The organism is Marinococcus luteus (genome assembly GCF_034497705.1).
GTDB lineage: Bacteria > Bacillota > Bacilli > Bacillales > Marinococcaceae > Marinococcus > Marinococcus luteus_A.
Window position 1 is genome coordinate 227,616 of sequence record NZ_JAXRUV010000003.1, and the last position, 56,028, is coordinate 283,643.

General features: G+C 42.9%; 64 protein-coding genes (2 of these 64 running past the window's edge). 36 read left to right on the forward strand and 28 right to left on the reverse strand.

Going from position 1 to position 56,028, the window contains the following annotated elements; genetic code table 11:
* Both Q9M42_RS07435 and Q9M42_RS07440 read left to right on the forward strand, forming a co-directional pair.
* Window positions 1-872: the 3' portion of an aldo/keto reductase gene (locus Q9M42_RS07435; RefSeq protein ID WP_322525852.1), read on the forward strand. Its footprint begins 115 nt before the window's first position; only the last 872 of its 987 coding nucleotides appear in the window; its start codon lies beyond the left edge, outside the window; its stop codon occupies window positions 870-872.
* Window positions 873-1,319: 447 nt separating this feature from the next.
* On the forward strand, window positions 1,320-1,856 hold the full coding sequence (locus tag Q9M42_RS07440; RefSeq protein WP_322525853.1) for a YceI family protein: 537 nt from the start codon (window positions 1,320-1,322) through the stop codon (window positions 1,854-1,856).
* A 427-nt stretch (window positions 1,857-2,283) separates the two neighbouring features.
* Here the strand turns inward: Q9M42_RS07440 and Q9M42_RS07445 are convergent, their stop codons facing one another.
* The 6 genes from Q9M42_RS07445 to Q9M42_RS07470 form a co-directional block, all read right to left on the reverse strand.
* Entirely contained in the window at window positions 2,284-2,445 is a 162-nt protein-coding gene (locus tag Q9M42_RS07445) for a hypothetical protein (RefSeq protein ID WP_322525854.1), read from the reverse strand.
* A 216-nt stretch (window positions 2,446-2,661) separates the two neighbouring features.
* Window positions 2,662-4,305, reverse strand: a complete 1,644-nt coding sequence (locus tag Q9M42_RS07450) for a Na/Pi cotransporter family protein (protein ID WP_322525855.1) — start codon at window positions 4,303-4,305, stop codon at window positions 2,662-2,664.
* Between the two features lie 243 nt (window positions 4,306-4,548).
* The gene (locus tag Q9M42_RS07455; RefSeq protein WP_322525856.1) at window positions 4,549-4,800 is read right to left on the reverse strand and encodes a hypothetical protein; all 252 of its coding nucleotides are present in this window, start codon (window positions 4,798-4,800) and stop codon (window positions 4,549-4,551) included.
* A gap of 56 nt (window positions 4,801-4,856) precedes the next feature.
* Entirely contained in the window at window positions 4,857-5,318 is a 462-nt protein-coding gene (locus tag Q9M42_RS07460; protein WP_322525857.1) for a hypothetical protein, read from the reverse strand.
* 653 nt (window positions 5,319-5,971) lie between these two features.
* Window positions 5,972-6,307 carry a hypothetical protein gene (locus Q9M42_RS07465; RefSeq protein WP_322525858.1) on the reverse strand — a complete coding sequence of 112 codons (336 nt, stop codon included), beginning with the start codon at window positions 6,305-6,307 and terminating at the stop codon, window positions 5,972-5,974.
* 160 nt (window positions 6,308-6,467) lie between these two features.
* Window positions 6,468-7,034, reverse strand: coding sequence for a DNA-3-methyladenine glycosylase I (locus Q9M42_RS07470; protein ID WP_322525859.1), 567 nt, complete (start codon window positions 7,032-7,034; stop codon window positions 6,468-6,470).
* 301 nt (window positions 7,035-7,335) lie between these two features.
* Here Q9M42_RS07470 and Q9M42_RS07475 point away from each other — a divergent pair, with 301 nt between their 5' ends.
* From Q9M42_RS07475 to Q9M42_RS07510, 8 genes are all read left to right on the forward strand, one after another.
* Window positions 7,336-7,641: a hypothetical protein gene (locus Q9M42_RS07475; protein WP_322525860.1), complete on the forward strand. Its 306-nt coding sequence runs from the start codon at window positions 7,336-7,338 to the stop codon at window positions 7,639-7,641.
* 388 nt (window positions 7,642-8,029) lie between these two features.
* Window positions 8,030-8,578, forward strand: coding sequence for an alkaline shock response membrane anchor protein AmaP (gene amaP, locus Q9M42_RS07480; protein WP_322525861.1), 549 nt, complete (start codon window positions 8,030-8,032; stop codon window positions 8,576-8,578).
* A gap of 12 nt (window positions 8,579-8,590) precedes the next feature.
* A complete protein-coding gene (locus tag Q9M42_RS07485) occupies window positions 8,591-8,809 on the forward strand; it encodes a DUF2273 domain-containing protein (protein WP_322525862.1) in 219 nt (72 codons plus the stop codon).
* Between the two features lie 49 nt (window positions 8,810-8,858).
* Window positions 8,859-9,290: an Asp23/Gls24 family envelope stress response protein gene (locus Q9M42_RS07490; protein ID WP_322525863.1), complete on the forward strand. Its 432-nt coding sequence runs from the start codon at window positions 8,859-8,861 to the stop codon at window positions 9,288-9,290.
* 227 nt (window positions 9,291-9,517) lie between these two features.
* Window positions 9,518-10,300 (forward strand): hypothetical protein, encoded by a 783-nt coding sequence (locus Q9M42_RS07495; RefSeq protein WP_322525864.1) that lies wholly within the window; start codon window positions 9,518-9,520, stop codon window positions 10,298-10,300.
* Between the two features lie 51 nt (window positions 10,301-10,351).
* Entirely contained in the window at window positions 10,352-11,005 is a 654-nt protein-coding gene (locus Q9M42_RS07500; RefSeq protein WP_322525865.1) for a hypothetical protein, read from the forward strand.
* 522 nt (window positions 11,006-11,527) lie between these two features.
* Window positions 11,528-12,199, forward strand: a complete 672-nt coding sequence (locus Q9M42_RS07505) for a 3D domain-containing protein (RefSeq protein WP_322525866.1) — start codon at window positions 11,528-11,530, stop codon at window positions 12,197-12,199.
* 215 nt (window positions 12,200-12,414) lie between these two features.
* Window positions 12,415-13,980: a malate:quinone oxidoreductase gene (locus tag Q9M42_RS07510; RefSeq protein ID WP_322525867.1), complete on the forward strand. Its 1,566-nt coding sequence runs from the start codon at window positions 12,415-12,417 to the stop codon at window positions 13,978-13,980.
* Between the two features lie 293 nt (window positions 13,981-14,273).
* On the opposite strand, the gene Q9M42_RS07515 is transcribed toward Q9M42_RS07510, so the two are convergent.
* On the reverse strand, window positions 14,274-14,411 hold the full coding sequence (locus tag Q9M42_RS07515) for a hypothetical protein (protein ID WP_322525868.1): 138 nt from the start codon (window positions 14,409-14,411) through the stop codon (window positions 14,274-14,276).
* Window positions 14,412-14,651: 240 nt separating this feature from the next.
* On the opposite strand from Q9M42_RS07515, the gene Q9M42_RS07520 reads away from it, so the two are divergent.
* Entirely contained in the window at window positions 14,652-15,524 is an 873-nt protein-coding gene (locus Q9M42_RS07520; RefSeq protein ID WP_322525869.1) for a DMT family transporter, read from the forward strand.
* A 102-nt stretch (window positions 15,525-15,626) separates the two neighbouring features.
* On the opposite strand, the gene Q9M42_RS07525 is transcribed toward Q9M42_RS07520, so the two are convergent.
* From Q9M42_RS07525 to Q9M42_RS07540, 4 genes are all read right to left on the reverse strand, one after another.
* A complete protein-coding gene (locus Q9M42_RS07525) occupies window positions 15,627-16,028 on the reverse strand; it encodes an ArsI/CadI family heavy metal resistance metalloenzyme (RefSeq protein ID WP_322525946.1) in 402 nt (133 codons plus the stop codon).
* A 28-nt stretch (window positions 16,029-16,056) separates the two neighbouring features.
* The gene (locus Q9M42_RS07530; RefSeq protein WP_322525870.1) at window positions 16,057-16,371 is read right to left on the reverse strand and encodes an ArsR/SmtB family transcription factor; all 315 of its coding nucleotides are present in this window, start codon (window positions 16,369-16,371) and stop codon (window positions 16,057-16,059) included.
* A gap of 314 nt (window positions 16,372-16,685) precedes the next feature.
* Entirely contained in the window at window positions 16,686-16,976 is a 291-nt protein-coding gene (locus Q9M42_RS07535) for a hypothetical protein (protein ID WP_322525871.1), read from the reverse strand.
* A 1-nt stretch (window position 16,977) separates the two neighbouring features.
* Window positions 16,978-17,202, reverse strand: a complete 225-nt coding sequence (locus tag Q9M42_RS07540) for a helix-turn-helix transcriptional regulator (RefSeq protein WP_322525872.1) — start codon at window positions 17,200-17,202, stop codon at window positions 16,978-16,980.
* Window positions 17,203-17,381: 179 nt separating this feature from the next.
* Between Q9M42_RS07540 and Q9M42_RS07545 the strand changes: the two genes are divergently transcribed.
* Window positions 17,382-18,125, forward strand: a complete 744-nt coding sequence (locus tag Q9M42_RS07545; RefSeq protein WP_322525873.1) for an amidohydrolase family protein — start codon at window positions 17,382-17,384, stop codon at window positions 18,123-18,125.
* Window positions 18,126-18,223: 98 nt separating this feature from the next.
* On the opposite strand, the gene araD is transcribed toward Q9M42_RS07545, so the two are convergent.
* The 4 genes from araD to Q9M42_RS07565 are packed head-to-tail and all read right to left on the reverse strand — an operon-like array spanning window position 18,224 to window position 23,089.
* On the reverse strand, window positions 18,224-18,913 hold the full coding sequence (araD, locus tag Q9M42_RS07550) for an L-ribulose-5-phosphate 4-epimerase AraD (protein WP_322525874.1): 690 nt from the start codon (window positions 18,911-18,913) through the stop codon (window positions 18,224-18,226).
* Between the two features lie 42 nt (window positions 18,914-18,955).
* Window positions 18,956-19,957, reverse strand: a complete 1,002-nt coding sequence (locus tag Q9M42_RS07555; RefSeq protein WP_322525875.1) for a glycoside hydrolase family 43 protein — start codon at window positions 19,955-19,957, stop codon at window positions 18,956-18,958.
* 42 nt (window positions 19,958-19,999) lie between these two features.
* Window positions 20,000-21,424, reverse strand: a complete 1,425-nt coding sequence (araA, locus tag Q9M42_RS07560) for an L-arabinose isomerase (protein ID WP_322525876.1) — start codon at window positions 21,422-21,424, stop codon at window positions 20,000-20,002.
* Window positions 21,425-21,451: 27 nt separating this feature from the next.
* Window positions 21,452-23,089: a xylulokinase gene (locus Q9M42_RS07565; RefSeq protein ID WP_322525877.1), complete on the reverse strand. Its 1,638-nt coding sequence runs from the start codon at window positions 23,087-23,089 to the stop codon at window positions 21,452-21,454.
* A gap of 335 nt (window positions 23,090-23,424) precedes the next feature.
* Here Q9M42_RS07565 and Q9M42_RS07570 point away from each other — a divergent pair, with 335 nt between their 5' ends.
* Complete coding sequence (locus Q9M42_RS07570) at window positions 23,425-24,807, forward strand: sugar porter family MFS transporter (protein ID WP_322525878.1); 1,383 nt, start codon at window positions 23,425-23,427, stop codon at window positions 24,805-24,807.
* Between the two features lie 160 nt (window positions 24,808-24,967).
* On the opposite strand, the gene Q9M42_RS07575 is transcribed toward Q9M42_RS07570, so the two are convergent.
* The gene (locus Q9M42_RS07575; RefSeq protein WP_322525879.1) at window positions 24,968-26,077 is read right to left on the reverse strand and encodes a GntR family transcriptional regulator; all 1,110 of its coding nucleotides are present in this window, start codon (window positions 26,075-26,077) and stop codon (window positions 24,968-24,970) included.
* A gap of 196 nt (window positions 26,078-26,273) precedes the next feature.
* Here Q9M42_RS07575 and Q9M42_RS07580 point away from each other — a divergent pair, with 196 nt between their 5' ends.
* The 7 genes from Q9M42_RS07580 (at window position 26,274) to Q9M42_RS07610 (ending at window position 33,371) form a co-directional block, all read left to right on the forward strand.
* Complete coding sequence (locus tag Q9M42_RS07580) at window positions 26,274-27,644, forward strand: ABC transporter substrate-binding protein (protein ID WP_322525880.1); 1,371 nt, start codon at window positions 26,274-26,276, stop codon at window positions 27,642-27,644.
* A gap of 54 nt (window positions 27,645-27,698) precedes the next feature.
* Window positions 27,699-28,631, forward strand: a complete 933-nt coding sequence (locus Q9M42_RS07585; RefSeq protein WP_322525881.1) for a carbohydrate ABC transporter permease — start codon at window positions 27,699-27,701, stop codon at window positions 28,629-28,631.
* A 6-nt stretch (window positions 28,632-28,637) separates the two neighbouring features.
* The gene (locus Q9M42_RS07590; protein WP_322525947.1) at window positions 28,638-29,480 is read left to right on the forward strand and encodes a carbohydrate ABC transporter permease; all 843 of its coding nucleotides are present in this window, start codon (window positions 28,638-28,640) and stop codon (window positions 29,478-29,480) included.
* 23 nt (window positions 29,481-29,503) lie between these two features.
* Window positions 29,504-30,181, forward strand: coding sequence for a YesL family protein (locus tag Q9M42_RS07595; RefSeq protein WP_322525882.1), 678 nt, complete (start codon window positions 29,504-29,506; stop codon window positions 30,179-30,181).
* Window positions 30,162-31,679 carry an arabinosylfuranosidase ArfA gene (gene arfA, locus Q9M42_RS07600; RefSeq protein ID WP_322525883.1) on the forward strand — a complete coding sequence of 506 codons (1,518 nt, stop codon included), beginning with the start codon at window positions 30,162-30,164 and terminating at the stop codon, window positions 31,677-31,679. Before Q9M42_RS07595 ends, arfA begins: the two co-directional genes overlap by 20 nt.
* Window positions 31,680-32,149: 470 nt before the next feature.
* Window positions 32,150-33,034 (forward strand): M23 family metallopeptidase, encoded by an 885-nt coding sequence (locus Q9M42_RS07605; RefSeq protein ID WP_322525884.1) that lies wholly within the window; start codon window positions 32,150-32,152, stop codon window positions 33,032-33,034.
* A 109-nt stretch (window positions 33,035-33,143) separates the two neighbouring features.
* Entirely contained in the window at window positions 33,144-33,371 is a 228-nt protein-coding gene (locus Q9M42_RS07610) for a DUF6007 family protein (protein WP_322525885.1), read from the forward strand.
* Window positions 33,372-33,794: 423 nt separating this feature from the next.
* Here the strand turns inward: Q9M42_RS07610 and Q9M42_RS07615 are convergent, their stop codons facing one another.
* Window positions 33,795-34,625 carry a DUF6920 family protein gene (locus Q9M42_RS07615; RefSeq protein ID WP_322525886.1) on the reverse strand — a complete coding sequence of 277 codons (831 nt, stop codon included), beginning with the start codon at window positions 34,623-34,625 and terminating at the stop codon, window positions 33,795-33,797.
* A gap of 259 nt (window positions 34,626-34,884) precedes the next feature.
* Here Q9M42_RS07615 and Q9M42_RS07620 point away from each other — a divergent pair, with 259 nt between their 5' ends.
* The 3 genes from Q9M42_RS07620 (at window position 34,885) to Q9M42_RS07630 (ending at window position 36,984) form a co-directional block, all read left to right on the forward strand.
* Window positions 34,885-35,136: a hypothetical protein gene (locus tag Q9M42_RS07620; protein WP_322525887.1), complete on the forward strand. Its 252-nt coding sequence runs from the start codon at window positions 34,885-34,887 to the stop codon at window positions 35,134-35,136.
* A gap of 72 nt (window positions 35,137-35,208) precedes the next feature.
* On the forward strand, window positions 35,209-35,763 hold the full coding sequence (locus Q9M42_RS07625; protein ID WP_322525888.1) for a TetR/AcrR family transcriptional regulator: 555 nt from the start codon (window positions 35,209-35,211) through the stop codon (window positions 35,761-35,763).
* A 96-nt stretch (window positions 35,764-35,859) separates the two neighbouring features.
* Complete coding sequence (locus Q9M42_RS07630; RefSeq protein WP_322525889.1) at window positions 35,860-36,984, forward strand: MFS transporter; 1,125 nt, start codon at window positions 35,860-35,862, stop codon at window positions 36,982-36,984.
* Between the two features lie 17 nt (window positions 36,985-37,001).
* Here Q9M42_RS07630 and Q9M42_RS07635 read toward each other — a convergent pair whose 3' ends face one another.
* Both Q9M42_RS07635 and Q9M42_RS07640 read right to left on the reverse strand, forming a co-directional pair.
* Window positions 37,002-37,559 (reverse strand): hypothetical protein, encoded by a 558-nt coding sequence (locus tag Q9M42_RS07635; RefSeq protein WP_322525890.1) that lies wholly within the window; start codon window positions 37,557-37,559, stop codon window positions 37,002-37,004.
* The gene (locus tag Q9M42_RS07640) at window positions 37,556-38,149 is read right to left on the reverse strand and encodes a TetR/AcrR family transcriptional regulator (RefSeq protein WP_322525891.1); all 594 of its coding nucleotides are present in this window, start codon (window positions 38,147-38,149) and stop codon (window positions 37,556-37,558) included. Before Q9M42_RS07640 ends, Q9M42_RS07635 begins: the two co-directional genes overlap by 4 nt.
* A 182-nt stretch (window positions 38,150-38,331) precedes the next feature.
* Here Q9M42_RS07640 and Q9M42_RS07645 point away from each other — a divergent pair, with 182 nt between their 5' ends.
* The 3 genes from Q9M42_RS07645 to Q9M42_RS07655 all read left to right on the forward strand — a co-directional run bounded on the left by Q9M42_RS07645 (window position 38,332) and on the right by Q9M42_RS07655 (window position 41,401).
* A complete protein-coding gene (locus tag Q9M42_RS07645; protein ID WP_322525892.1) occupies window positions 38,332-38,892 on the forward strand; it encodes a sugar O-acetyltransferase in 561 nt (186 codons plus the stop codon).
* A 44-nt stretch (window positions 38,893-38,936) separates the two neighbouring features.
* Window positions 38,937-39,524, forward strand: coding sequence for a type 1 glutamine amidotransferase family protein (locus Q9M42_RS07650; RefSeq protein WP_322525893.1), 588 nt, complete (start codon window positions 38,937-38,939; stop codon window positions 39,522-39,524).
* Between the two features lie 344 nt (window positions 39,525-39,868).
* Window positions 39,869-41,401, forward strand: a complete 1,533-nt coding sequence (locus Q9M42_RS07655) for a BCCT family transporter (protein WP_322525894.1) — start codon at window positions 39,869-39,871, stop codon at window positions 41,399-41,401.
* A 96-nt stretch (window positions 41,402-41,497) separates the two neighbouring features.
* Here the strand turns inward: Q9M42_RS07655 and Q9M42_RS07660 are convergent, their stop codons facing one another.
* Together Q9M42_RS07660 and Q9M42_RS07665 are read right to left on the reverse strand one after the other, a co-directional pair.
* Complete coding sequence (locus Q9M42_RS07660) at window positions 41,498-41,899, reverse strand: VOC family protein (RefSeq protein WP_322525895.1); 402 nt, start codon at window positions 41,897-41,899, stop codon at window positions 41,498-41,500.
* Between the two features lie 28 nt (window positions 41,900-41,927).
* Window positions 41,928-42,593: an HAD family hydrolase gene (locus tag Q9M42_RS07665; protein ID WP_322525896.1), complete on the reverse strand. Its 666-nt coding sequence runs from the start codon at window positions 42,591-42,593 to the stop codon at window positions 41,928-41,930.
* A gap of 229 nt (window positions 42,594-42,822) precedes the next feature.
* Here Q9M42_RS07665 and Q9M42_RS07670 point away from each other — a divergent pair, with 229 nt between their 5' ends.
* Window positions 42,823-43,062: a hypothetical protein gene (locus tag Q9M42_RS07670; RefSeq protein ID WP_322525897.1), complete on the forward strand. Its 240-nt coding sequence runs from the start codon at window positions 42,823-42,825 to the stop codon at window positions 43,060-43,062.
* A 120-nt stretch (window positions 43,063-43,182) separates the two neighbouring features.
* Here Q9M42_RS07670 and Q9M42_RS07675 read toward each other — a convergent pair whose 3' ends face one another.
* Window positions 43,183-43,704 (reverse strand): DinB family protein, encoded by a 522-nt coding sequence (locus tag Q9M42_RS07675; protein ID WP_322525898.1) that lies wholly within the window; start codon window positions 43,702-43,704, stop codon window positions 43,183-43,185.
* Between the two features lie 106 nt (window positions 43,705-43,810).
* On the opposite strand from Q9M42_RS07675, the gene Q9M42_RS07680 reads away from it, so the two are divergent.
* The 6 genes from Q9M42_RS07680 to Q9M42_RS07705 all read left to right on the forward strand — a co-directional run bounded on the left by Q9M42_RS07680 (window position 43,811) and on the right by Q9M42_RS07705 (window position 47,157).
* A complete protein-coding gene (locus Q9M42_RS07680; RefSeq protein ID WP_322525899.1) occupies window positions 43,811-44,704 on the forward strand; it encodes a PhzF family phenazine biosynthesis protein in 894 nt (297 codons plus the stop codon).
* Between the two features lie 35 nt (window positions 44,705-44,739).
* Window positions 44,740-45,300, forward strand: coding sequence for a GNAT family N-acetyltransferase (locus Q9M42_RS07685; RefSeq protein ID WP_322525900.1), 561 nt, complete (start codon window positions 44,740-44,742; stop codon window positions 45,298-45,300).
* Between the two features lie 97 nt (window positions 45,301-45,397).
* Window positions 45,398-45,601, forward strand: a complete 204-nt coding sequence (locus Q9M42_RS07690) for a hypothetical protein (protein ID WP_322525901.1) — start codon at window positions 45,398-45,400, stop codon at window positions 45,599-45,601.
* A gap of 58 nt (window positions 45,602-45,659) precedes the next feature.
* Entirely contained in the window at window positions 45,660-45,836 is a 177-nt protein-coding gene (locus tag Q9M42_RS07695) for a hypothetical protein (RefSeq protein ID WP_322525902.1), read from the forward strand.
* A gap of 92 nt (window positions 45,837-45,928) precedes the next feature.
* Window positions 45,929-46,075, forward strand: a complete 147-nt coding sequence (locus Q9M42_RS07700) for a DUF6366 family protein (RefSeq protein WP_440972314.1) — start codon at window positions 45,929-45,931, stop codon at window positions 46,073-46,075.
* Window positions 46,076-46,164: 89 nt separating this feature from the next.
* Window positions 46,165-47,157 carry a hypothetical protein gene (locus Q9M42_RS07705; protein ID WP_322525903.1) on the forward strand — a complete coding sequence of 331 codons (993 nt, stop codon included), beginning with the start codon at window positions 46,165-46,167 and terminating at the stop codon, window positions 47,155-47,157.
* Between the two features lie 765 nt (window positions 47,158-47,922).
* On the opposite strand, the gene Q9M42_RS07710 is transcribed toward Q9M42_RS07705, so the two are convergent.
* Window positions 47,923-48,198 (reverse strand): hypothetical protein, encoded by a 276-nt coding sequence (locus Q9M42_RS07710; protein WP_322525904.1) that lies wholly within the window; start codon window positions 48,196-48,198, stop codon window positions 47,923-47,925.
* Between the two features lie 223 nt (window positions 48,199-48,421).
* Between Q9M42_RS07710 and msrA the strand changes: the two genes are divergently transcribed.
* A complete protein-coding gene (gene msrA / locus Q9M42_RS07715; protein ID WP_322525905.1) occupies window positions 48,422-49,549 on the forward strand; it encodes a peptide-methionine (S)-S-oxide reductase MsrA in 1,128 nt (375 codons plus the stop codon).
* 296 nt (window positions 49,550-49,845) lie between these two features.
* The gene (locus Q9M42_RS07720; protein WP_322525906.1) at window positions 49,846-50,808 is read left to right on the forward strand and encodes an arsenic resistance protein; all 963 of its coding nucleotides are present in this window, start codon (window positions 49,846-49,848) and stop codon (window positions 50,806-50,808) included.
* Window positions 50,809-51,336: 528 nt separating this feature from the next.
* Here the strand turns inward: Q9M42_RS07720 and Q9M42_RS07725 are convergent.
* The 3 genes from Q9M42_RS07725 to Q9M42_RS07735 all read right to left on the reverse strand — a co-directional run bounded on the left by Q9M42_RS07725 (window position 51,337) and on the right by Q9M42_RS07735 (window position 53,165).
* Window positions 51,337-52,053 (reverse strand): SAM-dependent methyltransferase, encoded by a 717-nt coding sequence (locus tag Q9M42_RS07725; RefSeq protein WP_322525907.1) that lies wholly within the window; start codon window positions 52,051-52,053, stop codon window positions 51,337-51,339.
* A gap of 466 nt (window positions 52,054-52,519) precedes the next feature.
* The gene (locus Q9M42_RS07730) at window positions 52,520-52,828 is read right to left on the reverse strand and encodes a hypothetical protein (RefSeq protein ID WP_322525908.1); all 309 of its coding nucleotides are present in this window, start codon (window positions 52,826-52,828) and stop codon (window positions 52,520-52,522) included.
* A gap of 115 nt (window positions 52,829-52,943) precedes the next feature.
* Window positions 52,944-53,165, reverse strand: coding sequence for a hypothetical protein (locus Q9M42_RS07735; protein ID WP_322525909.1), 222 nt, complete (start codon window positions 53,163-53,165; stop codon window positions 52,944-52,946).
* Window positions 53,166-53,823: 658 nt separating this feature from the next.
* Between Q9M42_RS07735 and Q9M42_RS07740 the strand changes: the two genes are divergently transcribed.
* Window positions 53,824-54,066 carry a hypothetical protein gene (locus tag Q9M42_RS07740; protein ID WP_322525910.1) on the forward strand — a complete coding sequence of 81 codons (243 nt, stop codon included), beginning with the start codon at window positions 53,824-53,826 and terminating at the stop codon, window positions 54,064-54,066.
* 126 nt (window positions 54,067-54,192) lie between these two features.
* On the opposite strand, the gene Q9M42_RS07745 is transcribed toward Q9M42_RS07740, so the two are convergent.
* Window positions 54,193-54,666 carry a substrate-binding domain-containing protein gene (locus Q9M42_RS07745; protein ID WP_322525948.1) on the reverse strand — a complete coding sequence of 158 codons (474 nt, stop codon included), beginning with the start codon at window positions 54,664-54,666 and terminating at the stop codon, window positions 54,193-54,195.
* A gap of 416 nt (window positions 54,667-55,082) precedes the next feature.
* Window positions 55,083-56,028 carry the 3' portion of a zinc-binding alcohol dehydrogenase family protein gene (locus Q9M42_RS07750; protein WP_322525911.1) on the reverse strand. It continues 89 nt past the right edge of the window, so only the last 946 of its 1,035 coding nucleotides appear in the window; its start codon lies off the right edge, out of view — the gene reads right to left on this strand; it ends in the stop codon at window positions 55,083-55,085.

Sequence of the window (56,028 nt, forward strand, 5' to 3'; positions counted from 1 at the left end):
ACGGCATTCGTTACTTTGACACCGCGCCTTTTTACGGAGCAGGGCTGGCGGAGCTGCGCTTAGGTAAAGCGCTGGCCAGGCATAACCGCGATGATTTTGTATTAGGTACGAAAGTCGGCCGTTATATTTCCGAAGAAACAGAAGAAAAAGAAGGCCTGTTTGCCAATGGCCGCAACAATAAAGTGATTACCGATTATACCGCGGAAGGCACACGCCGGTCGATTGAGCAGAGCCTCGAGCGCCTTCAGATGGACCGGATTGATTTTGTGTATGTGCATGACATTTCTCCGGATTTTCAGGGAGACGAATGGCTCGCTAAATTTGAAGAGGCAAGAACAGGCGCATTCCGTGAACTGACCAAACTACGGGAAGAGGGCGTCATTCAATCCTGGGGAATTGGAGTAAACCGGACGGAGCCGATTGAGCTCGCTCTTGACCTTGAAGATTCCAATCCTGATATCAGCCTGCAGGCTACCCGTTATACGCTGCTTAACCACGAGCGTGCGCTTCAGCGCTTAATGCCGGGAGCCGAGGCACAGGACGTGAGCATTGTAGTCGGAGCGCCTTACGGATCAGGCGTACTCGCCGGTGGTTCCACGTACGAATACTCGGATATCCCGCCGGAAATTGCTTCCCGTGTCGAGCAGATGAAGTCCATTGCTGAACGCCACAATGTGAGCCTGATTGCAGCTTCCCTGCAGTTTTCAGCCGCTCATCCGGCAGTGGCAGCTGTTATACCAGGAGCAAGTCGTCCGCAGCGTATTCAGGACAACCTCGAAGCATTAAACGCCGATATTCCTGCAGCTTTCTGGCAGGAACTGCGTAAAGAGAAACTGGTTTCCCCTGAAGCGCCGCTTCCAATTAAAGAATAAATATGGTTAAAATTATAGCCGTCGTGCCTGTATTTAGGCGCGGCGGCTTTTTTTACAGAAAAAGTAAAAGTAGGCCGGAAAACTCCGGCCTACTGAACAATGAGGGTGGCGGTCATATCTGCATGCCCCTCACCGCAAGAAAAAGGCAGATACAGAAAATTTCATAGTAAAGTCTCCTCTCGATATTAAAATACGGTGTTTCATACGAAAAAAGCTTGCAAGGTGCCATGACAGCTGAGACGAAATATACGACTGACTTTTACAATTAGTGTAAAACATAAGGAGAATAAAAAAACAAAATTTGCCATAATAGACAAAGAAAATCATTTGGAAATGACGGAATATTTGTTATTCTTAAGGCAGAAGACTAGATTTAAAGACTTGATACCTTTATACTAGTTGTAGCTTCATGGATTTAATTGAGTGAATTATTAGGAGGAGTTACTTATGGCAAAAACAGTCTGGTCCGTGGACCCTGTACACAGTGAAATTGGATTTTCGGTAAAGCATATGATGATCTCAAAAGCGAAAGGCACGTTTGACAAATTTGACGCTACGTTAAAGGTGGACGTGGAAGACTTAACAGACGCAGAAATCGAAGTGGTGATTGATGTAGCGAGTATTAATACCAGCGACGAAAACCGTGATGGTCACTTACGGTCGGCAGACTTCTTTGATGCTGAAAACTATCCCAACATGACGTTTGTAGGCAAGGAGATTAAAAAAACGGGAGAAAGTGAATATGACGTGACCGGGGATCTTACGATTAAAGGCACAACCAAAGAAGTTACTGTTGATGTTACATTTGAAGGACAAAGCAAGGATCCGATGAGCGGAAACATAGTAGCCGGCTTCAGCGGCGAGACAACCATCAACCGGAAAGAATTCGGTTTAACATGGAACGCTACGCTTGAAACAGGCGGAGTACTTGTTGGCGAAGATGTGAAAATTAATATTGAGATGGAGCTGCATAAGCAGGACTAAAGCTTAAGCGAACAACCATTAGAAAAAAGCCTTTTAGAGCTCCGCGGGAGACATCTAAAAGGCTTTTCTACGTAGCCTCGGCGGGAAAATTTTAAAGGGAGGACTTACCCGTAGGCACCGGCAGCTAACAGCACGAGAGCAAAAAAGACCGCCAGTCCGACTGCAAGTCCAAAATACAACTTGATAAAACGCCACATAACTTTGATCGCTCCTTTAGAAGGAAAGGTGAATGTTACTGCAGTAAAAGGTTTTCATAAAAAACCACAGAGATAAAACAGAATGAAGACAGAAGGTATAAAAATAATAATACCAAAAAGAGCAGGTCCTGCCCAGAAAAAGCAGACCTACTCTTTTTAATCGAAAGCTGTATCAATTAAACGCTTCTATATTTAAGATGCTGAATTTACAATGGTATATAAAATTTCGTTCAACTTTTTTTACTTTGAAGAGGCTTGTTTAAATCATCAAGGTCCTTCACATCTTTATTGTTGCCTTCTCTTATTTCTTTCCGATACTTATCGAGACGCGCTTGTTTTTCATCCAGCTCGGCCAATACTTTTGGACAGTCTGTACTATTTTTCTTTTTCATTTCAAACCCCTCTTTCTAATAGTTATCATTAAATTCAGTATGTTGGATTTTTAAAGCTTTTACAATAGGTATATAGATGATAAATGGTTCACATGTTTAAAAATGGTAAATATGCAAGATAGTACATTTCATGAAAAGGGAAGGGATGGAGCCTGTTGAAAGCAGCTATTGGCACGAAAAAAGCAGCGCCCAAATTGTAAGGGCACTGCCTGCTTATTAATTGCTTTCTTTCATTTTATGATCATCATCAAGCACAGTCTCAGCAATGTTTACGGCATGATCACCGATCCGTTCGAGGTTGCTTAAGAAGTCTACAAATACAATGCCGGCGGAACCGGAGCACTGGCCTTCATTCAGGCGCAGAATGTGTTTTTTCCGAAGCTTCCGTTCCAGTCGGTCAATCTCTTCTTCCTGCTTCAGCACCTGAGTGGCAGTTTCGTGGTTATCCTGCTCGAGTGCTTCAATTGATTGAGAAAACGTGCTCATGGTTAATTCATACATCTGATTCAAATCCTTGTATGCTTCAGTGGACAGTGTCACCTTATTGGACACCTGGTAATCAACAAGCTCCATCAGGTTTTCTACATGGTCGCTCACACGTTCAATGTCTCTCGTGGTATCCATCAAAACCGAATGCTGGCGTGAGCTTTCGGATGAAAGAGACCTTGAAGAAATGCCGGTTAAATAATTGGTGATATTTTTATCCAGATTGTTGACGGCTTCTTCATATTTAACAATTTTTTCAGCACTTTTTTTATTTTTGGTTTCTAGATAGGATTCGCTTTGTTTCAATCCTTTTTCAGCATATTCCGCCATCCGGAGCGTCTCTAATTTAGCCTGATCCAGGGCGATGGATGGTGATTGCTGAATAAAGAGCGGATCAAGATGCTTTGTTGTGTAGTCGATTTCCTCTTCCCGGCTCGGAATCAGCTTGGTCACAATGTAGGCAAGAACCCCGACGAACGGCACCTGAATGAGCACATTGGTAACGTTGAAGATCCCGTGAGCAAAGGCAATAGTCATTGGTGGATTCAACTGCAGGGCGTCCTGCAGATAGCTGATGAATGCGGTGTATGGCACGAGCAGAATCAGCACGATCGCTGCTCCTAGTACGTTGAAGATCACGTGAACCATCGCGGCCCGTTTAGCTGCGACAGAAGCTCCAATGGCTGCAATGACGGCGGTGATGGTGGTGCCAATGTTATCGCCAAACAGGATCGGCAGGGCTGCTTCGAGGGGGATCGTCCCCTGGCTGAACAGTTCCTGGAGCAGGCCAATCGTGGCCGATGAGCTTTGCAGGCCAACGGTGAACAGTACGCCAACCAACACTCCGAGCAGCGGGTTTTCACTCATACTGATGGTTAAATCGTTAAAGGCAGGCAAATCTTCTAGAGGAGCCACGCCTTCTCCCATTAATGTCAGTCCATAAAACAGGGCTCCGAAACCGAAAAAAGTCTGGCCAATGTTGTTGGTTTTTTTATTTTTGAAGAAAAAGATCATTACTGTGCCGAGGAATAAAATCGGTAGAGCATAAGCCTCTAAATCGATTCCGATAATGAATGCCGTGACAGTCGTTCCAATATTGGCTCCCATAATGACACCGATCGCCTGCCGGAGAGTCATAAATCCTGCGCTGACCAGGCCGACGGTTAAAACAGTTGTACTGGAGCTGGACTGAATAAGAATTGTGACTAAGGTACCGGTAAGCACACCTAAAAACGGATTACTTGTAAACTTATCTAAAAGGTTGCGAAGACCGTCACCGGCAATCTTCTGAAGTCCGTCTCCCATGAATTTAATACCGAATAAAAAGATGCCCAAACCACCGAAAAACGTAAACAAAAGCGTTTGAATATCCAAAACAATAATTCCTCCCCTTGATGTCTATCTAAAACAAATTACTGCAATACCCTCTACAGTTTTAAAGCATGGGGACCCGTAATGTAAATAAAGGAATTATTAAGATTTTGTAAAGACAGGGGAAGAGACGGAAGCATAAAGGATAAAGGCAAAAAGGGGAGGAATATTCGCTTCTATTTATTAATAAAGCAGACTCCATTGTATCAGAGTCTGCTTTGTTCACGTTTATCTGCGAAAATACAATTATTGATAGGCCGAACGGTACGAAGAAGCACTGAGATCATAAACCTCCCAGGCAGTTTTTAACGATTGCACATCAGGGAGAAATCGAATAGCAACTCCTTTAACAGCAAATGGATGCAAAGTACGGAACAATACTTCGATATCTTCATGCACCGCCACACAAGGCTCGTCTGCAAACCACGATAAACTTGCAGGGGTTCCTACAATAATTTCCGTTCCCTGAATGGTGTAGCCGATAATCAGCGGGGTCATAGAATAATCCCTCCTTGGGGACCGCTAAACTATTTCGCAATTTGAAATGGGAGCTGTTACCACTGAGTAGTCTTTGGAATCCAACGGGACGTCTGACTATCTAAAACTTCTACATGGTTACCAAAAAACGAGGTTTTCTGATAAAGCTGCCAGTATTTCCGGAATAAATGCATCGTCCATTCTTCCAGGGAAAGCATCGTGCGGTCGTCTGGCGGTGAGGAAGTAATACAGTAGGTGCCATAAAAGAAGCGTTTAATTTTTGGATCTACATTAAGTGCAGGAGCATCAAGTGCAATATAGGCGGCACAGTTCAGTGTTTTTGGTAAAGGGTCGTCAGCAAATAAGGAATAATTCTGCCATTCGTGCGGGTGGTAATAGTACATATAAAAAGGAAGCAGCAGCGCCATCTCAAAATCCTCTGATGCCTGCTGGACAAATCCTTCCACGCTTGAAGGGCCGTTCTGGTCAAGATGCTCTATCATTTCTTCAAACACAGCATGTTTCATTTCATATTTCATAAATGCTGCTCCTTTCTCCGGGTCTGCAGCATTTCAATCATAAAAAAAGCTTTTAATTTAAATATAAACAACCAGGGTTGGATAGCGGTATGGTTGAAATGCACAACCCGCTTTATAACAAAAATTTTGAAAACTATAAAAATCTTTATTTATTAAATTGTTTTCCCGCTGAATGATATATTACTCATATCTAAGGTCTTAATTTTAACCATGTGAAAATTAGCATAATATATACATAATTTAGGAGGAACAGCAGCTTTGCATTTAAATGAAAATAATATGAAAAGTGTTGGGAGAGTATGCATTCAGTTTAAAAATAATCGAAATTGACCTTTTATATGTAAAAATTGTATAAGTTAATTTAAGTACAACAATATATACTGAGAAAATGAAAATTTTATGCATTGAATAATATGATTCAGCAGCACAAGTAAAAGTATACAAAAACTCAAAAGAATGAAGAAAAATATCTGAAGTAGTCATTATTATAAAAAGACAGTCAAGCAGAACAATTATCCTGACACCGGAAATAAAAATAAGGAAAACGACAGCGAAAAACGGAATGAGCCTGCAGGAACCAGTTCAATGACCCGTCTGTATACAATAAAAAGCAATGCCTTTCCTGTTATCGGATAGGCATTGCTGTTTTAGCACTATTTACTTTTGCGGCGCCCGGCTTTCTGTATTTCGGCTTTCGTTTGTTCGATCAGTTTATCACTCATATTAGCCATGGCCTGTGTGTGCGGGTTATAGCTGAAAAAGATAGCTGGAAGAGGGAAAGAGGATTCTTTTGTTTCAGCCCAGACCTCTTCAATTTCCTCCGGCAATTCATAAAATCCCACAGCCCAGACGTCAGGGAGCACATGATAATGGCTGTCCCGGAGGTTTACGCTTTGTCCCCCGCCGAACAGCTGCCTCCGGGTATAGTGCCGTTCCACTACCGTCCCGTCCTCCTGAAGCATCACTGCCCGGTATTTTGTTTCTTCCATAGTAGTCGACCTTCTTTCTGCACCATTAATTTATCGAATGAAATCTAAACCTCATGTTCCCGGTGAAAAGTAAAAATAAAAGTATTAACAACCGGACGAGCACTTTAATTTTGCAATAGATCTGTTTGAAAGAAAGACAAAGGCTTTATACACTTCCAAATCAAGCATTAGTATTTTTAGAGTGGCAGGGACAGGTACGAACATGGTCATCCACCATACCAATAGCCTGCATAAATGAATACACCGTTACCGGTCCGACAAATTTAAATTGCCGTTTTTTCAATTCCCTGCTTATTTGGGTAGACAGCTCTGTATAAGAGGGAACCTCTGCTTCTTCTTTCCACTCATGAATAATTGGGGTGAAATCAACATACCGCCAAAAGAAGGAAGACAGGCTGCCGTATTCGTCCTGGATAGTCAGGACTTTTACAGCGTTATTTCGCACAGAAGCTAATTTGGCAGGATGCTTGATCACTCCGTAATGATTCCGGATATACTCCAGGTCTTCGTCTGTCATGGAAGCGCACTTCTGAATATCAAATTGCTGAAAAGCCTCCTGGTAATGGTGCCGTTTAGCAAGCACCGTGTTCCAGGATAGTCCGGATTGAGCGCCTTCCAGCGTTAGAAGCTCAAATAAATAGCTGTCATCTGTATACGGACGTCCCCATTCATTATCATGATACTCCTGCATACGTTCATTTTTTCGTGACCACGAACATCTTTCCAAATGAAATTCCTCCTTTTGATCACATTACTGTTTGAAATAAATTAACTATATCATAAGGCAGCACGTGCTGAAGCATATGGCATTGCATGGTAAAAGAGTTACATTCAAAGACTGCAATCAACTTCAAACAAAAGCGAATTTCTTGTTACATTTTTGTAATGTAAGGGTTTTCAAAGTCTTTTTTATGCGCTAGGATGGGAAAAAGAATCGTTAGAGAAAAAACATAGCCAGTGGAATTAATCTTGAAAAATCGTAAGCAGCAGTACCGTCAAATAACCTGATAACAATGGAGGGGTGGCTCTTGCTGGAAAATAGAGAATATCAACAATCATTACATGAGGGGGTTAATCCAGCAATTGTAAGAGAGGTGGGATACGAAGAAGCAGTAATATACAGTGCGCTCGTAAACGAATTTAAAGAGCAAACGGCTTATTTTAGATTTTTAGAGGATGGATGGTTTCACTGCCAGGAGGCTGAACTTGCAGCGCAAACACAGATGTCAGAGCGTTATTTGCGTAAAAAAGTTAGAAAATTACAACGATTGGGGGTTATAGAGAAACGGAAGCTGTATGGCGAGAATCTTTATTACTATCGTATAGCTGTATAATAAAAAGAAGAAGTTTTTTTCTTGATTAAAGGTCCATTATGGGTGCTCCGCTTAAAACCGTGAAATAGATCTAATAAGCCCTTTGAGTTTTTTAAACTCGAGGGGCTGTTTTGTATGGTTGCATGATCATTATACAGATTATTTTACGGAATAGTTTGATTGAGTCTTTGGACCCAATTTTATAAACAAGCAAGTGATAATCATCATTAAAACCGTTTAATGACAGTGTGAGCAGGTGAGTAGTTATAAAGGACGTATTTCTCTTATTAAATACATATAAGTCATATATAGTTTGATTTACGCATCTGTGGGGGATATTGGGTGTAACGCTTTGCCTCCGCTTTTTTATTTAAGCACCGGGCAGACGGGAGGAGAGGAGGGAGAGATAGTGAATGGTTTTACTCGCTTCATAGGATTTTTATTCGCAGTGGCAACAATTGTTTTTTCTGCAGTAGCACTTCTGTACCTGTTCGATATCGGGACGAGCGCTTCGGTAATCGACGGTTGGATTAACAGCAGTGCCGGCTTTTGGATTATCATTGGTACAGCCATTTTCATCGGACTCATATCATTAGTAATGCTTGTAGCATCTTTAACGGGACCGTCGAGCTCGACTGATGGTCTGAAAATTGAAACAGCGGATGGAACAATCGATATTACAAAAGCATCTATTCGTTCTACTGTTTACCAGACCCTAAAAGAGTACACAGAGCTTCGGTCCCCGGAGGTGAATGTACAGATTCACCGGAAGGAAAATACTGTGACGATCCGTACGTCCTTCCATTTATTCCGGGAAACTGGAGCCCAGACGCTTACGAAAAACGTCCAGCAGCGTGTAAAAGAAAACGTTGAAGCGTGGCTCGAAGTCCCGGTCCGGGAAGTCCGGGTAACCGTACATGAACCGAAAGTCGATAAGAAAAAGGCCCGCGTAGTGTAAGGAGGGAGAACCATGAAGGAAGAAACGTGGCAGCGCCTGTACCTGTACAGGGGGCGAATAATCAGCCTGCTGTTTGCTATAGTTTTTAGCATTTTGTACCTGACCGTCGGTTTTGGACACGCCCTGGTGGTGCTTCTCTTCTTATTGATTGGGATCATGATCGGGAAAATTATCGATGGTGACCTGAGAGTCGACCAGCTGCTTACTTTTTTGTTCCAACGGGAAAGGTGAAAAATTTTTGGTTCATAAAATAAAACTATGTTAGAAGGAGGCTTTTCCAATGGAAAACCAACCACAGGCAAATACCCCCACCGAAAGAAAACAGGAAAGCAAATTAACATTTGAGGATCATGTAATAAAAAAGATTGCGGCTATTTCCGCTCAGGAAGTCGACGGTATTTTGGAAATGAGTGGCGGCTTTTTTGAAGAAATGTCCGACCGTATCGGCAGTAACGATAACATTACCAAAGGTGTGAATGCCGATGTCGGGGAAAAACAGGCAGCCATTGATATTTCCTGCATTGTAGAATACGGAAAAAGCATTCCCGGCATGTATGAGCAGCTGAAACAGGCGGTCAAACGGGCTATTTCTGAAATGACGGGGCTCGAAGTAACAGAGATTAATATGCATGTAGAGGACGTGCTGACAAAAGAAGAGTACAAACAAAAGAAAACGAGCCGCCGTGATCAGCAAAACGAACGGGTGGAATAACATCCGTCACCAATATTTCCAGAAGTTGAAAATCTTTTTTAATGATAGCTGTCTTATTCTCCTCGGGAGAAAGACAGCTTTTTTATTTAGCGGCGAGTATAAAAATATGGATGAAAGAAATTTTTGTACTTATTAGTTTGATTAAGGGGTATATAAGGTAAAGTAAGTCAAATATGAAGGAATTTATGAAAAATATCCGGAAACGGGCGGGAAATGAGGGATAACCGATGGCTGTAAGGGAATCAGCTTCCGATGAATACCAACAATCGGCAGTAGTCATCGTCGATAATGGAGGAGTGGAGGAAAGGGTAAATCTTCGCGTTTTGAGTAATAAAGCTATTAAAGCATTGGCAAAAGACAGCGGCTTAAAAGTTAAAACAACCAGAAAACAGGATATGATTGATGAAATTATAAATCAGGCAGCTGGGTCTAAGCTGACGGTTAAACATGAGGAAGCAGAAAATGCAGAAGGTGCGTCTGAGAGTCAAAAAAATGAAGAAAACTACGCTGGAGTTATTATTACGAATAAGGATGGAAATGAAGAAGAGGTTAACCTGCATTCGATGGATAAGCAGGCTGTTAAAAAACTGGCGGCAGACAGCGGCTTCCAAGTAACGAAAGAAGACAAAGACAGTATGATTCAGGAAATTATGAAGCAGGTCAATGAAGCGTATGAGGGGAGAAAAGAAACGCCTGATGAGAGTAGTAACGAAGACCTTTCTGAAAAAGAAGAAAATAAGAACAGCGCAGACAAATCAGGTGCTGCAAATTCTTCTTTCCTATCGAAAGCTGCACATAAAAGCCTCGTCCGCAATATTTCACGTACCCTGGCTGCAGAACGGAAGGATGACATGTATAAAGACCTCAAAGAAGAGCTCAAGCAGCAGATGAAAAACGCATTTATGGATAATTCGTGGAACGATTTAATGAAAGAAGTTAAATCAGAAGCCGCGAAAAACAGCAGAAATGGAAAGAAAGCCTCGTCTATCAAGGCCCGTACCGACGGATAGAGGGTCGGTAGGGTCATTCAGGTTCGAGCATTAAAGAAAGGGGAAAACATAATGACTGATAAAAAAGATAAAGTTACCTACGGGCTGATGGCAGCCGGAAGTTTGATCGGAGGAGCTGTTCCGATGGTTACAAAGGGAATAAAAAAGAAAGGCGGCGGGGAGGAAGCTTCTGAAGATTCGAAGGAAGAAACCAATACTTCGGAGGAAGAAAATGAAAGCGGGGGAACAGCTTCCTTCTTGAAGAAGCCTCTAAAAAAAGCTGGGGAAGCCAAAGACAACGTAAAGCAGACCGCAGAAAAATCGAAAGCGAAAATTCCCGGCATGTCGGGATCATCTTCAGAGAATAAAAATGAAGAACAGACGCCTAAAAAAGCAAGAATGGTTTCCAAAAATGAAGGCAGGCCACAATTAAAAAATGCTGGGAGTGTGCCGGACTCTGCTTCCAAAGGAAAACCGGCTCCTTCTAAAAAGAAAAAATCCAAACAGAATGGCCCACGGCTCACCGAAGTAATGGATAGCGTCAATGCATTTTTCGAAAACTATGTAGCTGAACCGAAGCGTATTACTTCTACAGAAGAAAAAGACGGCGTATGGCACGTGAAAATTGATGTGCTGAACAACGATGGCAGAAAAACGAAAGTAGAAACGTATGAAGCCACCGTAGATGAAGATCTGGAGGTTACTTCATACAAGCAGGTGAAATAAATTTTACTATTAAGCTTGACCCCATGCAGACTTCTCAAAAAGAAGTGCTGCATGGGTTTTTTAGTTGTTGGTATGCCCTAAAAAAGCTTAAAAACTAATAGATTTACCACATACAAGCAAAATTCAAAAGTATTTTCTTTCTTTATTTCTAATAATGTTACGCAAAAACGGACTTATTGTAATATTAGTGTAATATTTTAAAGGTGTTCTCTTTAGTAATGAGTAAAAATACGGAAGTTTTTCGTGGAATATATGCAGGAAGCCCCGTCAATTTTACATATTATGAAAAACTATTAAGGTTAGATTACAACTAAATTAATGTTATTGCCATTTGTGCTTTTTCAAGGCATAATCGGTAGCGTTGTGTTTGAGAGAAAGCACAAAAAACAGCAAGCAGTAAAACAACATGATAATCAATGCAGTGACGACGTAAAGGCAAGTAAACATATAGGCAAACTTTTCAATGGATTTCGTCATTAGGGCGAATAAACAATTTAATTATATTTATGGGGGACGATTCACATGATGAAAAAAACACTATTTGGAACAGCAATTACAGCAGGCGTAGTATTCGGAGCACCACAGGCAGCGGACGCATCCATCAGCGACCACGGGCAGTTGGACAGAGGAGACGTTAACTCTTCCGTTGCAGAACTTCAGGATAAATTAAAAGAAGAAGGCTACTTTAGTGGAAACACCGGTTCCACATTCGGACCGGAAACAGAAAGCGCAGTTAAAGACTTTCAGGCAGACAACGGTATTTCTTCTTCTGCCGGCAGCTACTTCGGCGTAGCCGGTCCAGAAACCCAGGGAGCTCTTGGCGGCTCTTCTGATTCCTCCAGTGAATCCAGCGAAGAAGTAGCTGGCGAGTCCACTTCCGAGTCTTCTGAGAGCACTAGCGGCGGCGAAACCATGAACATGGAAGCTACGGCATATACGGCTGAATGTGCAGGCTGCAGCGGCATCACGGCCACAGGCAAAAACCTGAACAACGACCGTGACGCGAACGTTATCGCTGTTGATCCGGATGTTATCCCACTCGGCTCCACTGTAGAAGTGGAAGGCATGGGCACGTATAAAGCAGAAGACACTGGCGGCGCTATTAATGGCAACCGCATCGATGTCCACGTTCCATCCAACTCCGAAGCACTTTCCTTCGGTCGTCAGGACCTCGAAGTAACAGTAGTCGACTAATCATTATCATAAGCAGACCGAAACCGGAGGAAATTCTCCGGTTTCGGTTTTTTTAGGTCGAAAAAGGCTGTACCGGGTCTTGAATTATATTAATTGTTTTTCTAGGTTCATAAACGGTTATTATAGTAATAATGATTTTAATCTTCGTCTAATAATGATACTCTGTATTTGGTGTAAAATTATTGGAAAAGATGCCTCCCTGACGTGAACTAAATATGGCCGGAAGATTTCCGCCAAAAGGAGACGTCTTTTTCTATTATGTAGGGAGTAGTAAAGAAATGAATAAACAACAGGGTGAAAAAGACATCATTTTAATCGGGGCCGGCATTATGAGTGCAACATTAGGGGCATTGCTGAAAGAGCTGTCCCCGGACTGGAATATCAAAGTGTTTGAAAAGCTGGAAAAGCCGGGGGAAGAAAGCTCGAATGAATGGAACAATGCAGGAACCGGGCATGCGGCTCTATGTGAATTAAATTATACAAACGAACAGCCGGACGGCTCCGTTGATATCAGTAAGGCCATCAGCATCAATGAAAAATTTCAGGTATCCAAACAGTTTTGGTCCTATCTGGTCAAAAGCGACTTGATCCAAAACCCACGTGGCTTTATTATGCCTCTGCCGCATATCAGCTATGTGCGCGGTGACCATAACGTCTCATTTTTAAGGACCCGTTACGAAAAAATGTCTGCACATCCGTTATTTTCAGGAATGGAATTTTCTGAGGATCCTGAAGTGCTTGAAAAGTGGATGCCGTTAATGATGAAGGACCGTCAGATTGAAGAACCGATAGCAGCTTCTAAAATTGAAGACGGCACCGATGTGAATTTTGGTTCGTTGACGAATCAGTTGTTTAATCACCTCGAAAAAAATAACGTAGAAATGAAATATAACCATGACGTGGATGATATTACGCGTAACGAAGACGGCACCTGGGAAGTGAAGGTGCGCAATCATCAAAAAGAAACGCTTGAACTGCACGAGGCGGATTTTGTGTTTATTGGCGGAGGAGGCGGAAGCCTGCATCTGCTGCAAAAATCCGGTATTCCAGAAGGAAAGGGCATCGGTGGTTTTCCAGTAAGCGGCCAGTTTATGGTCTGTCAAAATCCGGATGTCGTAAATGGGCATTTCGGCAAAGTGTACGGCAAAGCGCCCGTCGGAGCACCTCCAATGTCTGTTCCTCATCTGGACACAAGGTATATTAATAACCAGGAGACACTTTTGTTCGGCCCGTTTGCCGGCTTCTCTCCAAAGTTTTTGAAAACTGGTTCCCTAATGGATTTATTGAAATCCGTAAAGCCGGATAACTTGATTACGATGGTGGCAGCGGGAGCTAAAAACATGCCATTAACGAAATACCTGATCACTCAGGTAATGCAGTCAAAAGAGCAGCGCATGGAAGAACTCCGTGAGTTTGTCCCAAGCGCGAAAATAGAGGACTGGGAGCTGCTCGTAGCCGGCCAGCGGGTTCAGGTTATTAAAGATACTGAAGAAGGTAAAGGCACCCTGCAGTTCGGTACAGAAGTGATCAGCGCGGAGGACGGCTCTATAGCTGCGCTTCTCGGAGCATCGCCAGGTGCATCTACTGCAGTTTCTGTGATGCTCGAAATTATGGAGAAATGCTTCCCAGAGCATCTTGAAGCATGGAAGCCGAAAATAAAAGAAATGATCCCTTCATACGGTGTTAACCTGTCAGAACATCCAGAGATGATTGATGAAATCCATAAGTCTACCGAGCAGGTGCTTGGATTGAAAAATCAAAAACAGCCGCAAATGACGTAAATATGATTTTAATTATTTTAAAGCCTCTTTTCAGTGTAAACAGCTGAAAAGAGGCTTTTTTAAGGTGAGCTGAAAATAATCAGTGATACGTAAAATATTATCATGTATTTAGAAAAAGTAATCCTGGTAATAGTAGATCGTTATTATTAAAGCACAAATGGTATACATAAGCGCTGCGAAGAATGGCATCGAGGACCGGAGCCCACTGCGTGCTTCTGTTTCCATTCTAATACCTGTTTTACCTGAGTCTGCATACGAACGACATCAGAGGAAAAGCCGCCGGAGGACGTGAGTCAGCCAATCAAAATCACTGCTCCCAGTCCGGTTAGAAACGAATATTCAATGAAAGTCGCAGAAAGGAGAAAGGTGGCGAGCCAGTTAAAGGCAATAATACCGATTAGCGTTATCAAACCGGATAATGATTTCTTCATAGCAGGCTCTCTTCAGTATTTATGTGAAGTATCATTGTTTCTAAATGGACCAAGTATGCCACCATGTTATACAAAGTGGTTGATTATGTAAATATTATCGGAATATTTTTAGGTATTTAAGCACCGTAAAAAAGTAGCTGAAAATAGGAAATTATATACCGGATTTTTAAACGCTGGTTTGGTAAGATTCTTTATGGCAAAACAAAAAGAGATGATCATAAAGGATGGAGAGAGGAAAGGATGAATAAATCAACAGCATTTTTACTGATAATATCTATTATCGCGATTTCTTTTGCGGCGATATTTGTAAAATGGTCTGAAGCGCCGGCCACCATTCTCAGCATGTACCGCATGTATATTGCCAGTTTGTTTTTACTTCCGTTTGTTTGGTTAAACAGGCATGATTTTAAAAATATCAAAAAACAGGAATGGGTCCTGTTCGTCTTTTCAGGGGTTTTCCTAGGCATGCATTTTGCGCTCTGGTTTGGTTCATTAAAGCTGACAACCGTGGCAAGCTCCACCATTATTTTGGCGCTGCAGCCGGTAGTGGCTCTGGCGGGCGGCTTTTTGATTTATAAAGAACGAGTCAGCATACCGCAGCTGATTACGATCAGCCTGTCGATTTTCGGGGTAGTGGTTATTGGTTTGGGAGACCTCGGACGCAGCAGCAGTTCTGCCTTGCTCGGCAACCTGCTTTCCTTTTTGAGTGTGATAGCGGTGGTCATCTATTTATTAATTGGCCAGCGTGTAGTGAAGCGGGTATCGCACTGGCTGTACAGCTTTATTGTGTTTGTGGTGGCGGGGATATCGCTGCATGTTTTTAATGCAGTATCCGGTATTGCAGTAACGGGGTACGGAGCTGAAGAGTGGCGGATATTTATGCTGCTTGCAATTCTTCCAACGATTGCCCACGTCATTTATAATCATTTGCTGAACTTTATTAATACCTCCACCATTTCGATGACGATTTTGGGAGAACCAGTTGGGGCCACCATTCTGGCATTTTTTATTTTAGGAGAAGAAGTTGTCGCCTTGCAGATTATTGGCGGGGTTATCGTGCTGCTCGGGGTTGGGTTGTTTTTAATTCAGCAGCAAAAGGCATATCAGCTGTAGAAATGATGATTATCATTAAAAAGCCGGACAATATTAAAAAGCAGTGCCGGTTTATTTAATCAGCTTTTTTGCTGTGAAAACCCGCACATTTATCAATAAATTTTAGGAGCAGCAGCCGGGTTCTTTGACCGCAGTCTCAACGTCTGCTTTAGTATAGAAGAATTCCCATTCGTTACCATCCGGGTCTGTAACCCAGAACTTATCCTGAAGAGCATAGCAGCACGTTGTATCCGTTTCCTCGCGAGTGAAAAATCCTTCCTTCTGGACACGCTGTTTATGATAGACGAGAGTGTCAGCATCGGGGAGCTGCAGGCCAAAATGCTCCACCTGGTTCCCTTTCACATCGGGATGAACGTTTAGTGTGAAATTTACTGGAATACCGGCTGGAAGAAATTTGGCGTAATCTTCCTTGTATTTGACCGGGGGCTCGTTAAACAACTTGGTATAAAAAGCTACGGCTTCGGAAAGGCTGCTGGTGTTTAATCCGATATGAATTTTCATGATTCAACCTCCTTGATTTCAAATAGATTTTTTATTTTCCGCGAAAGAGGCAGCACAATTCCTCGGACAACAGATGGTTTAGTGCCTGGTCGTTCAGCATATAGTAATTCCAGGTACCGTGTTTTTCGCGATCGATGAGTGAAGCATCGAGCAAAATTTTTAAATGATACGAAAGCTTGGACTGAGTTAGGTTCATGCGTTCAGTTAAATCACAGACGCACACGCTGCCTGCCTCTGTAATATGATGCAAGATTTCCAGTCGCTGATAGTCGGCCAGGGCTTTGAATTTTTGTTCATAGACAGTGAATGGAGAAGCTGCAGCAAATTCAGAAGATGGAGAGTTCATTAAAAAGCCTCCTTTTTATATCAATTTTTTTTGATGTAATATAAGTATAGGCTGGTGCAACAGAAAATACAATAAATAAATCAAAAAAAGTTGATGTAAAGTTGCTTCAATATTCAAATCCTTCAGTGATTGGGAACAGTTTTTCTCTTAGCGAAGGCCACACCACCATTTTTCAGGTGATGTGGCAGATAATATGAAATGAAAAGATGCTTAAGGAAAATCAATTAAGGCATTTTCTACATTAAATTATATGAAAATTAAGATAATTAATTGTTAGTGCTATTCTTTTTGGTTTGCTGTTTATGGTTTTAGTATTAGTAGATTTTCCTAAAGGTAAAAATTAAGATGGAATGAAGAATCATAATCCCGGTAATTAAATACCACATAGCGTCCCGCCACGCATCTCCGTCAAGTGGGACTACAAAGTCTTCGATCAATCTGACTAAGACCCAGCCGATAAGAAACATGGGAAAAATAATCGCATACGAGCGGTTAATAATTTCACGGCCGCGTTCATCTTTTCCTTCTTCCCCGTGCTGAAACCTAAACCAAATGATGATGGAGAAAATAACGACGGCTAAATACGGATAGAAGAACCATTCCATGCTATTCCTCTCCTTTCAAATTATATTGAAAAATATCTTCCACGCCGGTTTCAAATAAATGTGCCAGTTCAAAAGCTAACTTGAGTGAAGGACTGTATTTATTTTTTTCCAGGGAAATAATAGTCTGACGGCTCACACCGATTCTCTTTGCCACTTCTGCCTGGGAATAGCCCTTTTTGGCCCGGAACACTGACAGCTGATTAGTTAATTCACCTTGTTCTTTCATTCATCTATAGCCTCCTTACGTTTATAGTAATATATTTTTAACATAATGTCAAAAATATATTACATATTTATTTGTTGTTTACCATGTGCAAGGAGGGGAGGGGCGCACATTTAGAGATTTTTTGACCAAATAATCTGAATTCGGATATTCTTAGGAAAGATAAAAGAGGAGGGAAGGATATGAGAATGTTTGATGCGCACTTCCATATTATTGATTTTGATTTTCCCATTACTGAAAATCAAAGCTATATACCTCCGGAATATATGGCAGCTGATTATCAGAGGGATACGGTTGAGCTCAACGTTCTGGGCGGAGCAGTTGTGTCAGGTTCGTTTCAGGGGTTTGACCAGGGATATTTACTAAAAGCACTTCGACAGCTGGGGCCCGAATTCTGTGGCGTAACTCAACTGCCGTCCAGTGTCAGTGATGAAGAAATTTTACGGCTGCATGATCATGGTGTGAGGGGGCTGCGGTTTAATATCCGGCGGGGCGGATCTGAAAATATTTCCCGGCTCGAGTACCTGGCAAGGAGAGTGCATGAAACGTCGGGATGGCACTCTGAACTTTACATGGATGCCAAAGAACTGCCTGAAATCGCCTCAACTATTGAAAAGCTGCCTGCTGTATCAATTGATCATTTAGGGCTGTCGGAGGAAGGACTGCCTCATTTGCTGCGATTGGTGGATAAAGGTCTTCGGGTGAAAGCCACCGGCTTTGGGCGTGTGGAATTAAACGTCGGACATGCTTTAACGTCCATTTATGGCACGAATCCGGAAGCATTGATGTTTGGTACAGACCTTCCCTCCACAAGAGCGCCGAGACCTTTCAAGTATGAAGACCTTGAACTGGTTCAAAATATATTTGATGAGAAAGCAGCTGAAAAAATCTTGTATTCGAATGCATTGAACTGGTATACGAAATAAATTAATTATTATAAAAAGATATGTAAGCCTTCTTAAGCGTTTTAAACAGGAAAAAGAGCAAGCCATCGTTTAAACAGGCTTGCTCTTTAAAGCAGGGGTTATTTAGACTGCCCGTAATAAGCATTTTCACCGTGCTTTCTTTCATAATGCTTTTGCAGCACATGATCATCCAGGGGAAGCTCACCCGAGAGCTGGTAGGAGAGGAAGGTCATTTTTGCGACTTTTTCAAGCACCACAGCATTATGAAGGGCGTCCTCCGGAGAGCCTCCCCAGGCAAACGGGGCATGCCCGTGAACAACTATTCCCGGCACTTCCACAGGATTTTTTCCCTGCATGGCTTCTATAATGACTGACCCTGTTTCTTTTTCATAACCATTCTGGACTTCTTCTTTTGTTAGTTGACGTGTGCAGGGAATATCTCCGTAAAAATAATCCGCCTGAGTAGTTCCGGAGCAGGGAATGCTTTTACCAGCCTGGGCCCAGGCTGTGCCCCAGTCCGAATGCGTATGAACAATACCCCGTACACCTGGAAAAGCTTTATACAGTTCGATATGGGTAGGAGTGTCAGAGGAGGGCTTTAAATCGCCTTCCACAACGTTTCCTTTCAAATCCACCAATACAATATCTCCGGGAGAGAGCTCTTCATAAGGCACCCCGGAAGGCTTGATGGCCAATAATTCTGTCTCGGGATCAAATCCGCTGACATTCCCCCAGGTAAAAGTAACGAGATCATGATCAACGAGTCCCTGATTTGCGCTGCAGACCTGCTGCTTCAATAGTTCCAGCAATGGGAAACCTCCTTCAATGTACGTACATGTATGATCAGAAAATTATTCATTAGAATTTTCTGTCGTTAAAATTGTTGGGGTGCCTGGAGTCCACCGGTCATCCGAGACAGGAATACCAAACACCGGGTTACCGTTTTCGTCCCACGTAATTTCCTGTGCACGGGCATGACGATTCGGATCATAAAGGGGATCTCCAACAATCTCGGTATAATTACGGGCATGATAAACTAAAATGTCGCTGCTGCCATCTTCGGACACGGTAAAGCAATTGTGTCCCGGCCCGTATTGTTTATTCGGTGAATAGCTTTCAAAAACTGGCTCCGGGCTTTTCGTCCAGGAATTTGGATTCAGTAAATCTGCCTTGGCATCACTTGTCAGCATGCCCATGCAGTAATCGATTCCTGTAGCGCTTGCTGAATACGTAATAAAGACCTTCTCATTTCTAATCAGAACGGAAGGGCCTTCATTGACCCAGAAGCCTTTAATTTCCCAGGGCAGTTCAGGTTTAGTCAGCAGCACAGGGGTAGTCGCTAAAGTCCATGGGTTTTCCATCTCCGCAATATAAATATTTGAATGACCCTTTATATTTACATCCTGCTGGGCCCAAACATAATATTGAATACCATTGTGCTCAAACGTTGTTGCATCAAGAGCGAATGCACTCCACCCTGTATCTATTTCACCTTTTTCTTTCCATTCGCCTTCGATTGGGTTATCGGATTCGTTTTCAATCACAAACATTCGGTGATTGAAGGTATTATCGTCAATGTTGTCGTCAGGAGCGGCGGCATAATAGATATACCATTTCCCGTCTACTCGGTGAAGTTCAGGTGCCCAGATTAAGTGGCTCTGAGGGCCGCTGCTATGTTTACGCCAGATTACATGTTCTTCTGCGTCGTACAGGTCATTCAGATGTTTAGCCCGCCGCAAAATAATCTGGTCGTAGGAAGGATGCGAGCCGGTAAAATAATAAAACCCGTCATGGTGCTTATAAATAAATGGGTCGGCTCTTTGTAAAACAATAGGGTTTTTCAGATTCTCCATAAAGCTCACTCCTTAAATATCAATAGCTTAAGCTGAAATATATTAATTAATAACGACGTACTCAAGGCCTACCAGCTTCGCATAATTAATAATCTGATCTGTCGTTACATTCAATGAAACAACGGTGTGGTGGCCGCCTCCATTTTCAATCCAGGCTTTTATTCCATCCCGAAGGTTTGGTTTAACACTCCAGAGAATGCGGGCCACCGGGAGATTCGGGGCAGGAACGGGCGGTTCAAATGCCGAAACCTCATTAATCAGAAGCTTGTAATGCGTTCCAAAATCCGCCATGGAAACCACGACCCCGTCTCCCGCTTTACCATCAAAAACTAGGCGTGCAGGATCTTCTTTATTTCCAATGTCTAATGGCGATACCACGATTTTTGGTTTATGGTTTGCCAGGGTAGGATCTACTTCAAGCATATGTGATTGAAGGATAGCTTCTTTTCCAGCCGTTAATTCATAAATATAATCTTCCATAAAACCTGTTGATTCGTTATGACTCATCACCTTCATCAAACGGTCAAGCGCAGCCGTTTTCCAATCTCCTTCAGCAGCAAACCCGTACCCCTGCCCCATGAGGCGTTGAACAGCAAGGCCCGGCAGCTGCTTCATTCCATGTAAATCCTCAAAGTTAGTCGTAAAAGCGTTGTAGCCTCCATCATCCAGGAAGCGTTGAATAGCAATTTCATAGCCTGCCTGTACTTTAACACTGTCTTTCCATTCTTCTTCTGGATAGCTTCCGTACTCAAATTCATAAAGGTCTTCGTATTCCGAAAGTAGTGCATTAACCTCTTCGTCTGTAACACGATTGACGTACTCCACAAGGTCTCCGATCCCGTAGTAATCGACGACCCATCCAAATTGAATCTGCGCTTCAATTTTGTCACCTTCCGTGACCCCTACATTGCGCATGTTGTCACCGAAGCGGGCAACCTTAATGTTGAAGCTTTCGTTATAAGCTGCAGCCGTGTTCATCCATTGGGCAATTTCCTGCTGGGTGCTGGCATGCTCCCAGTGGCCTGCGACCACTTTGTTCTGCTTGTTTAAGCGGGCATTTATAAAGCCATATTCGCGGTCGCCGTGGGCCGACTGATTCAGGTTCATGAAGTCCATATCAATGGTCTCCCAGGGGATGCTTTCATTAAATTGGGTAGCTAGATGAAGCAGTGGTTTTTGCAGTATTTTCGTTCCGCGAATCCACATCTTCGCAGGGGAGAAGGTGTGCATCCATGTGATGACCCCGGCGACCTCATCACGATAGTTCACTTCTTTCATGGTGCGTGTAATTTCATCTGTATTGATCGCTAAGTCTTTTAGGACAAGCGGATAAGGTAAAATACCGCTCTCATTTAATGCATCAGTTATGTGCTGGGCATGAGCCTTTACTTCTTTCAGTGCTTCTTCTCCGTAAAGCTGCTGGGAGCCTACGATGAACCAGAATTCTTTTTTTTCAATAGCGGGCATAAGTACTCCTCTTTTCTTATTGATAGTTTAATTTACTTTGACTTGTTCGCCTATTGCTTCGGCCGGTGTTAAATGATCAACCGCCGTCTGTTCGATGATGAGACCTTTTTTATAACGTTCCATAAAAATTTCAAACCCTTCCACATCAGCACGGTCAGGATGAATTTCCGTAGTTTCGATTTCTTTAAAAACTTTACTGTCCAAAAATTCTTCCAGTGCTTCAGCAGGGCCTTTGTTCTTCATATAGGAGGCCAGTACAGAAATTCCCCATGCTCCGCCTTCTCCGGCCGTATCCATAACGGAGACAGGCGTATTCATTGCAGCAGCAACTATCCGTTGTCCCACGACTGGAGTTTTGAACAAGCCGCCATGAGCGAAGACATTATCAATCGCTACCTGTTCTTTGTCTGTTAAAAGATCCATGCCGATTTTTAGGGCACCGAAAGCAGAAAAGAGATGCGTACGCATGAAGTTAGCTAAATTGAATTTGCTTTCTGGAGAGCGCACAAACAAAGGGCGGCCGCTTTCCACTCCTGTAATATTTTCACCAGAGAAATAACCATAGCTGAGCAGACCGCCGCCATCAGGATCCGCTTCGAGAGCTTTCTGCAGCATTACTTCAAACAATTCGTTAGAATCAAGCTTTTGTCCCGTTGCTTCTGAAAACTCCCGGAACAAGCCGAGCCAGGCGTTCAAATCACTTGAACAGTTATTCGCATGCACCATGGCGACAGGGTTTCCATTTGGTGTAGTAACTAAATCAATTTCCGGATGAGTGTTAGATATTTTTTGATCCAGCACAATCATCGCAAAAACAGAGGTTCCTACAGAAACGTTTCCAATACGTTTTTTCACACTGTTCGTAGCCACCATCCCGGTTCCGGCATCACCTTCCGGAGGACAAAACGGAATCCCGGGCTGCAGGTTTTGTGATTCATCCAAAATTTTGATGCCGTCATTGGTTAAGGTGCCTGCCTGTTCGCCGGCTGTAAGAACTTCAGGAAGAATGTCTTTAATTTTCCATGAATAATTTCTTGCTGTAATGAGGGTGTCAAACTGCTCAAGCATGAAGTCGTTGTAGTCCTGAGTAGTTTCGTCAATTGGGAACATCCCCGATGCATCCCCGGCTCCAATGACCTGTTTTCCGGTCAGCAGCCAGTGGATGTATCCGCTTAAAGTTGTAATCAACTGAATACGCGGCAGATGTTTTTCATCATTGAGCACGGCCTGATAAAGGTGTGCGATACTCCATCGTTCCGGGATATTGTACTGAAATAGGCCTGTTAACTCGCTAGCCGCAGCGCCGGTGGTATTATTACGCCACGTCCGAAAGGGGACGAGCAGTGCTCCGGTGTGGTCAAATGGCATATAGCCGTGCATCATAGCTGAAATACCTATCGAACCAATAGTGCGGAGGGTAATCCCGTATGCACTTTCCACTTCGGATTTCATGTCACCATAAGCCTTCTGCAAACCAGCGATAATATCTTCCTGATGGTACGTCCAAAAACCGTCTTTCATCTGGTTTTCCCATTCATAGCTGCCCGTGGCGATTGTTTCAAAGCTGTTGTTCATCAGTACTGCTTTAATACGCGTGGAGCCAAATTCAATTCCGAGTGACGTTTCTCCTTGAGTAACGGCTTTTTTCATTTCTGACTGCTTCATTTTGACTCATTCCTTTAAAAGCATTTTTAGTAATTCGAATGAATCTCTCATTTCTGTTATATTGCGTTAATGAAATCAATGGCTAAAGCGCAACTTGTACGTATAAGTTAAATTCATTTAACCATGAAACAAAGCTCCTTGCAACCGCTTTCTACCCTTTTTATATAACCTAATTAGAAAAGGAGGAGTTAAAAAGCTGACGATAGTTTTTATTAAAACTAACTTGTATGCATAAAATATAAAAATAACCCATATTATTGAAACTTGTACGAACATATGATAGTTTTCTTGTGAACGTTATCATTTCCAATTATTGAAAGGGGACATTGAACATCATGAAAGAGAAGCAGTCAGTCTGGTATGTGTTGTTGATAGCTTCCGCAGCAGGAATGGCAGGATTTTTGTATGGTTTTGATACCGCAGTAATTTCAGGTGCCATCGGCTTTTTGCAGGAGCTTTATAATTTAAGTCCGGCTATGGAAGGATTTATTATTTCAAGTGTTATGGTAGGTGGAGTGGTCGGGGTCGGGATATCCGGATATTTAAGTGACCGCTTTGGAAGAAAAAAGATTTTAATGCTGTCGGGGATTCTCTTTGCTGTTTCCGCCTTGTGGTCCGCGCTCGCTATGAGTGTTACTTCCCTCATTCTGGCAAGAGTTTTGGGAGGCCTCGGAATTGGCTTTGCCTCTGCGTTGTCAGTTACGTATATTGCTGAGTGTGCCCCGCCTGCTATACGCGGCCGGCTGGCTTCTATGTATCAGCTGTTCACTATTATTGGTATCTCAGCTACATTTTATATTAACCTTGCTGTGGCAAACTCCGGCAGCTATGGATGGGGAGTGGAAACAGGCTGGAGATGGATGCTCGGTTACGGGGTAGTGCCGGGAGTTCTCTTTTTTATTATGCTTATCTTTATTCCTGAAAGTCCAAGGTATTTAGTGAAAAAGCAAAAGCATACAGAAGCATTTCGGACATTGGAAAAAATCAATAACACCCGAACAGCTGAACTGGAATTGGATGCTATTCAAACCTCTCTTCGAAGTGAATCAAGCACATCGATTAGAGAGCTGTTAAAGCCAGGACTTCGTAAAGCAATGGCAGTCGGTATTTTCCTGGCTCTATTTAATCAGGTTATTGGAATGAACGCTGTAACTTATTACGGACCAACAATTTTCCGGATGGTTGGGTTTGAAAATAATACTGAATTTCTGGCCACCAGCTTAATAGGAACCGTACAAGTAATATTTACAGTAGTAGCTATTTTATTAATCGACAAAGCTGGAAGAAAACGATTAATGGGCGTAGGATCAAGTTTGATGGCAATATTTATGGTTCTTATTGGAAGCGTTTTCTATTTCGATGTAGGTAATGGGATCTGGGCATTGCTTTTTATCATGGGCTTCACAGCAGCATTTTGTATCTCAATGGGTCCAATTCCATGGATTATGATTCCTGAAATTTTTCCAAATCATATGCGCGCAAAAGCAGTCGGCATTGCCACTATGTTTTTATGGGGAGCTAACTGGGCGATCGGCCAGTTCACGCCCATGCTCATCAACAATGCCGGAGGTGCGTTTACGTTCTGGATGTTTGCGGTGATTAACGTTATTTGTTTTGTTTTTGTGATGACCATAGTGCCTGAAACAAAAAATAAGTCTTTAGAAGAGATAGAAACAATATGGGAGCCTTCCAAGAAAGCCTATCGTTTTGAAAAATAAACATTCTAAAGGCCCGGGGAAGGCTGGGCTTGCTGTGCTTTAAAATAATATTTACAGAAATTATGAATTGTAACCAGACGAAAAAGGAAGCTCCCCGTAATAAAAGAGGCAGCTTCCTTTTTTGAGTACAGTCCAGCTATCTGCCGATCCGTATGAATATTTATTCTGTTTCCAGCGCTGGTGTGAATTGGAGACTCCGTGTCGAATGGCGGTCGATAAAATGAGGCTCATATACAATAGAAGAAAGGGCAGCGTCCGGCTGTTCAATGAGAGTTGTTACATATTTGGCTGCGTCTTCTCCCATCCGTTCTTTGGGATGGACGATGGAAGAAAATTTCACTTCGGAGATTTGGGTAAAATGGGAATCGTCAAAGCTTACGACAGAAATGTCCTCAGGAACCTGCAGGTTTTTATCGCGGAGCACATCGAGAAGCTGAAGCAGAAGTTCATCGTTATAGGTTACAAGGCCGGTAGGGCCGTCAGTCTGGCTCATTAAAATCTGCTCGACAGATTGGGCGGCCCTGGAATACTTTTCGTCGGTGGAATACGTGATCAATAGGGAGGGGTCTACCGGACACCCGTAGTGCCGGTGAGCTTTAAGGAACCCCTTCATCCGCTGCACGCCCTGCATATCATCAGTTTTAAATAAGCCTATTATCCGCCGATGGCCGAGCTGGATTAAATGCTCCGCGTTCCGGAAGCCCGCTTCCTGATCGTTTAGGGTTAAACTCAGCGGTTCAAGCTCTTCATAATACGCGTTCATCATGACATATGGAATGCCGGCATTTTCGAGATTCAGGTAGTAGTTTAGATTGGGATTAGCCTGCGCGCTGCGCGTCGGTTCAATAATCAGACCATCGACCTGTTGGGTAAGAATATTTTCGAGCGCCTGTTTTTCTTTATCAAAATCATTATTGGTGCTCATAAGAATAACATTATAGCCTTTATCGCTTAAATACCGTTCAGCCCCGCGTATAATATAAGGGAAAATATAATCTGAGATGTACGTAGTGATAATGGCTACATTTTTACGGATAGAGGGGGAAGAAAATTTAGAGCGGTCTGCACAAAATGTGCCGACGCCGTGTTCCCGATACAGCCATCCCTCGCTCACAAGCTCGCCGATAGCCTGGCGTACGGTGTGCCTACTTACTTCGAAGTTCTTTACGTATTCGTATTCAGATAGAATTTTTTGGTGGGGACGGAAGCTGCCGTCCAAAATTTTAGATTGAATGTGCTGCTTTAATTGTTTATATTTTGAGACCATCATGCACCTCTTTTTCTTTTTATCGTATCATACACATGCGTACAACTGAAGAAAAATTGTTGTGGCAGTATCTGAAGCTATTTTGACTTTTAAATATTGAAATAAATGTATGGAAAGCGCTTGCAAAAGATTTACCTGTATGGTTAAATAAAAATAACTTGTACGTATAAGTTGTGAAAACAGAATAAGGGGGACAATTATGAAACGTTGGTCGATTTTTGGTGGTGCGATGCTGTCTTTTGTTTACTTAGCAGGTTGTGGCGGCGGGAGTGGTGGCGAAAGTGATGGTGAAGGAGGCGGAGAAGGAGGAGAAGGCGAAGCAGAGGAAGTGGAAGTAATTGGCGAAGAAAGTGAAGATGCAACCGAATTAACTTTTTGGACATTCAACGAACAACATATTGGTATTTATGAAGATGCAGTAAATAGATGGAATGAGGAGCATGAAGACCGGCCGATTAAATTGCAGGCTGAGGTTTATCCTATCGAGCAGATGAACAATAATTTGCTTCTTTCTTTACAGTCGGGGTCTGGAGCTCCTGACATGGCGGACATAGAAATTAGTTACTTTGCCAACTTCCTCGAAGGTGACGTTCAATTAGAATCAATGAATGAACACGTGGAGCCAGTGCTCGACGATATGGTAGAAGAACGGTTTGATATATATTCCAAGGATGATAATTATTACGGCATGCCTTACCATGTTGGTGCTACAGTAATGTACTATAATACGGAAATTATGGAAGAAGCCGGAGTGGATATAGACGAAATTGTGACCTGGGATGACTACGTAGAAGCAGGAGAACAGGTTGTAGAAAATACAGACTCGATGATGACTACAGTAGAAGTGGATGAGCATTTCAGCTTCTGGCCTTTAATCAGTCAAAGAGGGTCTGATTACTTCAATGATGAAGGTGATCTAACCCTGGCAAACGATACAAACGTTGATACACTTCAATTTTTAGACGATATGGTGAATGAACATGAAGTAGCTGAAGTGACGCCAGGCGGATTTCATCATTCTGAGGAATACTATGGCTACATGAACGACGGAGGAGCCGCTTCGTTAATGATGCCAACCTGGTACATGGGCAGATTTATTGATTATATGCCTGATCTCGAAGGAAAAATGGAAATCCGTCCGTTGCCTGTATGGGAAGAAGGCGGAAACCGTACAGCTGGAATGGGTGGTACAGGTACAGTAGTGACGAATCAGACGGAAGAGCCGGAACTGGCTAAAGAATTTTTAGCCTATGCGAAATTGTCTGAAGAAGGAAATATTGCATTGTGGCAGGAGTTAGGCTTTGACCCACCAATGTACACCGTGTGGGATGATGAAGCTATGGATGAGCCGAACCCTTACTACGAATATTTTGATGATGATATCTTTGACACTCTTTTGGACTTAAATGGAGAAATCGAAGCGTTGAATCTTACACCGGATCTGCCGGATGTGCAGTCCGAAATTCACACGAATGTTCTGAACAGCGCTATCAGGCAGCAGAGCCAGGATCCGGAAGAAGCATTAAAGCAGGCTGAAGACGCAGTAAGTAGCGGGCAGACAGAAGAATAGAACTGGGGGGCTTTTGCCCTCCTTCTATCATTATTTAGCGGAAAGGAGCAGAAAATGGAACGTTCAGAAACAATGTCCAATAAAAAGACTTTTTCTTTAAAAGGTATTCTGCATTTCCTGAATTCAAAAAAGGTTGCTCCTTATGTTTTTGTGTCGCCTTTCATTGTATCTTTCCTGGCACTGTACTTGTATCCAATGATTCAGGCGATCATTATGAGTTTTCAGCAGGTTCTTCCCGGTCAGACGACTTTTGTAGGAACTCATAATTACCAGCGGATTTTGAACCCGACTTTTTTCCAGGCGCTGGGGAACACAGCAACCTATGTGTTTTTTACGGTCATTATATTAGTAATGATTCCAATTATACTTTCAGTATTTTTAAACAGTAAATCCCTGTATTTTAAAAATTTCTTTAGAGCGGCACTTTTCATACCAGCTCTTACTTCGGTTATCGTCGCCGGTATTATTTTCCGGATGATGTTCGGGGAGTCGGAAAACTCCTTTGTAAACGAATTGCTTGGCCTTGTTGGTATGGACCCGGTGCAGTGGAGGTACGGAGCAGGAACAGGGATGTTTTTAATGGTGCTGCTTGCTTCATGGCGCTGGATTGGTGTGAACATACTATACTTTCTCGCTGGTCTGCAGAACGTTTCGGAGGAGTTATATGAAGCGGCTGATATCGACGGAGCGAGCGCATGGCAGAAATTTTTATTCGTTACGATGCCTGCTTTAAAGCCTGTTATTATTTTCGTAGCCACCATTACGATCATTAACGGCTTCCGGATGTTTGAAGAAAGCTTTGTATTCTGGGAAAACAGCTCTCCCGGCAATATTGGCTTAACCATTGTAGGATATATTTACAAAGAAGGCATTCAGCAAAACGACATGGGCTTCGGCGCAGCTATCGGAGTCGTGCTAATGCTGATCATATTTGTTGTAAGCATGATTCAGCTGAAATTCTTTGGCGCCTTCAAAAAGGAGGATTAGAGAGTGATGGGCAAAAATAATAAAAAATGGGTGTCAATTCTATTGACTGCATTGTTTGCAGTAATAACTGTAATTGCTCTCACCCCCGTAGTATCATTAATTGTAGCTTCTATGCGGCCCTCTTCAGAATTGATGAGGCAGGGCCTTTCCTTTTTCTTTGATCCGGCCAGTCTGGATCTTGGTAATTACCTGGCTGTATTTTCTGAAGAAGGGGCCAGCTACTGGCAGTGGTATATGAACAGTCTCATTGTTAGCGGAGGCTTAATTGTATTATCACTATTCTTTTCCTCTATGGTGGGTTACGCGCTAGCGATGTACAATTTCAAAGGAGTAAGAGTTATCTTTATGCTCGTATTGTTTGTACTGATGGTGCCGTTTGAAATCTTAATGCTTCCCCTTTACCAGATGATGACCGGTTTAAACCTGGTGGACACCTATTTTGCGGTCATGCTTCCTTTAATTGTTGCCCCGGTGGCAGTGTTTTTCTTTAGACAGTATTGTCTGGGGCTGCCGAAGGAACTAATGGAGTCGGCCAGAATTGACGGATGCACAGAGTACGGCATCTTTTTCAAAATAATGGCGCCACTCATGGGCCCTTCGTTTGCGGCAATGGCTATTCTTCAGGGACTTACCAGCTGGAATAACTTTTTATGGCCGCTGCTTGTATTAAGATCAAATGAAATGTTCACGCTTCCAGTAGGCTTGGCCACATTGCTTACCCCATATGGCAATAACTATGAGCTCCTGTTTTCCGGCTCGGTTCTTACCATTGTTCCTATTGTCCTTCTTTTTCTATTCTTTCAGAAATTCTTCATCTCCGGCCTTACTGTCGGCGGTGTTAAAGGCTGATCTCTCCAGGGGGAGGAAAAAGTATGAAAAAGCTCCCATTAGAAAAATTAAATATGATTTTCGTATGGATCAATAAACTATTTATATTAAACGTATGCTGGATTTTAGGGATGCTTGGCGGACTGATAGCGTTTGGTATTTTTCCAGCGTCTACTGCAGCACTTGGTGTTTCAAAAGAACTTTTGAACAGCAGGGAGATAAAGGTAGGGAAAAAATTTATTCAGTTTTACAAACGGGATTTTATGCAGGCAAACATGCTTGGCTTCCTGTGGCTGGGAGGCGCCGTGCTTATTCTGGTTAACTATGCGGCGCTGAATAACGGTTTTTCCGCAAACGCAGTAACAATATTTTTCTACATTGTTATTTTAATCGTTTACAGTTCACTGACAGTGCATCTTTTTGCTTTACATTCAAGCTTTCAAGCGAGTTTATTAACTTACTTTAAGAACGCTTTGATTATTGGAATCACAAAAATGCACATTACTGTTTCATTAATAGCAGTTCATTTTGCTTTAATCTACGGGGCGTTAACGATCCCGGCATTTTTCCTCTTTTTCTACGGCAGTCTTTCCTCATTAGCAACTGTATTTATTACGAAAAACCTGTATCATCGGCTGGAAGAAAAGAGTGCACGAGAGCAGGAATCTACGAATTACAGCATAACCAAGGAGCGTACAAAATATGGCGAAAAAACAACCTGAAGCTTCAGTTATTGTCGATAAGGATTTTGTAATTTCCGAGGTGGATGAGCGAATTTACGGCTCTTTCATCGAGCAATTGGGCCGGGCTGTATATGGGGGCATTTATGAGCCGGGACATGCACTGGCAGATGAACAGGGCTTTCGCCAGGACGTGCTGCAATTAGTCAGGGATCTGCAGGTTCCCATTGTTCGTTATCCAGGTGGAAACATGGTTTCTGCATATAATTGGGAAGACGGCGTAGGGCCAAAAAATGAACGGCCGAGACGGCTCGAGCTTGCCTGGAGCACTATAGAAACAAACGAAGTGGGTACAAATGAATTTGCCGACTGGGCGTCAAAAGCCGGCACCGAGGTTATGATGGCTGTAAACCTGGGGACTAGAGGCATCGATGCTGCAAGAAACCTACTGGAATACTGCAATCATCCCGGCGGTACGTACTATAGTGATCTGCGGAAAGCCCACGGCTATGAGCAGCCGCACAATATTAAAACGTGGTGCCTTGGCAATGAAATGGACGGTCCCTGGCAGATCGGCGGCAAAACGGCTGACGAATACGGACGTCTCGCTTATGAAACAGCAAAAGCGATGAAAACTGTGGATCCATCGATTGAACTGGTGAGCTGTGGTAGTTCGAATTCCGAAATGCCGACCTTCCCGGAGTGGGAAGCAACGACCCTTTCGCACACCTACGAATTTGCCGACTATATTTCGCTGCACCAATATTATGGAAATCATGATAACGATACGGCTAATTTTTTAGCAAAATCGTTAGATATGGATCAATTCATTCGTACGGTCATCTCCACATGTGATTACATCAAGGCTAAAAAACGAAGCAACAAAAAGATCAATCTCAGCTTTGATGAATGGAACGTATGGTTTCATTCGACCGAAGCGGATAAACAACTGGAGTCCTGGCAGATCGCGCCGCCGCAGCTGGAGGATGTTTATAATTTCGAAGACGCTTTGCTCGTAGCTAACATGGTTCATACGCTGATTAACCATGCTGATCGTGTAAAGATGGCCTGCATGGCGCAGCTGGTAAACGTGATCGCCCCGATTATGACGGAAAATCAGGGGAAAGCGTGGAAGCAGACCATTTATTACCCATATTATTATTTGTCGGTCTACGGGCGCGGAAAAGCACTACACCCGATTATTCATTCGGATAAATATGATTCCAGGGAATTTACAGACGTTCCATACTTAGATAGTGCGGTAGTATTGAATGAAGAACGAAATGAGCTGGTGCTTTTTATGACCAACAGGCATTTAGAAGAATCATTATCCATCTCTTATGACCTGCGTTCGTTTGAACAGGCGGAGGTAGTGGAGCATGTCGTGCTCGAGCATGATAATCCAAAAGCGGTGAACACGAAAGATAAGGAAGAAGTAGCACCGCACAACGGTGGCAATGCTGTTCTGGAAGAAAAGCAGCTGCAGGCAGAGCTGCCGCGCATGTCCTGGAATATGGTAAGACTGCGTATAAAAAAATAAATTGAAGTGTTTAAAAGGGTTCTTAGATAAATGTCTAAGAACCCTTTTTTAATTCGAACGATAACATGCCTACTATCTTATGCTGGTTCATATCGGTTTTCTAAAAAAGCTTGCAGGCAAAGTCAACAGAAATAAGCTTTCTGATTCGAAATAAACATTATCCATAATATTCCTTCTATTACTGACTCCTGATATGATGAAGGAATAAAGAGTAGAAGTTGTTGGTAATTGGAGGAACCAAAAATGAAGGGAAAACAAATAATAACGCCGGTTTCGTTGCTATTGGCGGCAATTATAGCTGGGTGTTTGGGATTCGGTTATGAATTAGGAAAGCCAATTATATCCGCTGGACTAATAGTAATCTTTATTCTGACGGCTGCCTGGGGCACTTCCTGGATAAGTGCCCCGAAGGAATAGCCGCATGGGTGAGTAATACGAAATGCAAAATGACTTTTCAGGAGGAAGGCATCATGACGTCTACATTTCCAGATCATCCAATACCGCCTCAGGAGCTTGGAAATTCGTTTCTGCGTGGCGATTTTGTTCGCATTTACAAGCAAACTACGAACGATATTAAGCGGCTTGCTGACAGCGAAGAATTTCAGAACATGGCCGCCGGCTTCAATAAAGGGGTAACATCATACAGTCTTCTGTTTTTATATCAAATAGACAAACATTTAGTGCAGTACGTTTGGAACGATGACCGGAATGAACGGGCGATTGATATCTACATGGATGACCAATATATCATCCACGGCCTGGCTATGATTCCCGTATCTATTGATCCCATTGGCGAAAAGGAGGAATCCAGGCAACAGTATCGCTGGCCGGTACAGCCGGGGATAGGATGGACAATCGTCTGGGGTGGAAATCATCCTCTGGCTAACGCTCATCACCCCTTATCCAACCAACGCTATGCCTATGATCTGGTGATTCAAACCGAAGGTAAAACCTATGAAAAATCGCCGGCAAAAAATGAGCATTATGCGGCGTATGGGGAACCAATTTATGCGCCGGCAGAGGGTACTGTAGCTAAGGTGGTGGATGGAATTCGGGACAACGAGCCGGGAGTCATGAATGAAGAGAAGCTGGCGGGTAATGTGGTGGTTATTCATCATGCTTATAAGGAGTACAGCGTTCTGGCTCACCTTCAGCCCGGTTCGAATCTGGTGCAGAAGGGCGAACGCGTTTCAATAGGACAGCTGATAGGAAAATGCGGTAACTCAGGCAATTCATCAGAGGCCCATCTGCACATGCAGCTGTCGACCCGGGCGGATTTTCTTCAGGGAAAATCTATCCGTATGAGGTTTGAGAACGGCTGCAACCCTATCCGCGGTGATCAAATCAATGAATGATAATAAAATTTGTTTGTCGGTCATTTACTTGCATATGTACAGAGATGTCCGAAGTCAGCAGCCGTCTTTCATAATTAAAAAATTAGGCTAAAACAGGGGGCAGGCAAATATGAGAGATAAGGAACAGGAAACTCTTGAATACACTTTTGCTCAAATTAATACATACGATCTTATCTTTTTGCTCCCGATGGCCTGGCTGTTTTCGTATTTACCAGTAAATGGTTTATGGAGTATTGCAGTAAATTTATTCATTATTATTTTTGTTGGTATTGGATTATTTTATGTTACTCACACGCTGGTGGAAGCAGGGAAGCGTAGAAGAAAAAAGAATAATTAATCGTATTTCACTGAGGGCGGTCGTTGTTCTCAATGGTTTTTTCTTAATCAAAAGACAGCCAGGTGCTATAATGAGTAAGAATAGAATATAACATCGTTGTCCCGCTACTTGTTTTCCTGGAATTTTTCATAACGAACCTGGCAGGGGTTCGTTCTTTTCTATAGTTGGGGGTGTTTAATTGAAACAAACAATAAATACCGGATCAGTCATTGGAGGAATTTTTCTCACGGCTGTAATTTTTTTTAATATCTATTTAATGATTGTGCAAAGCTCTTTCATTTCCAATCTATTATCAGCGGTCGCTATTGTTTTACTTCTCATCATTGTTATCCCCTTTTGGGTGCTTATGGTAAAGCACGTTTTTAAATCATGAATATGATAGGGCTGTCTCTGCTTTTATAAAGAGATAGCTCTTTGCTTTATTCATTGTTGTTCATTAAATCTTATATCTTTTACCTTTACTTTATACCACGTGAATTTTCCTTCATCTAACATCCAAGAAACATTTAATGTTGTAGGAATATTTATACCCTCAATATTGGAATTCTCTACAACTTCCCCTACACATTCCGGAAGCTTTGCATTTTTACTACTATCCTTATATCGATGAGCACTAATTTTTTCTACATTTCCTTTAGCACTAAACTGATAAATGGCAGAACCTGAAACGCCGTTATAATCCATCGTGGCTTCGGCAGAAAATTCACCGATCTGTTTCCACTGAATATATGGGCTGAGGGCAGCAGAAGGGTACCAGGGCAGCTCAAGCAAATACCTCTGTAAGGTAGATTGATTTAATTTTTCATTATCAGCAATATTCACGATTGGAATAATTGAAGCTAATTTAATTTTCATTTGTCCTCTGCCATTCATAAAAAGATCTCTTCCGACAATGTTAATGAAGGGAAGCATTTTTATTTCCGCCTTCCATAGAAACGCTGGTTCCTTGACCGTAATATATTGTTCCGCATTTGATTGATACCACTTTTTTTGGGAAGGCTTCAATTTCATTAATCCTGTTTGTTTTAATCGTACCGACTGTATTTCATGTTTGCCCGCCAGGCCTATATTCATGAGCCACCTCGCTACAGGGAGAGGAAGGGTTTCGATTCTTTCTTGTGTTATCTTCATAGCTGGATCATTTTCACTGGCAGTAGACAGAGAAGCTATTTCTTTATTTGTAAAATAGTTAAAAAGCCATTTTTCGGGAATTAATATAATAATTACAATTATAATAAAAGAAAGAAATTTCATCAGCTGTACCTCCAGTTTAAGAATTCATTTTCTATGCGTATCGCTATACCGGAAAGCATACTGGTTAGTTCTTAGTAGTGATAATACCAATATTCCCTTATAATGCCTTTCTCAAAAGACTAAGGGCTCATGTAATAATAAAAACATGAATAGGGAAGAAAATTCTTATGTTGCACTTTTCTAAAAGTTTCTTCAACTTACATTTAAAAGGGTAAAATATAATTGAATTATAAAATATTATCTGAAAAGGGGAAGCGAAATGGAATATCGGGAGTTTTTAGAAGAAATTGTCGGTATTATCTGGGGCGGGGATGCTGAAAGTATTTCCGAAGGTGAAGAAGAGTACAAAAACGTTTATAATAGTAAACTGCTGGATTTAATAGAGGAAGGAAAAACAGAACAGGAAGCGAAAAATATGGTCATCGCTGAAATTCGGGAGGATTACAAAGAATATAATATAGATGAATTTTTAAATGATACGGCAGAAAAAATTAGAAAGAAAAAACAATAAAGTAACAATTCGCGATAGAATATGTTATGATTTTTTATAATGAACGTTCAATAAATGAAAGGAGGTTGATTGATGAAAGCGGCATCGAAAAAAGAGGTGATATTGAACACCGCAGAAGATCTCTTTTATCAAAACGGGTTTCATGCTGTCGGGGTCAAAAGTATATTAAATGAAGTCGGAGTGGCGCCGATGACGATGTATTATCATTTTAAGTCTAAAGAAGTGTTAATTATAGAAATATTAAAACGCAGGGAAATACGGTATTTCGACTTTATAAAAGAAAAAACGAATGGAGCAAATAGTTTCACCGTATACGCGGAATCACTGATCCAGGCCCACATGGATTGGATGAAAACGGACGGCTTTAATGGATGTTTGTTCTTAAGAGCGAAACAGGAATATGAAGGAGTCAACGAAGAGATTACTACTATGAGTAAGGACCATAAAACAACCCTGTTAAATAAAATCGAGCGGGAGACCAAATCTTTTAATAATTCCAATATGCTCGGAATGAAGCTGTTCATGATACTGGAAGGAGTTACGTCCATGGCTCAAATTCTGGAGATGGAAGAAATAGAAAAATCGGCATTCAATTTGGCGAAAAACATACAGGCGGTCAACGAATAAACATGGCAAAAGAGCCTCGTTATTAATACTGATGGCTCTTATTTTTTCACTGTTTATTGAATGAACGATCAATAAATAAAAAAGGGGCGAACAACTATGAATGCGAATAAATTAATCCTTGCCGGCTTGCCGATGATTGCGGTGACCTACGGACTCTCCCGTTTCAGCTATGGACTGATGCTTCCCTATATTAATGAAGCAATCAATATGACTCAATCCACGAGTGGCATCATTTCTTCTATGTCCTATGTGGCATACTGTATAGCGATAGTAGCAGCGATGATGTTTTCCGGGAGGGTGACCTCCAGGCTGATGCTGATGGCAGCGGGACTGTTGTCGATTATTGGTCTTGGCGTTATCTCTGTTTCTTTGACTCCGATCGGGCTTGGGGCAGGGATATTTTTGGCAGGGATGAGTACGGGCTTATCGTCCCCGCCGTATGCCAGTATTGTAAATGCGACTGTAGAAGCCAGGGAGCAGAACCAGGCGAATGCCTGGATCAATTCCGGTACAAGCATCGGAACGGCTTTCACCGGCGCCATAGTGATTATGATGGTGGACAGCTGGAGGGAGACGTATGTGATCTTTATGGTTATTGCTATGGTAGTGCTGGCTGCCAACTACAAAGTGCTCCCTCACAAGTCGACAATTGAAAAGAAGAGATCGGCTGGTTTTGTGAAGCAGGAGTGGAAGCAGTCTCTCCAGCTAATATTGGCCTCGCTGCTTCTCGGCATCTCTTCTGCGGCATACTGGACGTTTTCGAGAGATTTTATCGTAAATTTGGAGGGTGTACCTGCCTATCTGGGGGACTGGCTCTGGATAATCATCGGTTTGTCGGGTTTATTGGGCGGTACCGCCGGCATCTTTATTAACTGGTTTGGCATTGGGAGTGCCTTCAGGCTTTCAGTAGTAACGCTGTCTACTGCCTCTCTGCTGCTCGGAAGCTCGCCCGGCAGTCCCGTGGTTGGATTTTTGTCCCCGTTTTTGTTTGGGAGCTCGTACGTTTTCATTACCGGGGTCCTGATTGTGTGGGGCGTTTCAGTATTCCGGACGAACCCCTCCATTGGGCTGGGGCTGCCGTTTTTAATGCTTGCTCTGGGGCAGGCGGCAGGATCCATTTTTTCCGGAATCGTCGCTGGCTCGTTTGGTTATCACACACTGTTTCTTGCCGCTTCTGTGATCGGTTATGCGACGATAATATTTAAGTACCAATCGCAATAAAGATATTCCTGTGCGTGTTACTCATGGATTTCTTCTTTATATTTCGCCTCGCGTGGCCATATAAAGTACGTAATGGAGATAACTAAATCGATCACTACGATGAGAGACCATAATTTAATCGTGCCGCTCAATGCTTCAGTTCTGTCTGCGTTATTAACAAGAAAAATAACTCCCCACAGCAGTCCCGTTCCCAGCACATATGCCAATACGTGTTTGACCCAGTCCTTAAAGTATTTCCAGGAGTAGGCATAGCCGTAGAGCCTGGGCGGCTTGTTACCCTGTCTCATAATATAATATCTGAACCGTTCGTCGGCCCAGCGGATCATCTGCTTGCCAAAAACAACGGATACTGCAATATAAATGGCAGCAATGGCATGAGCCGTGGTTGCTCTTGCCCCGCCCATAAGATCTACGGAGGCCGCAACCAGCAGCACCAGGTCCAGGATGGGCGTTAAGGCGAGAAAAAATAAACCCAGTCTGGGCATTTGAAACACGTAACGAATAATTAATCCGGCACCAATAACCAGCCAGAAGGCTATTTCGATCCCGATAATCAACAGCAGTATGAAGTTCATCTATCCTCCTCCTTAAGCCAGGAATGGACTTCGGCACGAATCAGTTTAATAATATTTGTATTATCTATGCGGTCAGGGGTTAACCATTTATGCAGGGCCAGGCCGTCAACGAGGGCATGAGCACGCATAGTAGTGAGCTCGGCAGGAAGGTCCTCCTGTAGCATTTGTTTTTCGTTTAAGTACTGTAAGGACTTTTGAATGAGCATTCGTATCTCATCTCCCATGGAACCCGTCCCTGCTGCATGGATTTCGTATTGAAAAGCCATCCACACCTCCATATCCGCGTAGCGGTCATCATCCAAAGGGAGGACTGCGAGTATTGCCTGAATGACCTGCTCCTTTTCGGTGACATTTTCCTGCCCGAATATCTCCTGAATTCTTTGGGCAACTTTATGATTTACTTTTTTCATGACTGCATCGAGCAGCGAGCTGTGAGTAGGGTAGTAGTAGCGGATCTGCCCCGGGGTCATTTCTGCGAGCTTTGCGATATTTCTTACCGTCGCGCCTTTCGCCCCGCTGTTCACAATGGACTGCCATGCATATTCAATGATCTGCTCCTTTTTCTTTTCGTGGTCAATGAGTTTTGGCATAGTACACCCCGATATTTAGAAAGTAATGTAAGTGTATCATTTTTTAATACAAGTGTGTTAAAAAGAAAAAGAAATTTCTGGAACATTCCGTAAAACAAATCTCCCAGGTTAAACGAACAGTGGTATAGTGGGCGTATAGAAGTGTTCAAGGCATAAGAAATGAAAATAAAGGAGGTGGCTGAATGAAAAGTGAGAAGCAAAAAATGATGAACGGAGAGCTGTTTCTGCCGCACGATCCTGAACTCGCAGCGGAGCGGCTGGAGGCGAAGCTGCTGCTTGAAGAGTATAATTCCATCAGTGTCCGGGAGAGGGAAAGAAGCAATCAGCTGCTACAGGAAATCGTAGGAACAATGGGGGAAGAAGCCCGGATTAGTCCACCGTTCTGGTGTGACTATGGCTATAATATTTACCTTGGCAACCATTTTTTCGCCAATTTCAACTGTGTGATGCTCGATGAGGCGCCAATTACGTTCGGTGACGGAGTGATGCTGGGCCCGGGCGTGCACATATACACCGTAAATCATCCGATGGAGGAAGTGTCCCGCGCGACGCTCCAGGAATACGGATCGCCAGTGACGATCGGACATAATGTGTGGATCGGTGGAGGAGCCATCATCAATCCCGGCGTTCGCATTGAAGACGGCGCAGTTATCGCTTCGGGAGCAGTCGTTACCAAAGACGTTTCTGCCCGTACGCTTGTGGGAGGGAACCCGGCGCGTCTTATTAGGCTTTTGGACCAATGAATCTTACCGGCAATTAAGTGAATTTATTTTTAGGGGGTTTTACTTTGAAACGAGCATTGTTTCTGCTTTTAGATGAGTATGCTGACTGGGAAGCCGCTTACCTGTCGGCCACATTGAACGAAGGTAAGGAGTGGACGGTTAGTACAATTTCTCTGCATGACCAGGTTACATCTATCGGAGGCTTTAAAACAGCGGTAGATTATAAAATCAACAACCATCCGGATTTCGATTTGCTCGTATTAATAGGCGGGAACAAGTGGGACGTTGAAAGCAATGATATTTTCAATTTAGTGGGCGAAGCGATCACTAAAAATACTCCGGTTGGGGCCATATGCGGAGCGGTAGATTATTTAGCAAGGAATGGATTTTTAAATCATTTCAGACATACCGGCAATTCGGCTTACTTCTGGCAGGACTACGAAAGCTATAATCCCGATGCAGAGTTTATGGAAAAGCAGGCTGTCAAAGATAAAAACCTGGTGACTGCAAATGGAACGGAGCCTATAGAGTTCACTGAGCTGGTTTTGCACATGGTGAATTTTGACACAGCAGAAGAAATTGAAAAGACAATGTATATGTACCGCTACGGCTATTACGAATACGCTGAAAAATACGGAAGCCCCTTCTCGTAAATGAGCCTTCAGAAAAAATAATAAAACCACTACTGGAAAAAATTAATTGAAAACCGTCTCGATGAGTTTTATAAGCACTATGGCTGCCGAAAAAAGCCATGGTGCTTATTTTGAATTGTCGGAGCCGGCGGTTACTTATCTCACTGTTTCAACTAATACAGAACTAATAATTAGCCGGGCCTCCTAAACCTTCGCGAAGTTTTGATTTATCAGTCAGGTCTGTAGACAGGTGGTTTACACGGGAATTACGGCGGGTATCAATTATTTTAAATGTTAATGAGAGAGTTCTGGAGCGGTCTATTCCATATGTTAAGCCGCTGTTGAATAAGGAAGGAGCCCCCGTCGTGGATAATCAAAAACCAAGAGTAGGCTTTGTCTTTTATGGAGCCTTAGTAATACTACTTATTATGGCAGTTGTCGGAGTTACGATACCGAAATCGTTTTTTAATGCAAGCTCTGTGGTAAGAGAATTTGTATCGGTTCATTTTGGATGGTATTATCTTTTAATTGTCTCAGCATGCGTACTTTTATGTTTTTATTTTATTTTCAGCCGTTATGGAAATATCCGGCTTGGAAGGCCGGAGGACCGGCCGGAATACAGCTATCCCACCTGGTTTGCGATGCTTTTCAGCTCAGGCATGGGAGTCGGGCTTGTATTCTGGAGCGGGGCAGAAACGGTCTCGCACTATGCGACGAATGCCCCGGAAGCAGAGGTTGGAACAAACCAGGCTCTTGTTGATTCGATGCGCTATATGTTTCTGCACTGGGGAATACACCCGTGGGCGATTTATGGTATTACCGGCATTTGTTTTGCCTACTTCACATTCCGTCGGGGAGCGCCTGGCATGGTGAGTGCCATGCTCAGCCCGATTATGAACGAAAAAGGCATCGGCGGAAAAATAGTGGATATTATCGCCCTGATTACAACAGTGTCGGGGATTGCCACTGTCCTTGGTATCGGTGTGGCCCAAGTGTCCGGCGGTATGTCCTACTTGTTTGGTACCCCGAACAATTACACGATGCAGTTGATTGTGATTGTTGTTATTACTGCCATGTTTTTAGTGTCGGCATATACCGGCTTAAACAAAGGAATTAAATCCTTAAGTAATGCAAACATCTATTTAACAATCATTCTGTTTATTTTAATGCTTTTTGTCGGACCCACGTTATTTTCCATGAATTTGTTCACGAATACACTTGGTACGTATATACAGACGCTTCCGCGGATGAGTTTTCAGATAGCTCCGACATCTGAAAGTACAAGAGAGTGGATTAATACATGGACGATTTTCTACTGGGCCTGGTGGATTTCATGGACGCCTTTTATAGGGATATTTATTGCACGTGTGTCGAGAGGACGTACACTGAAGGAGTTTACGATCGGTGTTATTCTGGTGCCGTCGATTGTCAGCTTCATCTGGTTCTCGTTGTTTGGCGGGGCTACGTTAAATGTCCAGAGCACCGGTATGGCAGACATTGCTTCATTAGCTCCTGAAGAAGCTATTTTCGGCGTGTTTGAGCAATACCCGCTCAGTACCGTTATGTCTACGATTGCACTGCTGTTAATTGTTTCATTCTTTATTACTTCGGCAGACTCTGCCACATTCGTGTTGGGTATGCAGACGTCCAACGGAGCAATGAATCCTTCGGCTGTGGTGAAGTTCACCTGGGGGATCATGCTTTCTGCTACAGCGGCCGTCCTGCTTTATTCCGGAGGGATCGATGCGCTGCAGAACGTCATGATTATCTCGGCGCTCCCGTTTTCCGTCGTGATGATACTGATGGTATACTCGCTGTTTAAAGCACTCCGGGAAGAAAAAGATATTGAAACAAAGGATAAAAGCAAAAATACCGATAAACCGGATAAAGCTTCCTGAACTAGTTTGGAGAACTCCCGATAAAATTGGGAGTTCTTTTTTTTATGTGAAGCTATTTTACAGGTGAAGTCCGAAATCCTTTATTGTCGGTGGGATTCAGCTTCCTGCTGGAGCCACGAGTTCTACTTTAATTCGGTCTGGATCTTCAAAATAGAGGGCGTAGTGATCTTTTCCTCCGGCAAAGGGATGCAGGTCTTCATAAAGAATAGGTATGTCCGCTGCCCGCAGCTGCCTGGTCATTTGATCCACATGAGATGTCGACCGGGCATGGAAAGCAATATGGTTTAACCCTGTCCGGCACCGGTGATAAGAAACATCTAGAAAGCGATCCTCCGTTTGAACAAATACGATGTAGGAGGAATCCAATTTAAAGCTGATCCCCTCCGGCCATTGCTGAAAGACGTGATAGCCAAGGTCTTCGAGCAGCCAATGCCAAAAGGCCTTCGACCGTTCGAGGTCGGATACATAAAGCTCGATATGATGAATGTGCCCGGTCATAGATTCTCCTAGTTTCTTCTATATTTTATTATGCTTCATATTCAGCTAGTGTCTCGATTATCCGGGTAATGTCCTCTAAGCAATTTGTACTGGCGTGAGCACTGGAAGAGGAGTCCGTCGTTTTGTGAATCGTGAGCATACCTAGTTTTTTAGCAGGGGAAATATCCGCTTTAAGATCATCTCCGATAAATACTGTGTTTACAGCTTGAATTTGAAAGTAATCCAGGGCATATTGGAATATTTGCGGATTGGGTTTGCGAATATTGAGCTGATCCGAGGTGACGATGAGATCCATATATTGTTCAATGGCTAGAGAAGTTATCTTGTGACGCTGGTAAAAATCACGGCCGTTAGTAATAATTCCTATTTTATAATTTTCTTTATTTAAAATTGCCAGCATATTGTGTAGTCCTGGGAAACCTTCGCTGAATTCTGGGAGGCGTTCATTTAAATGTTGTAATAACTCCCCGAGAAGGACCTCCGGAATACTACATTTACGACCGATTTCCTGATAAACGACAGCTTTAGGCAACAGCTGATTATTCAGAGATACAAAGCTATTTTGAAATGTCCCCAGATCTGCATAACGATGCAGTGCAAATTGAGTGTGCTGATATTCAGAAAAAACCGCCAGTGTCTTTTGTTTGTCGAGCAGTGTTTGGTCTAAATCAAATAAAACAACTTTAGTGGCCAAAGGAAAGCCTCCAATAAAATTCAATTTTCCTGAAAAACAGACAAACAACCCTCCCTTTCCCTATTTATTGTAAAAAAGTATCATAGAGGGAAGATAAAGTAAAATGAACATCTGAAAACATCTTCCCACGGGGAGGAACATACATGAATCCATGAAAAAGTTTTCTGCTGCTTGCGGTATTGCCTTCTGCAGGATGTGCGGCAGATGAGAAGGACAATGGAACATTGAAGTGCCGGAAGAAAAGAAGCAGACCATTCAAACCGATGGCACGGTGCTTCAAGCCGTCGCTGATGAACCTCCAGCAATAGAAGCCGAAAGCGGAGACTCGGTGGAGATCCATTTTGAGAACGACCGGAGCCCGGACCGAATCGTTGGCTGGTGGAGACGCGGGGAAGCACGAGAAAAAACTGAAACAATTGAAAAAAAAATCTTTGGATCTGCCGGAAAAGGCCGGAACGTATATACATGAAATGGGTACTCAGTGGTCCGGCTCAGGTTACGAGGGAGAGGTCACGTACGCAGTTGGAGTGAAAATTCTTGAATGAAGAGCCATATATCAGAACTGCACAAAATAGCAGTGATCTGTTATTCAGGAAAACTGGGCATACCATTGCCGAAGCAGGTTGATATTTGCCTGATGGTACCGGCTGTGATCGGCCATGTGCCAGAGTCCCCAGCGTATTGTAGCTTGTTTTTCGTTTTCATGGCCAAATGAGACAAGGGCAGTTAAATCCTGATCGGTCAGCTGGGCGCAGACATCAGCCAGTTCATTGATTATTTGTTCGTAATGAGATAAGAGCGTCTTCAGGGAATATCCCTGCACAAGAGGGAGATGTCCATGGATATCCCTAGCCGGTCCATAAGAGTTTTCCAGGTATAGTGGAAAATCTTCGCCTTTGATTCGGTATACCCAATGAACATCCACGTATGTAAGGTGATTGATAAGCTGAGCGGTGCTATTGAATCTGCCGGAAGGTCCTTTATATTCCAGTTCGTCCTGGGTCATTCCCTTAGTGATGGATATTAACCGCTGGTTATTTTCTTTAACCGTACTGTACAGCATCCCTACTATAGGAGCCATACGTTTTTCGCCTGGCAAATCAAAAACCATGACTCTACCTCCTTAGTATTGAATTTTGAATAAGCAAAGTTATCATTTCCAAAGGCGGGTATTTTCATTCTGCTGCTATAAATTTTAACAGAGGGGGAGGCAGAAAATGAAGACGCTTCAGGTTCACCACTATGATGCGTTTAGTGTAATTCCATATAAAGGAAATCCGGCAGGCGTCGTTTTCGACGGAGACAACGTCACAGAAACAGAAATGCAGTCAGTGGCGTGTCAGGTCGGTTTTAACGAAACGGCCTTTGTATTACCTTCCGAATCAGCAGATATACGTCTGCGCTTTTTTACCCCGGGACACGAAATGAATTTGTGCGGTCACGCTACGCTGGCTTCGGCTCATGCATTAAAAAGCAAAGGAGTGCTTAGTAATAAAGAACGTATCACGGTGGAGACGAAAGCTGGAATTATCACCGTCACGATACAAACGTATGCCTATCAGCAGCACACAATGACGATGACCCAGGCGTCGCCAAAGTTTGAAATGTTTCATGGATCCCGGGCTTCTCTGGCTGCTTCGGTGGGGATAGAAGAAAAAGATATTCACGCTGAACTGCCCATCGTCTATGGAAATACTGGAACTTGGACGCTGCTGGTGCCGGTTGCTCACATTAGCAGCTTTGAAAAAATGAGACCTGATAATTCAGCATTTCCATCGATTCTCACAGAAATGCCGAAAGCGTCCGTTCATCCGTTTTGCCTGGAAACCTATGATAAAACGGCGGATATGCATGCGAGGCACTTTTCCTCGCCGTATTCAGGCACCGTGGAAGACCCTGTCACAGGAACAGCCTCCGGAGTCATGGGAGCTTATTGGGCGGCGTATATTGATGAACACCTTCAACCACCTCTACAGGTTACCGTAGAGCAGGGACAGGAGATGAATAAAGATGGGCGGGTTCACGTGCAGGTGGTAAAACATCAGGATAATATTGATGTGAGTATTGCCGGCCATGCGGCGTATGTGACCAGCTTTAATGTCACTGTATAAGGAAAGAATTTTCGGAAGACCAAAAGGAGCAGGGAATGAGTGAACTGGAAGGCAACAAAGTATTTTTAAGACAAGCCAACGAGACCGACATGAAGCAGTTGTACGAATGGAAGTACATTGACGGGCATCAGGAAGCAAAAAAATGGAATGCTCCGTATATCGAGGAAGAAGCTATTTTCTTTTCCGCCTATCAGGAGCAATGGCAGGCAGAAATTTTTCCCGATATCCCTGCGGCACTGGCAATTATCGCTGACCAGCGGACGATTGGTTATACAGGAGCTTACTGGGTAGACGCCAATACGTACTGGATGGAAACAGGTATTGTCATTTACGATCCTGCCTATTGGAACGGAGGCTACGGAACAGAAGCTTATCGCTTATGGATCGATTATCTATTTCACCACACGGATCTTCATCGTTTGGGAACGTCCACCTGGTCGGCGAACGAACGCATGATGCAGGTGGCCAAAAAATTAGGAATGAAGGAAGAAGCCCGTATCCGGGATGCGAGGTACTGGCAGGGAAGCTATTATGATTCCATAAAAATGGGGATATTGAGAAGAGAATGGGAAAGCATGAAAAATGATGATTGTTAAAAATTCAAATAAGCAGAGTTAAAATATACATTTTTCTTAAAGCCAAAGCCGTTCGGAATCAGTCGTATGAGCGTATTTAACTTAGGAAGGTGCTATTATGCAGCAGTCACCGGTTTATTTGTTTCGATGGATGTGGATTTCCTGGCTGCCTATCACCATCATTGCACTTTTGGGAGTCATTCAATTACCCGGGCTTCAATGGGTGGGTGGACTGATTGGGTCTGTTGCAATGGTCTGCCTTTTTCTCTTTCTGGACCGGAGAGGGAGCAAAAAGCATCAACATGAGGAGGACGAGTCCTGACATATGGAAAGGATTGAGAACATAAAGAGCGAGGGGGCCTCCAATAGATATCTTTAGTGTGATCGCGGTCGTTTTATTTTCAATTTTTCTTGGTTTGCTTCCGGTAGCTTTTTTTGTTTATCCATATTGGCTTCAGAAGCAGTCCGCGCGGGCTGTAGAAGTAAAAACGTACGGCATGACGCTCCTCATTTTCGCATTAATGATCCTGTCCGGATATGTGGCGTTTTACATATAAATGCCTGAGGTTTAAATATATTTTAAGAAAAAGTGATATTCGATAATCAAGACCTGTCATTTGTTAGAGATAACAGTAGCGGAGGTGCACAAATGAGCGAAAACAAAGAAGAGGAAGAAAGAAAAAGAGAAAGGCTGAGACAGGAAGAGTTAAAACGAAACCCCACCGGTAATATGAATGATTCCTTTCACCGGGGAGGGAACGGCAGTATTGTAGACCTCGTTACTGGATTAGGCTAGAAGGGAACAGGAATACTTATTCTTGTAATGATAGTGGGGTTCATAGCCACTACATTTCTCTTCGGTTAAAATAAAGGAGGGAAATTATCATGAGACACATGATGAAATGGACAATCTTCACGACTGCTGCTGCCGGTATGATCATGACGCCGGCCGGAGTCCTGGCATCCAATGAAAATGGCGAAGCAGATGAACTAAATATGAACGTACATACGACAGTAGCCTCGGAGATGGTGATGACAAATGAGGACCCAGGAAAGAGCATAGCGATCATGCGGGCAGCTTTAAACGCGCATGGATATTTAATGGCTGTTGAGAGTATATTTGGGCCGAATACATGGGATTTTCTCGCTGAAGATCAAAGCATTGAGAATGAAAATGAAAGCGGAAATTTATCACCGAACGAAAAACAGGAAGTGGCGGTAGCTTCAGGGGAAGAAGCCATTGAAACAGTGAAGCAGAATGAAGACATTGGCGAAGATATACGGTTCGATGATCTTGGCGGTGACTTGCAGGAAGACGGACAGGGAGCCTATTATACAGTTCAATTAACATCACAAGAGCTTTCAGAAGCAGGAGGGACGGGGACCGTGGGCCGGTTTAAGGTATATCAGAACGGAGAGTATACCTCCGTCTATGGAGAGGAGCAGAATACAGGCAGCAATCAGGAGCAGGACACAGATGAAGATACTGAACGCTACGTAAATGCCCGCTTTGGCTACCAGATCGATTATCCGGCGGACTGGAAACCGCAGCCGGAAGCGGATAACGGGGACGGGAGAGTTTTACAAGTTTTTGACGAGAGCAAAAACGTTCTTGTATTTGGAAGTCATGAGGATAGTGATAAGGCGGAAGTGACAGAAAGCAGCTCGTACAAAGAGATGGAACTTGAAAAGGGCGGCAAGGGCTATTATCAGCTATCCGAGGAAGAGGAGAGCTTTACTTTCTCCATGCGGGTGTTTGAAAACGATAATAGGTACGGATTTGAAGCAGAAGTGCCGGAAGAACAGGGCGCCCCGTCACAGGAAGAGATTCAGGATATTGCTAAAACATTTACTGTGTCTGACTCCGAAGAAGAATAGAAAAAGCGGAGGCGGCGGTTATGCTATCTCCGCCTTTTAAGAAGTGCTCCTAAAACTTTTCAATTAAGCCAACCTGTTAATCATCTGATTTTCTGTTTGTAACCAATTCAAAATACACTACGCTAATAAATGCCATTGCGATTACTGTGTAAAAAACAATAGTTTTTGATTAAAAATGTAGAATAGAATAAGTATTATCAATTTTGCTCTTTGTTAAAGTTAAAAAGAATTAGTGGAATTTATGTCAAAGGGGAGAAATAAAAAAATGAAGGTTATGACCATATGTCATCAGGTATTTTGCATTGTAGTTCTTATTTTAATGGGTTTGGATTTTACAGGAGTTATTACTATACCCTTCTGGCTTTTTAATGGGCTGGTGGCTGTATTGCTTATATCGACAATTATTATTTGGATAGACCAGAGAAAGAAACAAAAAGCAAACATTGAGTCGTGAGTTATTTTTATAGTGTGGCTGTATTAGACATTTTCGAGGAGGGAGCTGAACATGAAAAATAAGTATGTGCGATTTCTGGTATATTTTCTTTTTGGTATGATTGTGGGAGTATTGTTACTTCAATTGATAAATTAATAAGGCGAACTGCTACGCTTTGGAGACAATTTTTTTGATAAAAGGAGAAGTATATATGGCTGTTTTTTACGCCCTGGGCAGCATAGCCTCCGCAATATTTCTTTATTACTGGGGCAAAAAATCGAATGAAAATAAGAGTTAAAAGATGGATGTTAATTAATAAAATCTCCCTTCTTTCAGTCCTTTATCATTTCATAAATAGCGATCCCTATCCATCCCAGTCCCGTACCTAACCAGATAAAAAATGTTAAAACAGCGTAAGCAATGCCTGTAAAAGGATCATCCGGGCCCAGAAAACTGTAAATAATAATTCCTATTCCTCCAAGTATCAATAAAGCAGTCAAAATATGCACAAATCTCTCTGTCTTCGGCAATAGGTAGCTGAAAAATATGATGGCGCCGATAGTAATTAAAATCGCAAAAAAGAACCCATACTGCGCTATAAATGTCATGGTCTGTACCTCCCATAGGTGTGCTTTAATGATGTTCATGCTGTTAATACCTAATTTTACCATTTATTTAAGGACTCGGTCTGTTTTTAAAAGTCCGGGTCTTTAAAATTATGTTTATACCCCAGGGGACTCCAAAGCATTGCTGAATACGGACAAGTTGGAATAATGTTAAAGTCGCTCCCTTTTCTTTATAATGAAAGAAAAGAAACTAAAGGGGACCTATATGAATAAAAAACGGTGGTTTTTTAGTATAACGGCAGTTCTTCTTCTGGCTGGCGGCTGGTATTTGTATCAGGCGTTTACGGCCTCGGAATATGAAGAAGTGGTCGCGACGGAACAAACGGAGCTGCAGGGGGATTTGGAAGGGATGGAGCAGGCTACGTTTGCAGGGGGATGCTTCTGGTGCATGGAGCCGCCGTTTGAATCCCAGCCCGGAGTTGTAAGCGTGATTTCCGGCTATACGGGCGGGGATGAAGAAAATCCTACGTATGACGAAGTGGCGAACAAAGAAACGGGTCATCAGGAAGCGGTTCAAATTACGTATGATCCTGAAAAAATCAGCTACGCAGACCTTCTGCAGATTTTCTGGCGCCAAATTGATCCTACAGATGATGAAGGACAGTTTGTGGATAAAGGAGAGCCGTACTTGTCTGCCGTATTTTATCATGACGAGGCCCAGCGGCAGGCAGCGGAAGCGTCATTAATAGAGATGGAGAACTCGGGCCGGTTTGATGGAGAGATCGTGACGTCCATTGAAGAATACGATACGTTTTACGAAGCAGAGGCGTACCACCAGGATTATTATAAGAAAAACCCTGGAAGGTACGAATATTACCGTAATAACTCCGGACGCGATGCCTACTTAGACGAGGTATGGGGAGAGGATAAAGAGTACGAAGTAAGCACGGATTCCCCGTTTGCCGTGGAGGATAAAGAAGCTGCCGTGTCTGAACTGAACAGCATGCAGTATGAGGTGACGCAGGAAGACGGGACAGAGCCTGCTTATGATAATGCCTACCATGACAATGAGGAAGAGGGAATATACGTTGATATCGTCTCCGGGGAGCCGCTATTCAGCACGCGCGATCAGTATGACTCTGAAACAGGCTGGCCGAGCTTCACGAAGCCTCTGGAGCTTGGCAATATTACGTATGAAGAAGACGGCGGCATTTTAGGGACGAGCGTGGAAGTGCGCAGCAAGCATGCAGACTCCCATTTAGGCCATGTGTTTCAGGATGGCCCTGAGCCGACAGGCCTCAGATACTGCATGAATTCAGCAGCGATGGAATTTATTCCGGCCGATGAACTGGAAGGTACGGAATACGAAGAGTATGCAGCTGATTTTAAATAGCAGAAAAGTAGTTTCTAAAACTTGTTTTGGAGATTATATGTTCTGTTTAAACAGCAAAAAGCAGTCTCGTATCTCTTGAAAAAGGGAGGCGAGGCTGTTTTTAGAGCACAGGTTACCGATTAAAATATTTAAAACATCTTCTAAATACAGTTATTTGAATTGGTATTTCGGAGAAAAACTTTTATATAAATAACATTCATTCAGGATTCTGATGACGACCGGGAGGCACCTGTTTGGTATGATAAGGGGAACGAAAACTTATCAGGCTTACCGGAAGCTATGGAAAGGAGGAAGCCGTGAATATCATCGAAAAATATCAAACGCTTCTAATTATCATGGCGGTAGGCATAGGTCTGGCTCTGGGTCAGGTGAGGGCGATCGGTACCCACGCGGAGGTACTGATTGTTCCTTTTTTGCTGCTGATGCTGTACGGCTTGTTTTTATCGATTCCGTTAAAGGATCTGCATCAGGCCTTCACACATCGGGTCTTTCTCGGCGTGAGCCTGGGTATCAATTTTATCTGGACCCCCGTGGTTGCCTGGGGTCTTGGCGCCTTGTTTCTGACCGATCATCCAGCCTTGTGGCTCGGATTTATCATGCTGATGGTCACGCCCTGTACTGATTGGTATCTTGTTTTTACATCCATCGCCAAAGGCAATCTCGCATTATCGACGTCGATTCTTCCCCTGAATCTCGTCCTGCAGTTCCTGCTGCTGCCCTTATATCTCTTCTTGTTTGCCGGAACGATCGAAACGGTGGCGCTGCCGACGATCATCGAAAGTGTCCTGCTCGTACTGCTGCTGCCGTTTCTGCTGGCGCAGGGGACCAAGTATCTTTGGCGCCGACAGCCCGAATTTCTGGAGCACAAGCTGCTTCCGTTCTTTTCCCGGGCCCAGATTTTCTTTCTGGCCCTGGCGGTAGCCGCGATGTTTGCTTCTCAGGGGTCGGCGCTCTTAAATAACTTGAGCGTAATTACTATTCTCGTACTGCCTATTATCCTATTTTTTGTCATAAATGTTACGGTCGCCCAAATGACCGGGCGGGCCCTTCGGTTTTCTTACGAGGAAACGGTCAGCCTGACATTAACCACAGTGGCACGAAATTCTCCGGTGGCCCTGGCGATTGCGGTGACCGCCTTTCCGGATGAGCCGCTGGTAGCTCTGGCCCTGGTGATTGGTCCGTTGATCGAGCTGCCGATCCTGGCGGGGGTTGCCCAGGTACTGCTCGCGTTTAGGAGCCGGGACCGCCTGCGCTTCTAATAACGAACATTTCTCACGGAAAATGCCCATGGGATGGAGACCTCATGGACGGCGTACAGCATAGAGGCGAGGCCAACCGTATGCTGGGCGGTTTCTGCTATGAGGATACTTCCATCAGAAAGCGATTATTAAACGTTTGTTAAGATTAACCGGCAAGGGTCGTGAGAGGCCTGCCTGCATGATATATTATTTTCGGGAGCGATACCCCTCCCCATTACTCCCCTTATGTAATGATACCCCGTTAGAAAGCCGGCCGAGAGGGCTGGCTTTCTTTCGTGGCGATTAAAAGGTAAAAGCAAAATTTCATTCATCAGAATTTTATTGGATGAAGCAGAAGATACACAGAACGATGAAAAAAGGAAGCCAAAACCAAAGACGAAAAGGAAAGTAACGAATATTCTGCTGAAGCTGAAAAAGATCGTAGACATAAAAAAATATCAATCAACTTACTTGTCATAGAAAGCTGAGTTTGCTTCAGACCATGGACAAAGGCCATCTCCATTTCTACAAGGAGACGGCCTTTCTGCTTTATTTTTGCTTTGTTTCTTTTTGAATTTTTAACATGGACGATGCATTGCGTTGAAAGGCATAGGGAACGGACACCTCTTCGACTTGGTAACCGGCTAGTCGTAGATCACTCATGATTTTGTCTAAGTAACTGTATCTATGGCCCTCCAAATCTACGAGAGGAAATATCCGAACTTCTTGGTTCGCTACTCGTAATAATTCATTTAAGGTCTCGAGGTGGAAACAATAGTCTAGTCGATCCCCATACATAAATAAAAAATGCGCGGATAATACAACATCAAAGGCCTTGTCCTCAAAGGGAAGCGAAGGTAAGACGGCAGAAACATATCGATGCTTGGATTCTTGCATATCTTTGGTGCAATGATGCAAAGCACTCAACCGATATTGTTTTAGGGTATCAATATCCCCAAAGTATCCCCAGTGATAGTTATTTTTCGCTTTCGCCATATGATGCATGGCATGGTCGATGTCGTATTTTCCTTTTTGTTTTAAATCTTCATCCGGATGATCGTAAGCAATATCGCATGCTGTTACATCCAACCCTAATGTTCGACCAATGGCCGTAAACGAACATGCTCCAGCTGGACAATCAAGAATGGTTTTTCCTTGTAAATAATGCTCGGTAAGAGCAAACATCTCTAAATATTCCTCAAATGTTCGGCCAATAAAAATGATACGGTCTAACTCTAACTTCGTACTCGTCTCGTCTCTACTCAACTCTGCTCACCTCTTCTTCCAAAAGATTACATTTATCATATCATACAAAATGTAAGCGCGATCAATAGAAAAGCACAGATCCTTTCAAGAAATTAAGAACGAGAAAGCGCCTGGTGCTTTCTCGTTTATCGACCCTGGAGGGTCAGATAGCAACCACACCTATCCAAAGTTCATTTTTTATTCATTGAAAATCTACCGATAATCGTCATTATGTAAAAGACGAAGGGTTTTAGACATTAATAATACGCAAGAAAAAAGGTCTTATTGGAAGAGGCCTCTTCTTAGCCTGCTCTACTTGTTCTTTTGTTTTTACTATTGGAACATATGTTATTTTTTCTTTTTGCTTAAGAGAAGGTCATGTTTATAGAATTTGATTTTCACTCAACAGGCTGGATAAACCTATAAAAAATAATGTCGTACCAGCCATCAGAAAGAGGACGGAAAATAAATATTTTCTTTTCATGAATTAAATATAAAGTTGGATAGTCGCAACCCCAGCAAAACTGAAAATCATTGTCAGGAGAAAAATATCATTTCTTGCTTCTATCAAAGTATTAATCATCGTGGTATCAACTTTTATATCATGTTTCGAAAAGGGAATGAACCGTTCCGTTTGATCTGAAAATATATTATTATCATTGGAATACCCATGAGTTGTTTTAGATAATTTTGTAGATTCAAAATGAATCGTTTTCCCATTCTCTAAAACTAACCACATTTTATCTTTGGCAACATCAAGATTTGTTTTTAAGAAACCACTCCTCTGGTCATTCACGTAGACATCCCAGGTAGTACCTATAAGATTTCTATGTAAAGGTTATTGATAAAACGTATAAGCGGGATTGGTTTTCATACTTTTGATTCGAATATTAAAGATACTTGTCGCTCCATTAACTGTTCTTTTCTTCATGGATGAATGCTTTGTATAATTTTCTTATTAAAACAATAGACGCCACTATTCCTACAAAGAGATAAATGAGGAGTGGGGAACCTTCCATTTGCTCCTGAGAAGAATGGGTAAACGTAAACACGATCAAATAAACAGCACCAATGAACATCACTATATCACAAAAAATAGCTACCATACGTTTTATTGACTGCTTGCTACTCATGTTCCGAACTCCTTTTCTACCTTGCTTTGGAACCAAATTTTTTGGCGCTTAGATGACTTTAAAAAGGAATGACCTTCTAATAAAAATTCATGTAAACGAGATTTTCCCTCATTACTTAAGCTATTAATTGGGCGATAGAATTGCTTAATGCTCCAACAATTGTTAAGGAGGGCAACACCAAATAAAATACTTTTTCTATACGATATTCAACATCTTTCAAGCTAGAGGTATAACTCCATATAAGGACAAGATCAATCACAAGAACGACGAAAAAATGTTCCCAACTGTCTCCCATCAAATCCGGGTATAATGTAAAAATAAGGTTCGACAAAAATGTGGGGATGAAAATCAACAAAAGGGAGGCCAGCAATGCTCCCAGTAGATGTTTTTGTTATTTTTCCTGCTTATCCATCATCCATCTCCTGATCCAGATTAATTTTTTGGCGTCCTTCATAGCGGTTACTGGAAAATGATAACAAACAATAGCTGCAGGTGCATTACTTTATCTAATTTTTAACAATTTTAAAACACTAAAAAGCAAAGCCTGGGTGCACGGGCTTTGCTTTCTTATGAAAACGAATGGTAATCATTATTATGTAAAGACTATAATTTTAAAACGTCCATTAAACTGACATAGGATAAAAAAAGGATGGCATAAATGTTAAAATTAGGAACGAACATATTCTTTGTTAGAAGGGGATATTTGATGTTCAAAAATGATAAGGTAAATGTTGTTTGTAACATATTAGGGGCTATTATTACGTTGGGCATGGTGACATCTATATTATATCCAACTCTCGAAGGCTTCATTCCTTGGCTCATTTACAGTTTGATTGTTTTAGGATTTGTATGGTTTTTCATCAAACAATTTTATCGTTGGAAAAATGCTCAAGAGAATTGAAAAATGCTAAAAAATTATGGTCTATTTTTTTGAATAAAAGACTGCTGATAATCGAGATTAGTTAAGAATGCATAGATTGCAAAAATATCAGTTGGAAATGGAGGATTGATATTTTGAAATCAACCATTATATTGATACTTGCATCGAATGAATAAACGCCTGCATCGCTGACGTCAGGTGCTTATCTTTGTGCCAACATATCGAGACCTGAAGAGGGGCCAACGGCGTTGTCAGCGGAACGGATTGAAGCTGCCCCGTACGCAGTTCATCCTGGACGACCAGGCGAGGGAAGAGAGAAGTTCCCAGACTGGTCAGCAGACACTGCTTAATGGCTGGCGCACTTGGCAGCTCTACAGTGGTCGTATGTTCATACGCGTGATAACGAAGGAGACGTTTAAACACTGGGCGCCAGCTACAGGCGTGACTTGTCATCAGCATCAGATCTGTGAGACTCGAATTCTCCTGTGTTTTGAACGAAGCCTGAACCAGCTGAAGCGGTTCTTCGGCTAATGCACGAACCGTTAATTCAGGCGGATGCCAGTCGGGTGATTCGATCAGTAACGCCAGATCATACATGCCTTGCTGCAACTGTTCGGGAATGCGGAGGTAATCGACCCCTGTTACTTTAGGGTATACCTCCGGTTAATCGGATAAAAATTCCCGCAATTTGGTCGGGAGACAATAACTCATCATGGTATCGGTGACTCCGGTTGTTTATGGACCGGCCGGTGTTTGGTCCTCCTGGGCCACCTCGTAGGCCTTTTGGTGACGATGGACCAGATCCAAAACATAAAGGATAGTCGAAAAGAAATTTCTTGTTGAAAACCTTTCCTATGCGTAAGAAAGAGAATCAACTTGTTTTCCCGCTGTCTCTAAAAAAAGATCTCACTCGATTGTATATAGCTCCTTTAATAAAGGTTTTATGTCTGCCAGGAGGGGCAGTGTATATTATTATATGCTAAAAATATTAAAAGCACCGTTCTCCTTAAGAAAAGAGAACGGTGCTATATTTACGTTTATTTGAAGGGACCTTCCAGAACGACTTTACCGATTGTACTTCCCTTTTGAATCTGATTGTAAGCTTCCTTCAACGTTTCCACTGAAATAGGGTGAAGGGTTTTTGTCACTGTGGAATGGATTTTCCCAGCGTCCACCCAATCGGCCAGCTCGTTCAACAGGATATGCTGCTGCACCATATCCGCAGTCTGGAATAGAGACCGGGTGAACATCAATTCAAAAACGAAGGTGACACTTTTGCTGAACAGCGCCGTGTCCAGCGGTTTTTCAGTCGGCAGAATAGAACAAATTTTTCCTTGAGGCAAAATAACATTTGCCATTTCTGCCATATGATCATCGACATTATTTAAACAGAAGATGTAGTCAACACCATTCAGGCCAAGCTGTTCCAGTTGCGGGCCAAACGGCTCGTGATGATTGATGGTTTGATCTGCACCACGGTCTTTAACCCACTCTACAGTCTCAGAACGAGAGGCGGTGCCGATGACTGTTAGTCCAGCCAGCTTAGCAATTTGTACAGCAATAGAACCTACGCCACCTGCGGCTCCGATAATGAGAATGTTCTTCCCGGCATTTTCTGTAGCGTCTTTTGAAATGCCCAGGCGGTCAAAAAGTGCTTCATACGCAGTAATGCTGGTCAGAGGCAGTGCAGCAGCCTGAGGAAAATCAAGACTTTTCGGTTTTCTTCCCACGAGTCGCTCATCCACCAGATGAAACTCGCTTTGGCCACCCGGACGATCGGTCGCCCCGGCGTAAAATACCTCGTCCCCTGCTTTAAATAGCGAACTGTGTTCTCCTGTCGCGACAACGACTCCGGCAACATCACGGCCAACCACTGTAAATGAATCATCCTCTTCCTGTTTTCCGTCACGTGTCCGAATATCAGTCGGGTTACCGGATATCACTTTTACTTCTATAAGTAGATCGTGTCCTGTTGGTGTTGGT

What these genes read in the sequence shown, in the direction of transcription:
- Q9M42_RS07440 (WP_322525853.1), top strand. Translation starts at nt 1,320, where the DNA reads ATGGCAAAAACAGTCTGGTCCGTGGACCCTGTACACAGTGAAATTGGA.
- Q9M42_RS07445 (WP_322525854.1), bottom strand. Translation starts at nt 2,445, where the DNA reads ATGAAAAAGAAAAATAGTACAGACTGTCCAAAAGTATTGGCCGAGCTG.
- Q9M42_RS07455 (WP_322525856.1), bottom strand. Translation starts at nt 4,800, where the DNA reads ATGACCCCGCTGATTATCGGCTACACCATTCAGGGAACGGAAATTATT.
- Q9M42_RS07460 (WP_322525857.1), bottom strand. Translation starts at nt 5,318, where the DNA reads ATGAAATATGAAATGAAACATGCTGTGTTTGAAGAAATGATAGAGCAT.
- Q9M42_RS07465 (WP_322525858.1), bottom strand. Translation starts at nt 6,307, where the DNA reads ATGGAAGAAACAAAATACCGGGCAGTGATGCTTCAGGAGGACGGGACG.
- Q9M42_RS07485 (WP_322525862.1), top strand. Translation starts at nt 8,591, where the DNA reads ATGAAGGAAGAAACGTGGCAGCGCCTGTACCTGTACAGGGGGCGAATA.
- Q9M42_RS07490 (WP_322525863.1), top strand. Translation starts at nt 8,859, where the DNA reads ATGGAAAACCAACCACAGGCAAATACCCCCACCGAAAGAAAACAGGAA.
- Q9M42_RS07495 (WP_322525864.1), top strand. Translation starts at nt 9,518, where the DNA reads ATGGCTGTAAGGGAATCAGCTTCCGATGAATACCAACAATCGGCAGTA.
- Q9M42_RS07500 (WP_322525865.1), top strand. Translation starts at nt 10,352, where the DNA reads ATGACTGATAAAAAAGATAAAGTTACCTACGGGCTGATGGCAGCCGGA.
- Q9M42_RS07505 (WP_322525866.1), top strand. Translation starts at nt 11,528, where the DNA reads ATGATGAAAAAAACACTATTTGGAACAGCAATTACAGCAGGCGTAGTA.
- Q9M42_RS07510 (WP_322525867.1), top strand. Translation starts at nt 12,415, where the DNA reads ATGGCCGGAAGATTTCCGCCAAAAGGAGACGTCTTTTTCTATTATGTA.
- Q9M42_RS07515 (WP_322525868.1), bottom strand. Translation starts at nt 14,411, where the DNA reads ATGAAGAAATCATTATCCGGTTTGATAACGCTAATCGGTATTATTGCC.
- Q9M42_RS07520 (WP_322525869.1), top strand. Translation starts at nt 14,652, where the DNA reads ATGAATAAATCAACAGCATTTTTACTGATAATATCTATTATCGCGATT.
- Q9M42_RS07530 (WP_322525870.1), bottom strand. Translation starts at nt 16,371, where the DNA reads ATGAACTCTCCATCTTCTGAATTTGCTGCAGCTTCTCCATTCACTGTC.
- Q9M42_RS07535 (WP_322525871.1), bottom strand. Translation starts at nt 16,976, where the DNA reads ATGGAATGGTTCTTCTATCCGTATTTAGCCGTCGTTATTTTCTCCATC.
- Q9M42_RS07540 (WP_322525872.1), bottom strand. Translation starts at nt 17,202, where the DNA reads ATGAAAGAACAAGGTGAATTAACTAATCAGCTGTCAGTGTTCCGGGCC.
- Q9M42_RS07545 (WP_322525873.1), top strand. Translation starts at nt 17,382, where the DNA reads ATGAGAATGTTTGATGCGCACTTCCATATTATTGATTTTGATTTTCCC.
- Q9M42_RS07555 (WP_322525875.1), bottom strand. Translation starts at nt 19,957, where the DNA reads ATGGAGAATCTGAAAAACCCTATTGTTTTACAAAGAGCCGACCCATTT.
- araA (WP_322525876.1), bottom strand. Translation starts at nt 21,424, where the DNA reads ATGCCCGCTATTGAAAAAAAAGAATTCTGGTTCATCGTAGGCTCCCAG.
- Q9M42_RS07565 (WP_322525877.1), bottom strand. Translation starts at nt 23,089, where the DNA reads ATGAAGCAGTCAGAAATGAAAAAAGCCGTTACTCAAGGAGAAACGTCA.
- Q9M42_RS07570 (WP_322525878.1), top strand. Translation starts at nt 23,425, where the DNA reads ATGAAAGAGAAGCAGTCAGTCTGGTATGTGTTGTTGATAGCTTCCGCA.
- Q9M42_RS07575 (WP_322525879.1), bottom strand. Translation starts at nt 26,077, where the DNA reads ATGATGGTCTCAAAATATAAACAATTAAAGCAGCACATTCAATCTAAA.
- Q9M42_RS07580 (WP_322525880.1), top strand. Translation starts at nt 26,274, where the DNA reads ATGAAACGTTGGTCGATTTTTGGTGGTGCGATGCTGTCTTTTGTTTAC.
- Q9M42_RS07585 (WP_322525881.1), top strand. Translation starts at nt 27,699, where the DNA reads ATGGAACGTTCAGAAACAATGTCCAATAAAAAGACTTTTTCTTTAAAA.
- Q9M42_RS07590 (WP_322525947.1), top strand. Translation starts at nt 28,638, where the DNA reads ATGGGCAAAAATAATAAAAAATGGGTGTCAATTCTATTGACTGCATTG.
- Q9M42_RS07595 (WP_322525882.1), top strand. Translation starts at nt 29,504, where the DNA reads ATGAAAAAGCTCCCATTAGAAAAATTAAATATGATTTTCGTATGGATC.
- arfA (WP_322525883.1), top strand. Translation starts at nt 30,162, where the DNA reads ATGGCGAAAAAACAACCTGAAGCTTCAGTTATTGTCGATAAGGATTTT.
- Q9M42_RS07605 (WP_322525884.1), top strand. Translation starts at nt 32,150, where the DNA reads ATGACGTCTACATTTCCAGATCATCCAATACCGCCTCAGGAGCTTGGA.
- Q9M42_RS07610 (WP_322525885.1), top strand. Translation starts at nt 33,144, where the DNA reads ATGAGAGATAAGGAACAGGAAACTCTTGAATACACTTTTGCTCAAATT.
- Q9M42_RS07615 (WP_322525886.1), bottom strand. Translation starts at nt 34,625, where the DNA reads ATGAAATTTCTTTCTTTTATTATAATTGTAATTATTATATTAATTCCC.
- Q9M42_RS07620 (WP_322525887.1), top strand. Translation starts at nt 34,885, where the DNA reads ATGGAATATCGGGAGTTTTTAGAAGAAATTGTCGGTATTATCTGGGGC.
- Q9M42_RS07625 (WP_322525888.1), top strand. Translation starts at nt 35,209, where the DNA reads ATGAAAGCGGCATCGAAAAAAGAGGTGATATTGAACACCGCAGAAGAT.
- Q9M42_RS07630 (WP_322525889.1), top strand. Translation starts at nt 35,860, where the DNA reads ATGAATGCGAATAAATTAATCCTTGCCGGCTTGCCGATGATTGCGGTG.
- Q9M42_RS07635 (WP_322525890.1), bottom strand. Translation starts at nt 37,559, where the DNA reads ATGAACTTCATACTGCTGTTGATTATCGGGATCGAAATAGCCTTCTGG.
- Q9M42_RS07640 (WP_322525891.1), bottom strand. Translation starts at nt 38,149, where the DNA reads ATGCCAAAACTCATTGACCACGAAAAGAAAAAGGAGCAGATCATTGAA.
- Q9M42_RS07645 (WP_322525892.1), top strand. Translation starts at nt 38,332, where the DNA reads ATGAAAAGTGAGAAGCAAAAAATGATGAACGGAGAGCTGTTTCTGCCG.
- Q9M42_RS07660 (WP_322525895.1), bottom strand. Translation starts at nt 41,899, where the DNA reads ATGACCGGGCACATTCATCATATCGAGCTTTATGTATCCGACCTCGAA.
- Q9M42_RS07675 (WP_322525898.1), bottom strand. Translation starts at nt 43,704, where the DNA reads ATGGTTTTTGATTTGCCAGGCGAAAAACGTATGGCTCCTATAGTAGGG.
- Q9M42_RS07680 (WP_322525899.1), top strand. Translation starts at nt 43,811, where the DNA reads ATGAAGACGCTTCAGGTTCACCACTATGATGCGTTTAGTGTAATTCCA.
- Q9M42_RS07685 (WP_322525900.1), top strand. Translation starts at nt 44,740, where the DNA reads ATGAGTGAACTGGAAGGCAACAAAGTATTTTTAAGACAAGCCAACGAG.
- Q9M42_RS07690 (WP_322525901.1), top strand. Translation starts at nt 45,398, where the DNA reads ATGCAGCAGTCACCGGTTTATTTGTTTCGATGGATGTGGATTTCCTGG.
- Q9M42_RS07700 (WP_440972314.1), top strand. Translation starts at nt 45,929, where the DNA reads ATGAGCGAAAACAAAGAAGAGGAAGAAAGAAAAAGAGAAAGGCTGAGA.
- Q9M42_RS07705 (WP_322525903.1), top strand. Translation starts at nt 46,165, where the DNA reads ATGAGACACATGATGAAATGGACAATCTTCACGACTGCTGCTGCCGGT.
- Q9M42_RS07710 (WP_322525904.1), bottom strand. Translation starts at nt 48,198, where the DNA reads ATGACATTTATAGCGCAGTATGGGTTCTTTTTTGCGATTTTAATTACT.
- msrA (WP_322525905.1), top strand. Translation starts at nt 48,422, where the DNA reads ATGAATAAAAAACGGTGGTTTTTTAGTATAACGGCAGTTCTTCTTCTG.
- Q9M42_RS07735 (WP_322525909.1), bottom strand. Translation starts at nt 53,165, where the DNA reads ATGAGTAGCAAGCAGTCAATAAAACGTATGGTAGCTATTTTTTGTGAT.
- Q9M42_RS07740 (WP_322525910.1), top strand. Translation starts at nt 53,824, where the DNA reads ATGTTAAAATTAGGAACGAACATATTCTTTGTTAGAAGGGGATATTTG.